This window comes from Amycolatopsis speibonae, assembly GCF_042647925.1.
GTDB classification, from domain to species: domain Bacteria; phylum Actinomycetota; class Actinomycetes; order Mycobacteriales; family Pseudonocardiaceae; genus Amycolatopsis; species Amycolatopsis speibonae.
This window is the reverse complement of sequence record NZ_JBHRWK010000024.1, coordinates 1-54,706: the sequence shown is the minus strand read 5'-3', so window position 1 is coordinate 54,706 and position 54,706 is coordinate 1. Positions and strand designations below refer to the sequence as shown.

Genomic DNA, 54,706 nt, shown 5'->3' with positions numbered 1-54,706 from the left:
CGTTCTCCTTCCCGGCCGGGCGGACCGGCACGACGAGTTTGCGCATGCCTGTTTTCGAGGCGCGCTTCCTCAAGGCTTCCAACGCTTTTGTGGCCAGGCCGCCACCACGACGGCCTGGCGCGACCATCACTTCGAGGGCGATCAGCGTATTCGTCTCACGGGAGCTCATCAGGTCTTCCGCGGCCCAGATCAAGGCGGCGTCCCAGCCGTGGTCCGGCAGTTCCGGACGTTCGGCCGTCGGGAATCCGACGGGTACGGCGGCCGCTCTCGCCACCGGAACATCGTCTTCCAGCAGGACGAGGAAGTATTCCGGCCAGCGGGCGGCCAGGTGGGACGACTTCGCCAGCAGGCCCGCCAGGCCGTGCTGGAGGAATTCGCCGCCGACGCCGCCGAGGCCGAGCGCGGGCTCGCGCAGCTCAGGCCGGGTGGCCAGGTCTTCGATCACGATCATGTCCTCAGTAGACCCGAGGACACGCGATTCTCACGAGGTGCTTTTCAGCTGGTGTGAACGCCTAACGCACGGGCAGCGCGCGGCGCCGTCCGGTGATGCCGGTGGTGTTGAGGTTGGCGCGCTCGCCGGCGGAGTGCCCGTCGAGGTAGCCACTGCCGGACAGCCGCCTGGGCGGCGCCGAACGAAGATCACCGTATTGCTCATCGTACGCCTGTTTGACCATCGCCGTCCGGTCCTGGATCACCAGTTCGGCTGAACGGTGGCCCGCGGTGGCGGTGTGGGTGCGGGCCGCGGTGTCTTCGCTGTTGCGGAGCCTTTCGTAGACCGCGCCGGAGAACCCGTGCAGCCAGGTGCGCCGGTACGCGGCCAGCGATTCGCCCGCGAACACCCGGTTCTCCGGGCGGACCCTGGTGAGCTGGGTGGTCGCTTGCAGCAGCAGGCTCGTGTACAACAGCTCCGTCCGCTCCAGATCGGAGCGGAAACCGAACACGGTCACCGCGGTGACCGACTGGCCGAGCCGGTGCAGCAGGGCCCGGCAGCGCAGCGGATGCGCGATGTTCGTGAGCAGTCCAGCCTTGTCCCGGCTGTACGGGTTGTCGAGCGGGATCATGATCTGGGTGATCTCGTCGGCGGTCGCCCCGGAGGCGGCCAGCAGGGCCTGATCGATGCCGTACCGGGCGATCAGCTCGGCGGCCTTGGTGTTGTACGACTCGGCCTCGGCCTCGGTGACCGCCGGGTCCTCCGCCTTCGCGAGGAGTTTCCGGACTCGCGCGAGCAGCGTGTCATGGTCGGGCATGGCCCTCCTTCCTGATTGGGTTGGAGCGGGTCAATCTAGGAGAGAGGTCCGACAATATTCGGGCGGGATGTTCGGATCCCGGCAAGGGGGCGGTATGGCGACGGACGTGTCGGTGGTCGGTTCCGGCCCGAACGGGCTCGCGGCGGCGGTCCTGCTGGTCAGGGCGGGGCTGTCGGTCGAGGTGCACGAGGCGGCGGACGAGATCGGCGGCGGGACACGCACGGCTTCGCTGTTCGACGGCGAAGTCCGGCACGACATCTGCGCCACCGGGCATCCGATGGCCGCGGCGTCCCCCTTCTTCCGCTGGTTCGGCCTCGCCGGGCACGGAGTCGACCTCCTGCGGCCGGAGATCGCGTACGCGCACCCGATCGACCGTAACCGCGCGGGACTCGCCTATGAAGATCTCGACCGGACCTGTGATGCCCTTGGTACGGACGGCCCCCGGTGGCGACGGCTGATGGGACCGCTGGCCGGGCACAGCCGTGAGCTGGCCGATCTCCTGCTCGGCGACCTCCGTCACCCGCCGCGCGACCCCCGGGTCGCCGCTCTCCTCCCCGCCCGGATGGCGATGCTCGCTTCCGGGCTGGAGCGCCGCCTGTTCACCGGCCCGGAAGCGCCCGCGCTGCTCTCCGGCGTCTCCGCGCACGTGATGAGCCGTCAGCCCTCGCTCGCCGCGGCGGGGGCGACTCTCCTGCTCGGCCACCTCGCGCATTCGACCGGCTGGCCGATCGCCCGCGGCGGCAGCCAGGCCATCACCGAGGCGCTCGCCGCCGACGTCCGCGCGCACGGCGGGCGGATCCACACCGGCAGCCGGATCACGGATCTGCGGCAGCTGGCGAAGTCGCGGACGGTGATCCTCGACATCGCCCCGCGCGGTTTCCTCGGTATCGCCCGCGACCTGATGCCGCCGCGATACCGGAAGGCGCTGGAGTCCTACCGCTACGGTCCAGGCGCGGCGAAGGTCGATTTCCTGGTTTCCGAACCGATTCCGTGGGCGGTTCCGGAGGTCGGCAAGGCTGGCACGGTCCATCTCGGAGGCACACGGGACGAGGTGTACGCCGCCGAAAACGCCATCGTGCGCGGCGAAGATCCGGACGACCGTTTCGTGCTCGTCTCCGATCCGATGGCGATCGACCCGTCCCGCGGGCTGCCGGGCAAGCGACCGGTGTGGGCGTACTGCCATGTGCCGCACGGGGATCCGCGGGACGTCACCGAGATCGTCCGGCGGCGGATCGAACGGTTCGCGCCCGGTTTCTCCGACACGATCCTCGCGAGCCGCTGCCTCACCGCGCCGGAGCTGGAGTCCTACAACGCGAACTATCCCGGCGGTGACGTCGCCGCCGGCGCGGTGAATCTGCGCCAGGTGCTCGGACGGCCCGTCCCGCGATGGAATCCGCATCGCACCCCGCTCGGCGGTGTCTTCCTGTGCTCGGCCGCGACGGCGCCGGGGCCCGGGGTGCACGGGATGGGCGGCTGGCATGCCGCGAAATCCGTACTGGGCAAGGACTTCGAAAGCGTGATTCACGGATCTCTGGGCCGCACAAGGCCTGTTTCGTAGGCGACCACCACGGCTTGGGCCCGGCTCGAAATCCCGAGTTTCGTCATCAACCGGTTCAGATGCGTCTTCACCGTGGCTTCGCTGACCAGCAGACTTCGCGCGATATCGGAGTTCGGCACGCCGGTGCCGACGAACCGCAGCACTTCTAGTTCGCGTTCGGTCAGCCCGGTCAGGGCGGGCGGGGCCGCCGGCTTTTCCGGCGGGGCCTGGGTGAAGGCCTCGACCAGGCGCCGGGTGATGGTCGGGCCGAACAGCATGTCGCCGCGCGCGACGGCGTGGATCCCGGCGATCAGGGTCTCCGGTGGGCTGTCCTTGAGCAGGAAGCCCGCCGCGCCCGCGCGCAACGCGGTGTAGACGTACTCGTCGAGGTCGAACACCGTCAGCATGAGCACGTTCGGCTTGTCCGGCCCGGCACGCGCGAGGATGCGTTCGGTCGCCTTGACGCCGTCGAGTTCGGGCAGCCGGATGTCCATCAGGATCACGTCGGGGCGCAGTTCAAGGGCCTTCTCGACGGCTTCGAGCCCGTTTCGCGCCTCGCCCGCGACCCGCACGTCGGGAACGGCGTCGAGCAGGGCGACGAAACCCGCCCGGACGAGATCCTGGTCGTCGACCACCAGCACACTCGTCACCGGGCTCGCTCCTGCGGAAGATAGGGAAGGGTCAGTTCGATCGCGAAACCGCCGGATCCGGCCGGTCCCATTTCGATCGAACCACCGTACATTCTCGCTCGTTCCCGCATTCCGATGAGGCCTTGCCCGGCCGGATTGGGCGGTGGTGTCTCCTCGGAAGCGGAATTGCGGACACTGAGCACGAGCGCCTCCTCGCCGTATTCGAGGACGAGTTCCGCGCGCGCCTTATCCGCGTGTTTCAGTACGTTCGTAAGCGCTTCCTGAGCGATTCGGTAGGTGCACAGTTGCTGCCCGGGAGGAAGTCGTCGCGGCTCGCCGAGAGTTCGCGACGTCACCGCGAGGCCGGCTTCGCGCACACGGGTGACCAGCGCGGGAAGGTCGGCGAGGCCGGGCTGTGGACGGTATTCGCGGGGTTCGCGCTGCGGCGGGCGCAGCACCCCGAGCAGGCGCCGCAGTTCGTCGAGCGCTTCCGTCGTGGTCCCGGTGATGGTGTCCAGCGCGGTGCGCGCGGTGCCGGGGGCGGATTCGAAGACGTAACGTGCGAGGTTCGCCTGCACCGCGATCACCGAGATGTGGTGGGACACGACGTCGTGCAACTCGTGGGCGATGCGGATGCGCTCCTCGACGACGGCCTGTTCCGCTTCGATCCGGATCTCCCGCTCCGCGCGGACGGCGCGTTCCACCATCCGGTCCGCGCGCAGGTAGCCGAGCCGTCCGACGATGATCGTGCCCGCGCACTGCGCGACCAGGCGCGTCGTGTCGACCACGAAGGACGGCACCTCCCCGAGCACGAGCCCGAGTTCGAAAAGGGCGACCCACACGATGGTCGGCGCCACGGCCTTCGCGGGTGGGTACCGCGCCCACACCGTGTACGCGGCGATGAAGGCGGAAGGTTCGCCCAAAGTGGCCCGGTAGCCCAAGGCGGTGTAGACGGTCATGAGTGAAACCGAGGCGAGCAGGACCGCGATCGGATGACGGCGGCGCATGATCAGCGGGAGCGCGATGGACACCGCGAGGGCGACGACCCCGGCCTCGACAGGGTCGCCGAACGAACCGCCGCGAGGTGCCGCCCCCAGCCCGAGGAGTGTGGCCGCGGCCGCGGTGATCAGGCAGTCGGTGAGCAGTGGCCGTGCGCGGAGGAGCTGAAAGGGCTGAACGAGGGGCGGCACTTCCGCAAGTTACCGCCGGAGTGTCGAGCCGCCCAATTCCTGCAACCAGCGCGGTATTCACCCGTCGGCATACCGCCAAGGTTTACCCCGGCTTCCGACTCGCGGGGATTCCGCTCGGTGATCCATCCGGATAACGTCGAAGCAGGATGGATATTCCATTCCCCCAACTCGGCGAAGAGGATGACCTCCTCCGGGTAAGAGGGCCTTCGGGAGGGGATATCCGGAGCAGGCCGCCTCTTCGCCGAGCTTCAGCCCAGATAGGCGTCGAGTGTGACGGCCAGCGCCCTTTCCGGTGAGGGTGCGAAGCTCGCACCCGCCAGCCCGCCCCAAAGCCACAGCTGGGCGAGACCGTGCAGGGACGCCCACAGCGAGGACGCGAGCAGTCGAGGATCGGTCGCGGGATGCCAGTCGTCGTCCTGTACTTCGGCGACCAGCGCGGCGAAGAAGTCGAAAACCGCGCTGCTCACCCGCGTGAGTTCGGCGTCGTCCGGGTCGATCAGGTCGCGGCGGAACATCAGCTCGAACATCGCCGGATTGGCCAGCGCGAAATCGAGGTAGCCGTGGCAGGCCGCGATGAGCCGTTCGCGCGGTGTCCCGTCCGGCAGGCCGGTGCCGCGATCGAGCAGTTCGGTGTAGCCGCGGGTGGCGACCGCCGAGAGCAGGGCCGCGCGGCCGGAGAAATGCCGCAGCGGCGCGCCGTGCGAGACGCCGGCGGCCTTGGCGATCCCGCGCAGTGTCACCGCGCCGACGCCTTCTTCGGCCAGCAGGTTCGCCGCGGTGTCGATCAGGCGGGTTCGGGCGCCCACGAGCGGGTCTCCTCGATGACGGGCAGAAGGTCGGGGCGTTTCGGAAGGAAGCCGTCTCCCGGCTGACGGCCGCTGAGCCGGTTGCGGAACCGGCTGACCGCGACAGGGAGGACTTCCCTCCTCAGCCAGTGCAGGTCCGCGCGCAGGCCAGGGCGTTCCGCCGAACCGGGGAGCGGGGCGAGCCAGGCCGGGTCGTGGGTGACGCCGAGTTTGCCGAGTACGTGCCCGGCCAGGCGCCGGTGGCCCTGCTCGGACAGGTGCAGGCGATCCGGGCCGAAGTAGCGGGAATCGTGTGCGGCGTCGTCCGGCCAGAGGTCGACGAGGGTCGCGCCGTAGCTGACGGACGCCTCGCGGACGGCGTCGTTCAGCGCGACGAGACGCGGGCGCATGCGGTGGCCCATCGGCATGCGGTGGGAGATGTCGCTGAGGGTGAAGGTGACGACGACGGGCGCGATCTCGGTGCAGGCGCGGATGGTCGTGTCGACGCGGCGGGCGACCGTGCGCGCGTCCCAGCCGCGGCTCATCACGTCGTTGCCGCCGCCGAACAGTGCGATCAGATCCGGCCGCAGCCCGCTCGCCGCGGGGGTCTGCTCGGCGTGGATCTGGTCGAGCCTGCGCCCGCGGACCGCGAGATTGGCGTAGCGGAAACCCGGCTCTTCCTCGGCGAGGCGTGCCGCGACGAAGTCGGCCCAGCCTCGGTAGAAGCCACCCGACGGATGCGGATCGGCCAGCCCTTCGGCGCAGCTGTCGCCGAGCGCGACGAAACGTTGGTAGCCCATCCAGATCTCCGTAACCGCGAGTTCATCTTGTAGACACTGTCTATCAAACTGATGTAGACGCTGTCTACTCGGTGGCTCGTGGCAGGCTCGCGTCATGATCGACGATGTCGCGAAAGAGTGCTTGCACAGCGATCTGCGAGAGATCCGCGAGGTGCTGCTCTGGAAGCTCGACGGGCTGGACGAGTACGACATCCGCCGTCCCCTGACCCGGACCGGAACCAATCTTCTCGGTTTGGTCAAGCACCTGTCGCTGTGGGAATCCCGGTACTTCGGCGAGGTTTTCGGCAGGCCGTTCCCCGAACCCCTGCCCCGATGGGACGACCTCGGGCAACGCGGCGCCGACCTGTGGGCCACCGAGCACGAGACACGTGAGGAGATCACCGGCCGCTACCGGCGCGTCTGGGAGCACTCCGACGCGACGATCGCGGCCCTGGCCATCGATTCGCCCGGTCACGTGCCCTGGTGGCCGCGACCTCGGGTGATGCTGTTCAACGTCCTGGTCCACATGCTCACCGAGACCAGTCGTCACGCCGGACACGCCGACATCCTGCGCGAACAAGTGGACGGCTCGACGGGGACGGCCGCCGATTACGCCGCCCAGCAGCGCGACGCGGCCTTCTGGGAAGCCCGGCGCGACCAGATCGAGCAAGCCGCCACGGCAGCCGTCAAACTCGGCCGGACAGGACCCGGGCACGGTGGGTGAAGGCGACGGCGCGCCGCGGGTCGCCGTCCGGGAGCACCCGGCACAGCGCGTCGACGATCTCCAGGTCGTCGGCCCCGCAGGAGGTCTCCCAGTACGACCACAGCGCCGCCGCGTCCCCGCTGCCGAGCGCGACCCGCCGGACCGACGCGGTGACCGACTCGCGCTCCTCGCGCACGGCGGGCGACTCCGATTCGGCCAGCAGCGGACCCCGGAACGCGTTCGCGGAGGCGCTGACATCGCCTCGTTTGAGGGCCGCGCGGACCCGCAGGAAATCGGCGTCCACCTCGGCGGAGAGCCGGTACGGCCTGGTCTGCACGATCTCCGACCCGAGTTGCGTCCGCAGCCGGTGGATCTCGGCGCGCACCGTCACCGGGTTCCCGCTCTCGCCGTAAAGCAGCAGTGCCAGCCTTTCCGCGGAGAGACCGCCGGGATTCAAGGCGAGCAGCGTGAGGATCTCCGCGTGCCGCAAGGTGAACGGCACCTCGCGACCGTCCACTGTGGTCGATGGCGGGCCGTCGGTGAGGAACTCCAGCGCGAGCCGCGGGCGCCTCGACGGGCCCCGGTTCCGCAGGCGCAGCAGATAGCCCTCGCTCAGCGGCTCCACTGTGCCGAGCCGCCCGTCGGGCAGGGTGACCGCGCCGCCGCCGGGCCGGATGTCCACGGTGGCGGGAAGATCGCCGCAAGACTCGGCGGCCAGCACGCGTCCCTTCGCCGAAAGCAGGGCGCCCGGCGTGCCGCGCAACGCCTCCAAATGGGTCATGTTGGCGACCCGCAGCCGCTCGTCGCGCAACGCGAGCCGGGCCCGTAACTGGCCTTCGGCGAGCTGCGCGGCCGCCGTGACCAGCGCGAGCATCGCCGGATGGACCGTCCGCAGCGGACCGCTGACGTCGATCGACCCGAGCAGCGCGCCGGTCTCCGGATCGCGCACGGGCGCCGCCGCGCAGGTCCAGCCGTGATAGGTCCGCACCAGATGCTCGGCGGAGTAGATCTGCACCGGCTCCCCGGTGGCGAGCGTGGTACCCATCGCGTTCGTCCCGATGACGTCCTCGCTCCAGCGCGTGCCCTCCGCGAGCATCACGCCGTCCGCGCGCCGCAGTACACCTGCCGCGCCTTCGCGCCACAGGATGTGGCCGGCCGCGTCGGTCACGATCATCATGTGCTCGGCGTCGTCGGCGATGCTCACCAGCGTCTGCCTCAGGATCGGCAGTACCGGTGCCAGCGGATGCTCGTCCCGCAGCCCGCTCACTTCGCCGGAGTCGTAGACCAGCGGGGCGATGCCCTTGTCCGGGTCGACGTGCGCGGCCAGCGAACGATCCCACGACGCCGACACGATCGACCTGGGGGAACGCGGCGCGGGAACACCGGAGAGGACGGCGTCGTGGACGTCCTTCAGCAGCCGCGCGTACGCCTGAGGGTCACGCGGCGACGCTTCACCTCCGGGCAACTCCGCCACGTTTCCGAGGATAGGTGACCGGGCTCACTTCGTTGCAACGTGCGTGCAACCTCACCCGGCCTACCTTCGCCGCCAACCGCCACCCCTAGCGATGAGGCAGGAAAGATGGCCAAGTACGCGGCACCGAACACCGAAGGCAGCGTCGTCAGCTACGAGTCCCGCTACGACCACTACATCGGCGGCGAGTACGTACCGCCCGCGAGCGGTCAGTACTTCGAGAACCCGACCCCGGTGACCGGACAGGTGTTCACGGAGGTCGCCCGCGGCACCGCCGCCGACATCGACCGCGCGCTCGACGCGGCCGAAGGCGCGGCCGCGGCCTGGGGCCGGACGTCGGTGGACGAGCGGTCGAACGTGCTGCTCCGGATCGCCGACCGGATGGAACAGAACCTCGAGGCGATCGCCGTCGCCGAATCGTGGGAGAACGGCAAACCGGTCCGCGAGACCCTCGCCGCCGACATCCCCCTCGCGATCGACCACTTCCGCTACTTCGCCGGCGCCCTGCGCGCCCAGGAGGGCGGCATCTCCCAGATCGACGACAACACCGTCGCGTACCACTTCCACGAGCCGCTCGGCGTCGTCGGCCAGATCATCCCGTGGAACTTCCCGCTGCTCATGGCCGTCTGGAAGCTCGCGCCCGCGCTCGCCGCCGGCAACGCGATCGTGCTCAAACCCGCCGAGCAGACCCCGGCGTCGATCCACCTGCTGATGTCGCTCATCGGCGACCTGATCCCGCCGGGCGTGCTGAACATCGTCAACGGATTCGGCGTCGAGGCGGGCAAACCGCTCGCGTCGAGCAACCGGGTGCGGAAGGTCGCGTTCACCGGCGAGACCACCACCGGACGGCTGATCCTGCAGTACGCCAGCGAGAACATCATCCCGGTCACCGTCGAACTCGGCGGCAAGAGCCCGAACATCTTCTTCGACGACGTCGCCGCGGCCAACGACGCGTTTTACGACAAAGCTCAGGAGGGCTTCGCGCTCTTCGCGTTGAACCAGGGCGAGGTCTGCACCTGCCCGTCGCGGGCGCTGATCCAGTCCGGCATCTACGACCGGTTCCTCGGCGACGCCGTCGAGCGCGTCAAGAAGATCAAACAGGGGCACCCGCTCGACACCGAGACGCAGATCGGCGCGCAGGCCTCCAACGACCAGCTGGAGAAGATCCTTTCCTATATCGACATCGGGGTGAAGGAAGGCGCGAAGGTCCTCACCGGCGGCGAGCGCAGCGACCTCGGCGGCGAACTGTCCGGCGGGTACTACGTTCAGCCGACGGTCTTCGAAGGCGACAACAAGATGCGGATCTTCCAGGAGGAGATCTTCGGCCCGGTGGTCTCGGTGGCGAAGTTCGACGACTACGCCGACGCGCTGAAGATCGCCAACGACACGCTGTACGGCCTCGGCGCCGGTGTCTGGTCCCGCGACGGCAACACCGCCTACCGCGCCGGCCGTGACATCCAGGCGGGCCGTGTGTGGGTCAACAACTACCACGCGTACCCGGCGCACGCGGCCTTCGGCGGGTACAAGGCGTCCGGGATCGGGCGCGAGAACCACAAGATGATGCTGGACCACTACCAGCAGACCAAGAACATGCTGGTGTCCTATTCGGACAGTGCGCTCGGGTTCTTCTGATGACCGAGCGGGTCGGCTTGACACCCGCCGCCGCGGAGCTGCTGCGACGGCTGGTGTCAGTTCACGGACCGGTGATGTTCCACCAGTCCGGCGGATGCTGCGACGGAAGCGCGCCGATGTGTTACCCGGCGGGCGAATTCCGCACCGGGGTGTCCGACGTCCGGCTCGGCGACCTGGTCGTCGAGGGGATCGAGGACGTCCCGGTGTGGATGTCCGGACCGCAGTTCGAGTACTGGAAGCACACGCATCTGACCATCGACGTCGTTCCGGGCCGGGGAAGCGGATTCTCCTTGGAGGCGCCCGAAGGAGTCCGCTTCCTGGTCCGCTCCCGGTTGTTCAGCGACGAGGAATCGGCGGAGCTGAACGGCCCAGCAACGCGATGAGCGCCTCGCCCGGCCCGGCGCCCGGCGGTGCCTCGACAGCCTGGTCGAAGGCGCCGCCGGGGCCGCGCACCGGCGTGACGTCGGGATAGCGGCTCGCCACGCCCAGCGCGGCCGTCGCGAGTTCGTCGTCCCAGAGGTGTTCGCGGCCGAGCGCGGCGTCGAGGTCCCAGCCGTGGACGAGGTTGTCGACGAAGAGCACGGCCAAGGCGTTTTTCCCGGGGAGCGGGCCGAAGTTCCCGAAGTCGAAGGTCTTCTCCAGGGCCTGGGCGTCGAAGGCCGCGAGGAACTCGGCGGAACTCTCCGCGTAGGACCTGGTGAGGTCGCCGTCCGCTGTCGGCCGGGTCTTCCTGAGGCGGCCGGACGCCTGCGCCGCGCGGTGCTCGTTGTTGTCGATCAGGTGTTTCACGATGTCGCGGACGGTCCACTCGGCGCAGGGGGTCGAGCGGTCCCAGTCGTCCGTGCCGATTCCGGTGATCGTGGTCCCGGTCGCGTGATGAGCCCGGGTCGTCAGGGCGAGGAGATCCATGGCGGCAAGATATACGAACGGTCGTGCTATTTTCTAGGGTGTGAGCACACTCGAAGTGAACGAGGTCTTCGTCGGGCGGCCGTCCGTACTGGGGACGAAACGCGATGTCCCGGTGTACAGCGCGATCTCGAAATCGCGGGTCGAGGCGCCCTTCTTGGAACTCGACGAAATCAATCTGGCCGGGGACGACCAGGCGGATCGCTCCGTCCACGGCGGCGTGGACAAGGCGGTCTACGTCTATCCGGCCGCGCACTACCCGGACTGGTCGGAGCAGGGTTTCCCGGTGGCCGCGGGCGATTTCGGGGAGAACGCGTCCGTGCTGGGGGCCGACGAGCACGAGGTTCGCGTCGGCGACGTCTGGGCCTGGGGAGACGCGCTGGTTCAGGTTTCGCAGCCGCGGACGCCGTGTTTCAAGCTCGCGATGAAGACCGGGCGCAAGGACGTCATCCCGGCGATGATCGATTCCGGCCGCAGCGGCTGGTATCTGCGGGTGCTCCGGACGGGTGAGGTCCCGACCTCGGGACGTATGACGCTCGAAGAACGCGATCCGGTGAATCCGACGATCGCCGAGGTGTACGTCGCGTCGTTCACGAACGTCGCCCAGTTGGACGACGGTCGCCGGGCCGCGTACTGGGCGCTGCTGGACCGGGTGCTGGCGACGTCGTCGCTTTCCCGGCAGTACCGTGACGGCCTGGAATCGGCGAAACGGCGGCGAGAGGAACGGAATGCCGGGTGACGGCCGGGTGGCCCGCGGCGACGCGACGAGGCGGATCGTGCTGCGGCGCGCCGTCGACATCGCGTCCGTCGAAGGGCTCGACGGGTTGTCCCTCGGCAGGCTCGCCGCCGAACTGGAACTGAGCAAATCGGGTGTGTTCGCGTTGTTCGGTTCCAAGGAGGAACTGCAGCTCGCGGCGGTCGAAACGGCGAGTGCGATCTTCGCGGAGAACGTCGTCGCGCCGACACTGGAGGTCGAGCAGGGGATCGCGCGGCTGCGCGCGCTGTGCGCGAACTGGCTGGACTACTCGGAACGCCGGGTGTTCCCCGGCGGCTGCTTCTTCTTCAACACCGGTGCCGAGTTCGACGCGCGGACCGGCCGGGTGCACGACGCGGTCGCGAACGTGAGCCGGGCTTTCGCCCAGTTCATCCGCTCGACGGCCGTCGAAGCGCGGAAACTGGGGCACCTCCGCGCGTCCGTCGACGTGGAGCGGCTGGCCTTCGAGCTGCATGCTCTCGGCCGGGCCGCGAACGCCGATTCGGTGATGTTCGGCGGCACGGAGCCTTACGCGCTGGCCCGTGCCGCCATCACCGAACGTCTCGACTACTCCCAGTCGACCTGAGTGGACCGGTAGAAGTCGATTCCCTGCTGAACCCAACGCGGGCTCTGCTTCGCCAGCCGCAGCCGGTAGGCGTCCCAGGTCCGGGAATCCTTCGGCGACCAGCCGATCTCGGCGTAACCCGGCAGCCTCGGGAACGCCATGAACTCGATGTGCTCACTGGTCACGAGCGTTTCCGACCACAGCGGCGCCTCGACGCCGATGACGTTGTTTTCGGTCACGCCCTGCAGGTACGTCGCCGGATCCCAGTCGTAGCCGGTCTTGACCTCGATCAGCCCGGCCCAGCTCAGCCCGAGCGGCGTCTGCGGGTGGTACTTCATGTCCATGTAGGCCTTGTTGGCAGGCGACATCAGGATCTTGTTGCCCCTGGCCGCGGCCGCGGCGACGTTCGCGTCCGTGCCGGTCGTGCCCCAGAACTGCGGGACGGCCGAAAGCGGTGGATTCGTCTTGGCGATGTCGTGCCAGCCGGTGATCTGCTTGCCGTACTTCGCGACGATCGGCTGCACCTTCTTGGCGAAGGTCTGGTAATCCTCCGGAGTGGTCGCGTGCGCCTCGTCGCCCCCGATGTTCAGGTACTTCCCGGGGGTGATCGCCGCCAGTTCGCGCAGGACGTCGTCGACGAACGTGTAGGTGATGTCCTTGTTGATGCACAGTGAGCTGTAGCCGACCTCGATGTCCGTGCGCGCCGGAATCGGCTTGCCGTCGCAGTTCAGTTCGGCGTAGGAGTGCTGGGCCGCGTTGGTGTGTCCCGGCATGTCGATCTCGGGAACGACCGTGATGTGCCGCGAAGCCGCGTAGCGCACGAGGTCCGTGTACTGCTCTTGGGTGTAGTAGCCGCCAGGACCGCCGCCGACGGCCGTCAGGCCGCCCACGGCCGCCAGCTTCGGCCAGCTCTTGATCTCGATCCGCCAGCCCTGGTCGTCGCTCAGGTGCAGGTGGAGGGTGTTGATCTTGTACTGCGCGATCTGGTCGATGTAGAGCTTGACCTGCGCCGGCGTGAAGAAGTGCCGGGCGACGTCGAGCATCGCGCTGCGGTAGCCGAAGCGCGGGTAGTCGAGCACCGTGCCGCCCGAGACCACCCACGAACGCTTCTGGACGGTGGTGGCCTCGATCGCCGACGGGAACAGCTGGCGCAGCGTCTGCACGCCGGAGAACAGGCCCTTGTCGGTGTTCGCCCGGAGGCTCACGCCGGAAGACGCCACCTTGAGCTGATAGCCCTCGGCGCCGACGCGGTTGCTCGCGTGGCCGGTTTCGAGTGAGATGGCGGGGCCGCCGCCGCGGTGGCCGGTGACGACGGGCAGCCGGTAGCCGGTGGCCGGCCGGAGGAGCCCGGCCAGGTATTCGGCGACTTGTCTGCCGTCGCGGTCGGCACGGATGACGGTCGCGGGACTGAGCCGGAAATTCGCGCGGGGATCGGGTTTCGCGTCGACAGGCGCGGGGATGACGTCGGTGACGGTCCGTTCGGCCTTCGGGTGACCGGCCGCCGCTGGGTCCGCGCTCGCCGTCGCGGACAGGCCGAACGTCACGAGGCTCAGGACCGCCACGCCGAGCACGGTCGTGGACAGGCGTTTACTCATGGAGCACCTCCGGTCGGGGAACTGGAGACTCTCTGCTCATAGAGGTATAGACCAATAGGGCAAAGGGGACAACACCCGATCGGACTAGGAATCCGTACCGGTCAATGGTTCACTCGCCGCGCAGAACCGCTTTCAGCGCATCGAGAACACTCGCGTCCTCGATCGTCGAGGGCACCTGCTCGTCCCTGCCGTCGGCGATACCGCGCATGGTCTTGCGCAGGATCTTCCCGGACCGTGTCTTCGGCAGCGCGTCCACAATGGATACGTCGCGGAACGCGGCGACCGGCCCGATGTCGCGCCGGACCAGCGCGACCAACTCGGCCTTGAGTGTTTCGGCGTCGGCGTCGACACCTGACTTCAGCACCACGAAACCGCGCGGAAGCTGCCCCTTGAGCTGGTCGCGGACCCCGATCACCGCGCATTCGGCGACGGCGGGGTGGGACGCCAGGACCGCCTCCATCGAACCGGTCGAAAGCCGGTGGCCCGCGACGTTGATGACGTCGTCGGTGCGGCCCATGACGAACAGATAGCCGTCTTCGTCGACGTATCCGGAGTCACCCGTCAGGTAGTGGCCTTCGTACCGCGAAAGGTACGCCTCGCGATACCGCTCGTCGTCCTCCCACAACGTCGGCAACGATCCAGGCGGAAGCGGCAGCTTGATGGTGATGGCGCCTTCCCTCCCGGCGGGAAGCGGGTCGCCCGACTGATCCAGGATCCGCACGTCCCAGCCCGGCACCGGTTTCGTCGCGGAACCGGGTTTGACCGGCATCGGCTCCAGTCCGCGCGGATTCGCCGCGATCGGCCAGCCGGTCTCGGTCTGCCACCAGTGGTCGATCACCGGGACGCCGAGCTTGTCGTGGGCCCAGTGGTACGTCTCCGGATCGAGTCGTTCCCCCGCCATGAACAACGTCCGAAATTCGCTGAGCTGGTATTTTTCGATTTCGTTCGCGTCCGGGTCGACCTTCTTGATCGCGCGCAATGCCGTCGGGGCGGTGAACAACGCCTTCACCCCGTGGTCGGCGATGACCCGCCAGAACGCGCCCGCGTCAGGCGTCCCGACCGGCTTGCCCTCGTACATGACACTGGTGGCTCCGATGAGGAGCGGCGCGTAGACGATGTAGGAATGGCCGACGACCCAGCCGACGTCGGACGCCGTCCACCACACGTCACCGGGCTGGATGTCGTAGATCGCGCCCATCGACCAGGCCAGCGCGACCGCGTGCCCGCCGGTGTCGCGCACGACGCCTTTCGGCTTCCCCGTGGTGCCGGAGGTGTACAGGATGTACAGCGGGTCGGTGGCGGCGACCGGAACCGGATCGGCGGGGAAGGCCTTCGCGACCAACTCGGCCCAGTCGGCGTCACGCTCGCCCAGTTCGGCGCGGGCGCGTTCGCGCTGCAGTACCACGACCCTGTCCGGCTGGTGGACGGTGCCCGCGAGCGCCTCGTCGATGATCGGTTTGTACTCGACGACCCGCGTCGGCTCGATCCCGCAGGACGCGGCCACGATGACCTTGGGTTTCGCGTCCTCGATCCGCGCCGCGAGCTCCTTGGGCGCGAACCCGCCGAACACCACCGAGTGCACCGCGCCGAGCCGGGCGCACGCGAGCATCGTGATCGCGGCCTCGGGAACCATCGGCATGTAGACGATGACGCGGTCGCCCTTCCCGACACCGAGAGAAGCGAGCGCGCCGGCGAAGCGCGCGACGTCGTCCAGCAGTTCCGCGTAGGTGAACCGGCGTACCGAATCAGTGACCGGGGAATCCCAGATCAGCGCGGTCTGCGCACCGCGGCCGTCCCGCACGTGCCGGTCGAGCGCGTTGAACGCCGTGTTCAGCTCCCCGTCCGGGAACCAGCGGTGGAAGGGCGCTTTCGACGCGTCGAGGGCCTGCGTCGGCGGGCGGGTCCAGTCGATCGCCTGTGCGGCTTCGAGCCAGAAACCCTCCGGGTCTTCGAGGCTCCGCTGGTACGTCTCGGCGTGCATCGAATGCTCCTTCGCGCTCGGGTACCGGACCCATCATGGACTTACGGCCGCGCTAATGCCTGGTGGTAACGGCGGGGAGACGCCCGTGACAACCCGGCAACCCTGTGATGGCGTAGAGCGTCCTAAGCTGAACCAGGAAAAAACCGCCGGAAACGGCCTCGACGAGCTAGGGGAGCAGGGTCCATGGGACTAGCGAGCGCGCTGCTGTCGTTCGCGCACAGCCTGTTCGGGCCGGGGATCTGGCCCGGGGACTGGGTGTGGGCGACGAGCACCGCCGGAGCGCTGGTCGCGCTGCTGCCCGCGCTGGGAGCGATGGTCGTCGCGATCGTCCGCAAAGGCACCGGCAACCGCTACGACGTGGTGACCCTGTCCGTCTTCGGCGGGATCGGCGTCGTCGCCGCCTTCCTGCTGCCGTGGCTGCTTGCCACCGGCGTTTCGCAGACCTTTCAGGAAGCGGCGTCGAAGTCCGGCGGGCAATCCGGCTTCTCCAGCAGTGATCTGTCGACCTTCAACACCGACTACAGCCCGCTGATCGGCACGCAGAGCGAGTACCTCGGACGCGGCCAGAACGTGTACGAGGTCCTGTTCTATCCGAGCGGGATGCAGCTGAGCTACATCTTCTACCTGATCCTGCTGGTCGGCCTGCCCGCGCTGTCGCTGCTGTTCGTCATGCTGCAGGCGCGCACAGCGTTCCGTCGCGGACCGAAGTGGCCTTCGCGGTTCTTCTGGATCCCGTTCGTGCTGATGGTGCTGGCGAGCGTCGGTATGGGTGCGAACACCGCCGTGCACTTCTGGCTCGGTTTCCTGCCGTTCAGCGTGCTGGGCCTGATCCCGGTCGCGCTGGTCGGCCCGCCGCCGTGGTCGGTGATCAACCGGCCGGACCCGCAGCCCCGGCAGAAGGTCGAGCCGTACCGCCCGGAGCCGCCCGCCCCGAAGCCTCAGCAGCAGCAGCTGCCGCCCCCGCCGCAGAAGCAGTACCCGGCGACCGCACTGGCGCAGGCGCCCGAACCTCCCGCGCTGGCCGCGGTGCCGGGCCCGGTTCCGGCGCCCCCGGGCTCCCGCAACTCCGGCGGCGGTCGCTACAAGCGCGTCCGGCGGCTCGGCCACGGCGGCTTCGGCACCGTTTGGGAAGCGGTCGACACGCAGCTCAACCGCACTGTCGCGCTGAAGATCGCGCACGCGCCGGACCGTGACACCGAAGAGCGGATGCAGCGCGAGGCCAGGGCGCTGGCCGTGGTGAACCACCCCAACTGCGTCCGCGTCTACGACCTCGTCGAGGAGCCTGACGGGCTCGCGCTGGTCATGGAGTACCTCGAAGGACGCTCGCTGTCCGAGATCGTCGACTCGCAGGGCCCGCTCGACGACATCGCCGCCGGACGGCTCTGGTCGACCATGGCGGGCGCACTCGCCGCGGCACACGAGAAGGGCGTGCTGCACCGCGACCTCAAGCCGTCGAACATCATCCTCGACCGCAACGGGCTCGCCCACCTCATCGACTTCGGCATCGCCCGCAGCCAGGGCGACTCGAAGATGACCGCGACCGGGATGATGATCGGCACGCCGGACTTCGTCGCTCCAGAGCAGGCGATGGGCTCCGCGGCGAGCCCGGCGTCGGACGCCTGGCAGCTCGCCGCGACGGTCAGCTACGCGCTGTCAGGCCAGCCTCCGCGCGGTACCCGGGAGACCCCGATGGCCGCGCTGATGGCCGCCGCCCGCGCCGAACCGGTCTCGAAGCTGCCGAATCGCAGCGCGCACGCCCGGATCCTCATCGCGTCGCTCGACCAGGAGCCCCGCCGCCGCCCGACACTCGCCGCCGTGCGGCGCGACGTCGAAGGCTGGCTCGCGCGGGCGGGCAAGTCGCCGGACGGCCCGGTGACCCAGATCGTGCCGCGCCGCCCTCCGCAGCAGCAACCGCAGCCTCACCAGCAGCCGCAGCCCCAGCGCCACCCGCGCTGATCTGCGAAAAGAGAGCAAGGGACCTTTACTCACGTTAGTTAGTGTGCTAACGAACGCGAGCAAAGGTCCCTTGCTTCCGCTCAGTCGACGACGACCCAGGTCCCGCCGCGCCACGCCATGGTGAACGTCTTGGGGTCGGCCGCCATCATCGCTATCTGCGGCGCGATCGCGCCCGGCGGGACGACGACCTTGTCCGGCCCCTTGCTCTGCAGCTTCGCCCGGTCGACGCGGGTGAGTTTCAGCTTTTTGAAGTCGTCGTCCGAGAGCATCCCGAACTGCATCGGGGTGAGGGTCCGGCACTCCTTCATCCCGCCGTCGAACGCCGGCGCCGTGATCCGGCAAATGGTGTCGAGGTCCTTGTTGCCCAGGGCGTGGTGGTATTCCTCCATCACGCTCGCCGCCCCGTCCGGGGTGTGCGCCACCGCGCCGCCGGTGGCGGGTTTGGTCACCTCGGAAACGGTCGCCGCGGTAGCCGAAGGCCTCGAAGCGCTGGGGGGTTGTGTCGAGCTGGCGGCCGGCGCTTCCGAGGTGCTCGGAACGGCCGAAGTCTGCGGCGACGCGGTTCCCGGTGTCTGCTCTTCGCAACCCGCGATCAAGAACAACGCCGCGGCCGCACAGGCCACTCCGAGCGGTCGGATCGTCATGATGCCCCCTGTCGACTGCTACTGACCAGGGGAGAGTAACAACTGTCGGCCAAGTGTCACACTTGAATCGGGAAAATCAACGCCGGGGCGTGGTCACTTCCAGGACGGAAGCCACAGTTCGGCGTTCCAGTGCTCGTTGGTGATCGCGTTGCCGTTGAGGATCGGCCACAGCCAGGCGAAGTTGGCCACGACCAGGCCCACGTAGAGCGCGACGACGAGCAAGCCGGTGCCCCGCCGTTCGAATCCGCGTTTCGCGCTGCCGAGGATCTGGCCGAGGACCAGCGTCAATCCGAGAACCAGGAACGGCGCCAGCGGCGTCGCGTAGAAGTAGTACATCTGGCGGTCGAGGTTGGTGAACCAGGGCAGGAACCCGGCGAGGTAGGCGACGAGCACGGCGGCGTAGCGCCAGTCCGCGCGGAAGAACGACCGCCACGCGCTCCAGCCGAGCATCGGCAGGGCCAGCCACCACATCGCCGGTGTGCCGATCAGCATCGTCGCCCGCACGCAGGTCGACTCGCCGCAACCGGTCGCCTCGGTGCCGCCCGCGTAGGCGTAGAGCATCGGCCGCAGCCCCATCGGCCAGGTCCACGGCTTCGATTCCCATGGATGCGGTTTGTCCTTGGGCGTCACCAGGTGCGCGTGGAAGTCGAGGACGTTCATCGAGTAGGTGCCCAGCGATCGCAACGCGGGCGGCATCCAGGACCAGAAGCCGGGATCGATGTCCTTGATCGCGACCAGATTGCGGTCGGTCGCGGTCTCGCTCGCGAACCAGGCCCAGTAGCAGGCGAGATACACCAGGATCGGGATGACGACGATCGCCCACAGCGCGGGCAGCACGTCGCGGCGCAGCGTGCCGACCCACGGTCGCTGCACCCCGGCGGCGCGGCGCGCGGCCACGTCGAAGAAGACGGTGAGCAGGCCGAACGCGGCGATGTAGTAGAGCGCCGACCACTTGACGCCGAAGGTCAGCCCGATCATCAGGCCGCCCGCGAACCGCCACCACCGGAAACCCAGCTTCGGGCCGAACCGGGACTCGTCGATCCAGCCTTCGCGGACGGCGACGGCGAGCCGTCGCCGGACCTGGTCGCGGTCGCACAGCACACAGGCGAACGCGGCGAGCACGAACAACGCGATGAAGATGTCGAGCATGCCCATACGTGACTGCAGGTGCAGGACGCCGTCGCAGATCACCAGGATCCCGGCGACCGCGCCGAGCAGCGTCGAACGGGTGAGCCGCCGGGCGATCCGGATGGTGAGGAACACGATCAGCGTGCCCGCCAGCGCGGGCATGATCCGCCAGCCCCAGGCGTTGTAGCCGAACAGCCACTCGCCGATGGCGATGAGATGCTTCGCCAAGGGCGGGTGCACGATCAGTTCGTAGCCGTAGTTGTCTTCGTAACCGCCGTTGCGCAGCATCTGCCACGCCTGCGGGACGTAATGCTTCTCGTCGAAGACGGGCGTGCCCTTGTCGGTGGGCGTCGCCAGGTTCTGGATCCGGACGATTCCGCCGATGAGCGTCAGCACCAGCGTGACGACCCAGCCGCGCACGCGGTCGGCAGGCATGCCGCGGCCGAGGAGGCCGGCTTCCCGGTCGCTCGGTGGCCGGAGCGCGTCGACCGGATCCGGCCGCACGCTCTCGTTGTCCCGGGTCAGCAGTGCGGTCACGGGGCATGATCCTACGGGCGAAAGAGTGAACTCGGTGTCCGGATGTGCGAACCGGTTAACCTTCGGGAATGACCGAAGGACGCCTCGTGCTGGCAGCCACCCCGCTCGGAGACGTCCGTGACGCTTCGCCGCGCCTGTCCGAAGCCCTCGCGACCGCCGACGTGATCGCCGCCGAAGACACCCGACGACTGCGTTCTCTCACCGCAGCCCTCGAGGTTTCGCCGGTCGGACGCGTGGTCAGCTTCTACGAGGACGTCGAGACCGCCCGCCTGCCGAAACTGCTCGAATCGCTGCGATCAGGCGAAACCGTGGTCCTCGTGACCGACGCGGGGATGCCGAGCGTTTCGGACCCCGGATTCCGCCTGGTGGCGGCCTGCGTCGAGGCGGAGGTGCCGGTGACCTGCCTGCCCGGCCCGTCCGCGGTGACCACGGCGCTCGCGCTGTCCGGCCTGCCGTGCGACCGTTTCTGTTTCGAAGGATTCGCCCCGCGCAAGCCCGGCGAACGCGCGAAGTGGCTCGGTTCGCTGAAGGACGAGCCCCGCACGGCCGTCTTCTTCGAGTCTCCGCACCGCCTCGCGAGCACGCTCGCCGACGCCGCCGAGGTCCTGGGCTCCGATCGCCGCGCCGCCGTCTGCCGCGAACTGACCAAAACATATGAAGAGGTCAAACGCGGCACTTTGCCGGATTTGGCTGCTTGGGCGGCCGACGGGGTCAAGGGTGAGATCACGGTCGTCCTGGCGGGTGCGCCGCCGCGCTCGGTGAGCGTCGCGGACCTCGTTTCGGAAGTTTCGTCGCGGGTCGCGGCGGGCGAACGCCTCAAATCGGCGGCCGCCGAGGTCGCCGAGGCCACGGGAGTGTCGAAGAAGGAGCTCTACGACGCCGTCCTCGCGTCCCGTAAGTAAGGACTAGGACAGCAAGGCCGTCGCGGCTCCGTGCGCCTTCGCGGCGTCGGGCTCGGCGCCGGTGATGACGTCGGTGTAGATGAAGGACTCGCCGATCCGCACCAGCAGGTAGGCCAGATCCTCGACGGGCAAGGGCGGGGCGAGCCGCCCGGCCGCGACCTCTTCTTCCAGGAACTCGCACATCTTCGCGATCGCGCGGCTTTGCACCACGCTGGCCTTCGTCGTCAGGATCCGCAGTGCCCGCTCGGGCTCGTTGCGCAGGAACTCCCGGAACGGTTTCGAGTCGTTCACGGTCCGGACGAAGGTGCCGACGAGTTCCGCGATCCCCTCCGCGCCGCGGCCGAGCTTGCCGGACGCCCGCGCTTCGAAGACCTCCACGGTCATCGACCACAGGATCTCGCCGAGCAGCTGATCCCGGCCGCCGACCCACCGGTGCAGGGTGGCGCGGCTGATCCCCAGCTCGCCCGCGAGTTCGCCCATGTCCACCCGGCGCCCCTCCAGAAACCAGGCGCGCGCGATCGTGAACGCGCGCAGGGCGTCCGGGCGCGGCGAGATCAGCTGGCGTTCGAGTGCGGTTCCGATGAGTGAAACATATCACGCAGCGTCTCATGGATGAGACATATGCAAGAATGTCTCATCTCGATGAGGAGGATGCGGATGCGTGCAGTACAGGTGACCGAATTCGGCGGACCCGAGGTGCTCAACCTCGTCGACTTGCCCGATCCCGTCCCCGGACCGGGTCAGCTGCTGGTGGAGGTCGACCGGATCGGCATCAACTACGCCGATACGCACCAGGCCGAAAACTCCTACCTCGCGCCGAGCAAGCTTCCGCTCGTGCCCGGCGGCGAGGTCGTCGGCCGCACCCCGGACGGCAAGCGTGTCGTTTCGCTGCTCAACGGCGGTGGCGGCTACGCCGAGCGCGCGGCGGTGGAGGAGGCCACCAGCTTCGGCGTGCCCGACGGCGTCGACGACCTGACCGCGCTCTCCTTCATCGTCCAGGGCACCACCGCCTCGCTCCTGCTGCGCAAGAGTGCCCATCTCGAACCCGGCGAATCCGTCGTCGTGCACGCGGCGGCGGGCGGTGTCGGCTCCATCGCCGTCCAGCTCGCCAAGGCTTGGGGTGCGGGCAGGGTCATCGCGACCGCCAGCAGCGACGAGAAGCGTGCCCTCGCTCTCGAACTCGGCGCCGACATCGCCATCGACTCGCGCGCCGAGAACATGACCGACGCGCTTCGCGAGGCGAACGGCGGCAAGCGCGTCGACATCGTGCTCGACATGACCGGCGGCACTGTCACCGACCAGAGCGTCGCGGCCCTCGCACCGTTCGGCCGCCTCGCGTTCTACGGCATGGCGAGCCGCAAGTCGCCGAAGCCGATCGAGGCCCGCAACCTTCTCGGGCACAGCACCACCGTGGCCGGGATGTGGCTGCCGCACGCCTTCAAACTCCCCGGAAACGTTTTCGGCCGCACGCTCGAGGAGCTTTTCGAACTGGCGCTCGCCGGTAAGGTCCGCGCCGTCGCCGGCGGCGAGTACGCGCTTTCCGACGCGCGCGCCGCCCACGAGGCCCTGCGTTCGCGCGGAACGATGGGCAAGCTCCTGTTGGATCCCACCAAGTAGCTCAGCCGAGCAGGCGCTCCAGCGGAGCGGACTTGTGCAGGCATTCCTGCCATTCCGCTTCGCTGTCTGAGTCGGCGGTGATCCCGCCGCCGACTCCCAGCGCGATCGCGCTTTCGTGGACTTCGAAGGTCCTGATCGCGACGTTCAGCTCCAGTCCGGCGATCGGCGAAGCGAGGCCGATCGCGCCCGTATAGACACCGCGGGCCGTGGTCTCCAGCTCGGCGATCAGATCCAGCGCCCGGATCTTCGGCGCGCCCGTCACCGAACCCGGCGGGAACGTGGCCGCGAGCAGCGCCACGTCGTCGATCCCGTCGGCGAGCGATCCCTCCACAGTGGACTCAAGGTGCCAGACTCCGGGAGCGGGCCGGACCTCGAGCAGTTCGGGGACGCGCACGCTGCCGGTGGCGCAGACCCGGCCGAGATCGTTGCGGACGAGATCGGTGATCATCACGTTCTCGGCGACATCCTTGGTGGAGTCCCGCAGCCGCTGGGCGAGATGTTCGTCGGCGGCGTTCCGCCGCGGCAAGGTGCCCTTGATCGGCGTCGACCGGACATGCCGCCCATGCCTGGCAAGGAAAAGCTCGGGGGAGAACGACACGACCGAACCCCAGTCGCCGGTGAGGAACGCCGCCCGGCGGGCCCCCAGACGACGGGTGCCCTCCGCGAACAACGCGATCGGATCGCCGTCGAACTCTCCGCTGAAGCGAGCGCAGATGTTCGCTTGGAACAGCTCACCGGCTTCGATCGCGTGCACACACGCCTTGACCGCGTCGTGGTGCTCCGATGGAAGCGGCCGCGAGAGCGGGCCGGAACTCCAGGTCGTCGCTTCGGGGAGCTCGGCGAGCGCGGATTCCACCGCGGACATTTCGTCGACCGGATCCGGATCGCTGTCGGGCACCAGCGCTTCGAACCACCACGAACCGTCCGCGTCCAGCCGCAGCACCCGGTCGACCCAGCCCCAGACCGCCGGAGGGAGAGCACCGGACCGGCCCGAGGGATCTGTCAGGTCGTAACTCAGGTAACCGAACCAGCCGCCCCCGACAGCGCCGGGCACCGCGTCACGGATCCGGGGCATCCGAGTGGGAATCGCGAACGCTTCGGAGACGTCCAGGACAGGAGTCAGGGAAGCGTTCAGCGCGATGACCGCGCGTGAAGAGAACCAGTCCCCGCAAAGCGCGGCCGGTGGCGCGAGCCCGAGTGCCTTCGCGCGTAGCCCAAGAGTCGCCAGCGCCCGCTCGGGCCCGACGTCCGTCCGCAGCCTCCGGCACATCAACCGCACGCGACATTGTCTCCGCCCGGATGGCAGTAAAGGCAACCCGTTCCGGCGGAAAGTGAGATCCGCGACCACACGGTGACATCGTGCACACCTGCCGTCACGGAGTGAGTACTACAAAAGTACGTCCCCGAGCTTGAACGGATAGACCACGGTGTCCTGGGCGATCGGACCGTTCACGCCGGGCAGCCCGGTACCGAAACCATGCTGGTGCAAGCCCAGCCGCGAGTGGAACCACCCCGGCCTCCCTGGGATTTCGTTGTGCTTGACCAGCCATAGCACCACTTCGCTGTCCGCCCACTTGTCCGGGTGCAGCCGGTCCGTCCAGCAGTCGAGACCCGCGTAGATCAGGACACGTTCGACGCGCGCCGCATGTCGGACGTGTTTGATCCACGCCTTGATGAACCGGTCATCAACGCTGGGCGCCTCCACTTCGAGCGCCGGCGCGAGCGAACCGGGCGCGAAGGCGCCGAGCGCGCTCGCCGTCCGCACGAAATGGTCGGCCTGGTCGTGGACGGCGCCGGGGCGCGCGTAATGCCGTGCTCCGGTGTGGATACCGGCGTGCTGCGCGCCGGCCAGATTGCGTTCCGCGGCGGCGTCCCGCCAGTTGGTGTTCTCGCTCACGGTGACCGAGGCGAACCGGATGTCGGCGCCGCGCACCGCCGCCCAGTCCGTCACCGTCTCGCGGTGGGACAGAGTGACGCCGTGCTCACCTTCCGGATCGATCAAAGCCACCTGTCCTCGAATATCGCCCCAGTACGTCCGAAAGGTCACCTTACGTCCGCGGAGCGGTCGCAAGGTGACCTTTCGGTTCAGCGTGTCTCAGGCGTTTTCGCGCTGGAAGGTCCGTGAGCCCCACCAGATGGCCAGAACCGCCATGACCAGCACCACGAGGCTCCCGGTGAACAGCGCGTCCATCGAGAAGTCACCGCGGAAACTGTTCCGCTCGACATCCACCACGTGCCGGAACGGATTGATGCGGGAAATCGTGTACAGCCAATCCGGCGCCGAGCCCGCGGTGATCGGGATCAGGATTCCGGACAGCAGCAGCAACGGCATGAGAACCGCGTTGAGCAAAGCGGGGAAGGCGTCTTCGCTCTTGAGAGTCAACGCCAGCGCGTACGAGCACGACGCCAGCGTGATCGACAAAAGGAAGACGATCACCAGGCTGAGCACGACGCCACCGAACGGCGCGTTCAGGTCGAAGACCAGATACGCCAGCGCGATGATGAGCAACGCCTGGACGACGGTCTGCAGTGCGTTGGCGAGCACCTTCCCCAGCAGCAACGCCACCCGGCTCACCGGCGTGACCCGCATCCGTTCCACCACCCCCGAGCGGAATTCCGCGAGGAGGCCGAAACCGACGAAGGAACTGCCGAACAACGCGAGCTGCGCGATGATCGCCGGAGTGAAGATCATCCAGCCGTCCACATCGGACAGGCCTTGTGCGTTGAGCGCCTTCACCAGAAGCGGTCCGAAGAAGAACAAGTACAGCAACGGCTGCATGATGCCGATAGCGAGCCAGGTCGGGTTGCGCAACGCCGCGAGCATGTCCCGCCGGAAGATCAACCAGGTGTCATGCAACATGCGTGGCCTCCTTCTCCGGAGTGTCCTCGACAGGCGCGCCTTCTTCGGCATCGCGCAGGCTTCGGCCCGTCAGGGTCAGGAAGACGTCGTCGAGCGTCGGCCGGTGCACCTGCATGGACGTCATCGTGATGCCACGCGCGTCCAGCGCCCGCAGCAGTTCGGGCATCGCGGTGTCCCCGCGCGGCACGCGGAAACGCACCGTGCCGTCGGTGACGGTCATCTCGTGCGCCCCTTCGAGGCGGCCCGCGAGCTCCGCGGTCTCCGCCGCGGATTCCGGTGAGACCCCGATGACGACACTGTCGCCGGAAACCCTCGCTTTCAGCGAGTCCGGCGTGCCTTCGGCGACGATCTTCCCGTCGTCGATGACGATCAGCCGGTCGGAGAGCGCGTCCGCCTCATCGAGGTAGTGCGTGGTCAGGAAGACCGTGACGCCCTGCTCGTCACGCAGCCTGCGGATGTGGTCCCACAGGTTCGCGCGGCTTTGCGGGGCAAGCCCCGTCGACGGCTCGTCGAGGAAGACGAGACCGGGCGAGTGGATCAGCCCGAGCGCGATGTCAAGCCGTCGGCGCTGCCCGCCCGACAGCGTCGCGGTCGTCCGCTGGTCGAGTCCGGCCAGGTCCAGTTGCTCGGCGAGGACGGCCCCGCGGGCGAGCGCGTCCGCCTTGCTCATCCGGTACAGCCGTCCCTGGAACTCGATCTCCTCGACGACCTTGCTCGCCGGCGCGGTGCCACCACCTTGGGCGACGTAGCCGATTCGCCGGCGCACCCCCAGTGGGTCGGCGAGCAGGTCGCAGCCGCCGACCGTCGCTTCGCCGGCGGTGGGCTTGAGAAGCGTCGTCAGCATGCGCAGGGTCGTGGTCTTCCCCGCGCCGTTCGGTCCGAGGAAGCCGACCAGTTCCCCGGCCGACACATCGAGATCGACGCCCTTGACGGCGTGGACCTCGCCCCCGTTGCGGCCCTTGCGGCGGAAACGCCGCTCAAGGCCGCGTGCCTTGATCATGTCTACCCCTTTCCGATATCCAGCTAGTCAAATTTGACTAGCTGACGGATGCACTGTGCCTTAGGAGTCGTTCCGTAGTCAAATTTGATTACTTAGGTGGTGTTCCGAACACAGCCTCGTCGTCGCCTTCGCCCGCCATCACGTAGTCACCGGCCTCAAGGCGGCCGATCAGGTCCCTCATCCAGGTCACGTTCGCTTCCGCGTGCACGCTCCACAGCCGATACAGCTCGCTCACGTGTGGCGGCTTCCCCAGATCGACGGCGTGTTCGCGGGCGTAGTGGGTCGACTGGGCGTGCGCTTCCATGTTCGCCAGCTGCTGTTTCAACAGGGCCAGCACTTGCGGGCGGGGCAGAGTCGGCATGAACGTGACCGCCGCCGATAGCGAGTACCCGGTCGCGTCGTCGCTCGACAACGCCCTGCCCAGCTGCACGAGGAACTCGGTCTCCCCGTCCTCGGTCAGCCTGTACGCGATCCTGTCGGGTCCGCCGCCCGCTTCGACGTCCTCGACCTGTTCCAGCAGGCCTTCAGAGGTCATCTTCTTCAGTGCGTGATAGATCGAACCCGGTTGGACGTTGCCCCATTTGTCGGCCGCCCACGAGAGAAGCTCGCGCCGGACCTGGTAGCCGTGTGCCTTCCCGTACATGCGCACGACACCCAGCACCAGCAGACGCGTGGCGGACACCTAGGCCTCCGATCCTCTCCCGGACAACAATGCCTTAGACGACGTCCGTAGGCTAAACAAGCATGAGCACCCCAGTGTTGACTGCGGTGGCCTGGCCCTACGCCAACGGCCCCCGCCACATCGGCCACGTGTCCGGATTCGGCGTCCCGTCCGACGTCTTCTCCCGCTACCAGCGAATGGCCGGCAACCGGGTGCTCATGGTGTCCGGAACCGACGAACACGGCACCCCGATCACCGTCCAGGCCGACAACGAAGGCCTCACCTCTCAGCAGACGGCCGACAAGTACACCCGTCAGATCGGCCAGGACCTGCAGGGACTCGGCCTCACCTACGACCTGTTCACCCGCACCACCACAGGTAACCACGCCGAGGTCACGCAGCAGATCTTCCTCGCGCTGCACCGCAACGGCTATGTCGTCCCCAAGACGACCCGCGGCGCGATCAGCCCCTCGACCGGCCGCACCCTGCCCGACAGGTACATCGAAGGCACGTGCCCGATCTGCGGCTACGACGGTGCGCGCGGCGACCAGTGCGACAACTGCGGCAACCAGCTCGACGCGGCCGAGCTGATCAACCCGAAGTCCCGGATCAACGGCGAAACGCCGAAGTTCGTCGAGACCGAGCACTACTTCCTCGACCTGACCGCGTTCGTCGAGACCTTGGGCAAGTGGCTGTCCAGCAAGACCGACTGGCGCCCGAACGTTCTCAACTTCACGAAGAACCTGATCGACGACATGCGGCCGCGGCCGATCACCCGTGATCTCGACTGGGGCGTGAAGATTCCGCTCGACGGCTGGCGCGACCAGCCGCTCAAGCGTTTCTACGTCTGGTTCGACGCGGTCATCGGCTACTTCTCGGCAAGCGTCGAATGGGCGCGCCGCTCCGGCAATCCGGACGCCTGGCAGGAGTGGTGGAGCAACCCGGACGCTCGCTCCTATTACTTCATGGGCAAGGACAACATCACCTTCCACGCCCAGATCTGGCCCGCTCTGCTGTTCGGTCACAACGGCGAGGGTGATCGAGGCGGCGTGCCCGGCAAGTACGGCAAGCTGCACCTGCCCGACGAGATCGTTTCCAGCGAGTTCCTCACGATGAGCGGCTCGAAGTTCTCGACCTCGCGCGGCACGGTCATCTACGTCCACGATTTCCTGCGCGAGTTCGGTCCGGACGCTCTGCGCTACTTCATCTCGGTCGCGGGGCCCGAGACCCAGGACACCGACTTCACCTGGGACGAATTCGTCCGCCGGACCAATTTCGAGCTGGCCAACGAGTGGGGCAACCTCGTCAACCGGTCCATCTCCATGGCCCACAAGAACGTCGGCGCCATTCCGCGTCCTGACGCTCCCACAGCCGCCGACGAGGCGCTCAAGGAGCTCTCCCGCAAGGCGTTCGACACCGCCGGCGCCCACCTTCAGCGGTCGCGGTTCAAGGCGGCGGCGAGCGAGGCCATGCGCGTCGTCACCGCCGCGAACCGGTACCTCTCGGACCAGGAGCCCTGGAAGCTGAAGGACGACCCCGCTCGCCGCGACAGTGTTCTGCACACCGCCCTGCAGGTCGTCTCGGACGCCAACACGCTGCTGACCCCCTTCCTGCCCCACTCGGCTCAGAAGGTGCACGAGGCACTCGGCGGCACCGGCATCTGGGCGGCCCAGCCCGAACTGCAGGAAGTCGAGGACCTCGACATCCCCGGCCGGATCAACCCCATCATCACCGGCGACTACAAGGCCGAGCAGGCGAGCTGGAAGTCCGTGCCGATCGAGGTCGGCAAGCCGCTGGAGAAGCCGACCCCGTTGTTCGCCAAGCTGGACCCGGAGCTCGGCGAGACGGGCCCCGAATGGGCGCCGATCTCGAAATGATCAGCTGATGGGCGAGCAGAAGAAGGAGTTGCCCCCGATCCCGGACCGGCTGCCGGTTTCGGTGGTGGACGCGCACACCCATCTCGACGCGTGCGGCGCGGTCACCGCGGCCGATGTGACGGCCATGGTCGACCGCGCCGAACGCGCCGGTGTTTCGCGGGTGATCACCGTCGCGGACGATCTCGCATCCGCCCGCTGGGCCGCGCAAGCGTCCACTTGGGACCGCAGGGTTTGGGCCGCCGTCGCGATCCATCCCACGCGCACCAAGGATTTCGGCGAGGACGAGAAATCCGAAGTGGAGAGTCTCGCGAAGGAGCCCAGAGTGGTCGCGGTCGGCGAGACCGGCCTCGACTACTACTGGGACTACTCGCCCCACGACGCCCAGCAAGACGCCTTCCGGTGGCACATCGATCTCGCCAAGCGGATCGGCAAGCCGCTGATGATCCATGATCGAGACGCTCACGACGACGTCCTCCGGATTCTCGAGGAGGAGGGGGCGCCCGAGCAGGTCGTTTTCCACTGTTTCTCGGGAGACGAGCATGTCGCTCGCCGCTGCGTCGACGCGGGATACGTGCTTTCGTTCGCCGGAACGGTCAGTTTTCGCAACGCGCGCGGGCTCCACGAGGCGGCACGGATCGTTCCGGCGGACCAGTACCTCGTCGAAACGGACGCTCCGTTCCTGACCCCCCATCCGTTCCGTGGACGGCCGAACGAGCCCTACTGCGCCGCCTACACCGTCCGCCACCTCGCCTCGCTCAGGGGCGAGGCGGTGCACGAGGTTGCCGAAGCGGTGCGAGTGACCGCCGAGCGGGTCTTCCGTTTGCCGACAGTCACCTCCCAGTTGAACGGATTGCGACATTAGTGATCATCAATGGTCCACTCAGATGAGTGACCAACGTCACGACACTCCGGGGGGTATTTGCGCAACCCGGCGAGGTTCGTTACTGTCCCGTGATCGTGCCGGTCGGTATCCGCTCATGCGGTTTCCGGCTGTTACGCCCACAGTCACGTCAGTGCACGTCGGGGAAGCGGAACCGGGAGCGGTACGGCCTGGAACCGTGACGATGGCGCTGACTGCGGGTGTCGGACTTCTAGAGGTGTGCCGAAGTGCGCATCGAGACGAAGGACGTTGTGGAGCGGTTGTCGAGCTCCTCGACGTCTTGGGAAAGGGAACGACCCAGTGACTGGTAGCAGTAGGCAGGATGGCTCGCGCCTCGGCGCAGAGACGAACACCTTCGCTTCCGCCGGTTCGGTTGCCGTGCTCGACCGCGACACTCAGTACGGCGAGCTGGACTACTCCGACGACCCGCGCATCACGCACCAGGACGTCCTGGCCGCGCTCGGCCCTGATGCCGATGCCCTGATGGCCGAGATCGACGTCGACGTCGACGAGCTGATCCGCCTCATCAGCGCCGAGACCACCATGCTCCCGCCGATCGTCATTCCGGACGAACTCGCCGAGGAGCGCACCGCGGGCGCGCCGAAAAAGGTCGCGACCAAGGACGAGGTCATCGGGAGTGCGACCCGCGTCTGGAAGAAGCGTTTCCTCAAGGGAACCGTCATGGCGGTGCTGCTCACCCTCGGCGGTGGCGGCGCGGCCGCGATGGCGATGAACAAGAGCGTCACGCTCGACATCGACGGCAAGCAGCAGACCGTCCACAGCTTCGGCGACACGGTCGGCGAGGTCCTCGAAGACGCCGGCCTCTCGGTCGGCGCGCACGACTCGCTCTCGCCCTCGCCTCAAGCCGAGGTGGGCGACGGCGGCGTCATCAAGCTCGAGCGCGGCCGCAAGCTGAACCTGATCGTCGATGGCGCACCGCAGCAGGAGTCCTGGGTCCGCGCGACCAACCTCAGCGAGGCCCTGAACCAGCTCGGCCGTTCCGATCTCGCGAAGTCCGGCACCTGGACCTCGCTCCCGCAGAACGGCGAGCTCCCGATCGAGGGCACGACCGTCGAGGTCAAGACCCTCAAGAACGTCACCGTCTTCGACGGCGCGAATGAGCCGCACAAGGTTCAGACCAACTCGGTCACCACCAAGGAATTCCTCGGTGAGCTCCGGATGACCCTCGGCCCGGACGACGAGGCCGTCGGTGGCCTTGACGTCAAGCTGGTCGACGGCGCCGAGGTCCACATCAGCCGGACCGGCGTCACCATGGTCAAGCAGAACGAGGAAATCGCGCCGCCCGAGCAGAAGGTCGACGACCCGGAGCTCGAAAAGGGCAAGACCAAGGTCGAGGACCCGGGCACCCCAGGCCAGAAGACTGTGACCTACAAGGTCACCAAGCGCAACGGCAAAGAAGTCGGCCGCGAGAAGGTCTCGGAAGAGGTCATCACCGAGGCCAAGTCCAAGATCACCAAGGTCGGAACTAAGAAGCCCGCTGATCCGGCCATCGGTGACGCCGGCGCCTGGGACCGCATCGCGCAGTGTGAGGCGACCGGTAACTGGGCCGCCAACACCGGCAACGGCTACTACGGCGGCCTGCAGTTCAACAAGAGCACCTGGGATGCCTACGGTGGCGACCAGTACGCCGCGTACCCGCACCAGGCCAGCAAGGCCCAGCAGATCGCCGTCGCCGAGAAGGTTCGCGATGCCCGCGGCGGCTACAGTGCTTGGCCGCACTGTGGCAAGAAGGCCTGACGTCGGCTAAGTCCTCCTTTCCTGAAGGTCATCGTGTGGGTTCCCCGCCCGCAAGGTGGCCTTCAGGCCGTTAAGGGCCTCTGTGGACGCGTAGCGTCCTCGGTCCTCGGTCTCGACAGCCGTGCCCACCAGCGCGTAGGCCGTATGCGGGCTACGTTCTGGGATCGGTCGGCTACGGCGCCCTCTCGGACGTCACCGTCGCTGTGGTGCGGGCTTGAATGGGTCTGAGGCCGCGCCTGGGTGCTCTGGGGGCGGTGTACGGGTTTCTTGGCCGGAGCTGCGGTCTGAGGTCGCTCGGTGCCCTCTTCCGGGGCCTGCCGCGGCAGAGGGATTTCCGGCCCGCTCTCTGCGAGATCGACGATCTCGGTGAAAGCGTCACCGCGTCTCTCTGCGGGGGTGCGGCCGTCAGCTTCCCTGTTCGGGGCCGGATACGTCAGCGGCGCTAGAAGCGCGTTCAGGCGGGCGCCTGTCTCTGGATCGAGGTTGCCGCGCATCTCCCATCGGCCGGTTCGTTTCTGGCGCAACCAGAACTCGGTTCGCTCGCGTTTCGGAGTGGGATCCTCAGTGTCGCTCCCGTCCGGGTCGAGATCCGCGAGGAGTTTTGTTGCTTTCACCGTGACGTCGCGCGGTCTCGCAACGCTGGCGAGAGCGACCAAGTCCTTCTCGGCCTCGAGCCGCGCGCTCGCTGTGACCTGTTCGGGCAGCTTCCGCATGACAGTGACGATCCGGTCGATGCCGGCTTGGGCCAGCGCGCCGGTCGTGGCTGCGACTCCGGTCAAAGGCGCGACGGGTTGAGTCGATGTGCCGTCGCGCGCCCGTCTCGAGTTGAGCGCCAGTGCTCTACCGGCCACCTGCTGCGCCTCCGCTCGGGTGACCCGGGCGGCATGCTCGTAGAAGACGGCGATCGAGTCGTATCCGTAGAGGTCCCGGACACCACGTGACTCGATCTCGGCCAGGATCTGGCCGACTTCGGCGGCGATTCGCCGCCCTTCGCGTAGCCGCGTCTGCAACTCGTCGAGCAGCAGATCGGCGTCACCTTCCGGCAGGTTCAGCGGGAAGGTCTTGGGGATTCTTGTGCTGGTCATCCCTCAATTGTCGGGCCAGATTCGAACAAGTGCACGGTATCGATCGGGCGAATGATCGTCACGCTCCGGCGGCGTGAAACCGCTCCGACCACTCTTGAGGGGGAGGCGTGTCGTTTCGGAGATGCCACTGGGATGGTGGGCGTGGGATCAATCCGGCTGCTTGCCCGCGTTGTCCGTCTGATCCCATTCCTCACGGAGCACCCCGTAGACGACGGCGTCGTGCACGCCGCCGGGCCAGCGTCGAGCACGCCGGAACCGGCCTTCTTCAGCGAATCCCAGCCGCCGCCCGACGGCGATCATGCCCGGGTTTCCCGAGAACGTGTCGAAGTCCAAGCGGAGGGTGTCGGTGCGGCGAACAAGTAGGTCGTCCACAAGCGCAAGGCTTCGGTGCCGAACCCGCCGCCCCAGTATCGCTCGTCATAGATGACCAATCCCATCCTTCGCCAGTCGGTCTACCTGCTTTCCCAGTACCAGCTGACCCGGCCCATAAGCCTGCCGTCACTCAGGTCGCACACGGTGAGGCTGGTGCGGGGATCGGGCCGATCGACCTTGGTGGCAGTGAGTTCGCGTGCCGTGGATTCGGCGGCCGCCGCGGTCGTGGTGCCGAAGTAGGGCCCGTTCGTTTCGTGCCAAGGCCGCGCGGGATCGAGTAGATCGCGGAGAGGCCGGAGGTCGGACGGTCGACAGTCGCGCAGCCGGACTTTCTCACCATCGAGTACGACGTCGTCCACCGGCCAATCGTGGCCTACCGGGGGCTGGTTACGATCGTCAGGTGACTGAACTGCTCGGTCCTGCGGAGATCAGGGCGCTGGCGGCCGAGCTGGACGTGCGTCCGACCAAGAAGCTCGGCCAGAACTTCGTGCACGACCCGAACACGGTGCGCCGCATCGTGGACCTTTCGGGGGTTGGTGAAGGTGACGTCGTGCTGGAGGTCGGGCCGGGCCTCGGCTCGTTGACCCTCGGCCTGCTCGCGACCGGCGCCGAGGTCGTCGCGGTCGAAATCGATCCCGTGCTGGCCGGGCGGCTGCCGAATACCGTGGCCGAGCGGGGCGGGGCCGAAAGGCTGACGGTCGTCAGGGCGGACGCTCTGCGGATCACGGTGGAGGACTTGCCCGCGCGGCCGACGGCGCTCGTCGCGAATCTGCCGTACAACGTCGCCGTCCCCGTCGTGCTCCACCTGCTCGCCGGGCTGCCGTCGCTCACCAGCGGTCTCGTGATGGTCCAGACCGAGGTCGCGGACCGGATGGCGGCCGGTCCGGGGAGCCGGACTTATGGCGTGCCCAGCGTCAAGCTCGCGTGGTACGGAAAGGCGCGCAAGGTCGCCGCGGTGCCTCGCGCCGTGTTCTGGCCTGTTCCGAACGTGGACTCCGCACTGGTCGCTTTCGAACGGGGCGACGTGGTGTCGTCCGTGGAGCGTGAGCGTTTGTTCGCGGTGGTCGATGCCGCCTTCTCTCAGCGGCGGAAGACTCTGCGTGCGGCGTTGGCGTCATGGGCGGGCTCCGCCGAACGCGCGGGGGAGTTGCTCGAGAAAGCGGGTATCGACCCCAAGACCCGCGGAGAGCAGTTGGATGTTCATCAGTTCGCCCGGATCGCCGCGGCGGCGGGCTGACCACCTGTTGCAGGTGTGACCGGCACCGCGTGAACGCGAGCCGGCCGATATCAGCACGAGCGCGTAAATCCTCTTCTCGATCTGCATGATCCACTCCTGTCTTAGCAGGCAGCGGCCTTGTCGTAGCACAAAGGTATCTGTTGCTGTCTCAAAATATGGACAGCAGTTCCTGTATCGTGGACGCGACCAGACGTGTGATCTGCGCCTACGTGCTTGCTTTCATCCAGTGGGATCGGTTTTACTCAGTAAGCCATCCCGAGCGACTGAGAGACCTGGCTCGCCGAAGTCGCAGCAACCACCCTCCACAGGGCAGGTGCTACCGCCAGGACCGATGGAGGCTGTGCCTAATGAACAGGGTCACCCACCCGCTCCTGCTGACCAGGCGACGTGTCGTTGATGAAGGTCGCCGCACGGTAAGTGCGTGTCGACGCTCCACCGTTACTGCCTGAGTCTTTTCCCTTACCTCTGAAATCCGTCCGTTTCCGGACGGTTACTCGGTGACGGTTGGCGCGCTCGAAAGAAGCGGCGCCCCATTTGCATGGAGCCTTTCGTGATCACTGTCGAAAACTTGTCCAAGTCCTTTCCCCTCAACGGAAATCCCGTCGTCGCCCTGCGCGATGTGAGCGTGGACATCCAGGCTGGCTCGCTGTTCGGAGTCGTCGGTCCGGCTGGCTCCGGCAAGTCGACCCTCGCTCGTTGCATCGGGCTTCAGGAGCGTCCCGACCGAGGCGTCGTCCGCCTCGACGGACTCAACACTGGGACCCTCGACGGCCGTCGGCTGCGCGAAATCCGCCGTCAGGTCGGTGTCGTGAGCACCAAACCGGAGTTGCTCGCCGAACGCACCATCGCCGGCAACATCGCGTCTCCGCTCGAGCAACTCGGCCTCGATGGGCCGCAGCGTCGCAACCGGGTCGGCAACCTGCTCGACCTGGTCGGGCTCACTCCCCGGGCAGGGCAGCGGCCGAGCGACCTGTCCGAGGGGCAGCTGCGCCGGGTGGCCATCGCCAAGGCCCTGGCCGCCGGGCCGTCCGTGCTCTTGGCCGACGACCCGACCGCGGGTGTGCAGCCCGAGGAGTACGGCGCGGTCCTGACCGTGCTCGACCGTGCGCGTGCCGAGCTCGGAGTCACCGTGCTGCTCACCACTCCCGACGCCGGTGTCGTTCGCCGTGTCTGCGACGACGTCGCGGTCCTGGAGGCCGGGGCGATCATCGAACGCGGATCCGTGCTCGACCTGGTTTCCGACCCGAACAGCCGGACCGCGCAGGCGCTGCTGCCCTCCATCGAGACCGGCCGGGCGCAGGCTTCGAAGTACGACCGCGCGGTGGACGTCGTGCTTGTCGGCTTCGCATCGGTCGGCGCGCTGCTGCCGGAAGCCGCCGGTCGCTTCGACGTCGAACTCGCCACCATCGGGGGCGGTCTGACCCGGATCGGCGACACGCCGGTCGGCCGGTTCCGCCTCGGTGTGCGGGGTGAACGCGCGGACGCCGCACTCGCCTGGATCGCCGAACGTGGCGGCCACGTGACCCACCCGGTCCGCGGACCGCAAGGCGTCGCTGCCTGATTCCTCCACGAACGGGCCGCCCCGGACGAAATCTGTCCGAGGCGGCCCGTTCGTGTCTGACTCGCCCTGTTCCTTTTCTCCTGATGGCGGCACAAGTGGAGCGGCCACGTAGGCTTGAGTCGTGCTCGCCGTCGTACCGCCCCCAGTAACCGTCAGGGTTCCCGCCAAGGTCAACCTGCACCTGGCGGTCGGTGACGTACGCCCGGACGGCTACCACGAGCTGGTGACCGTGTTTCAGGCGCTTTCCCTGACCGACGAGGTGACCGTCGCGATCACCGAGGACCCCGGCGTCGAGGTCTATGGCGAAGGCGAAGGGGCAGTACCGACAGGGGCCAACAACCTCGCTTGGAAGGCGGCACAGGCGCTGGCGGCGCACGTCGGCAAAGCGGACGGCGAGTCCAAGATCAGGGTGGTGCTTCGCAAAGGAATCCCGGTAGCGGGCGGGATGGCCGGTGGCAGCGCCGACGCGGCCGCGACCCTGGTGGGCCTGGCATCGCTCTGGAAACTCGACATTTCCCGAGATGAACTGGCGGGTATCGCCGCGAAGCTCGGCAGCGATGTTCCCTTCGCGCTCTACGGTGGGACAGCGTTGGGCACCGGCAGGGGTGAGCAGCTGGTGCCGGTCTTGTCGAGGCATACGTTCCATTGGGTGCTGGCCTTCGACCAGCGTGGTCTTTCGACCCCGCGGGTGTTCGGCGAGCTGGACAGGTTGCGTGAAGAAGGCAGCCCGCCGCGGATCGGTTCGCACACTCCTGTGGTCGAGGCACTGGCGTCCGGTGATCCGCGGCAGCTGGCGCTGCTTCTCGGCAATGACCTGCAGGCGGCCGCTGTCTCGTTGCGACCGGGACTGCGCCGCACGTTGCGGGCGGGAGTCAACGCGGGTGCGCTCGCCGGCACCGTGTCCGGGTCCGGGCCGACCTGCGCTTTCCTGTGCGCGGATGCCCAATCCGCCGTCGAGGTCGCCGCGGAGTTGTCCGGTGCGGGGGTCTGTCGCACGGTGCGCGTCGCGCACGGGCCGGTTCCCGGGGCCCGGCTGGTCGGCGGGGACGACGCGCCGCGGCCGGCGCCGCCCCGGGTGCACGCGTAAGGGTGTCCGAAATGGACATCGACTAATTCGTTGTGGTGCAAGCTTTTTGGAAAGGATCGGCTGAGGCATGGCCAACTTGGTCAACCTGGAGTCGGTGAGCAAGTCCTTCGGGGTGCGCCCGCTGCTCGACGGTGTTTCGCTCGGTGTGGCGGAAGGACAGCGCATCGGCGTCGTCGGTCTCAACGGGGGCGGGAAGACGACGCTGCTGGAGGTCCTCGCGGGGATCAGTGAGCCGGATACGGGACGTGTGAGTCAAGTTCGCGGTCTACGGATGGCCGTGGTCACGCAGCGGACGGAGCTCCCCGACGGCAGCACGGTCGGTGATGTCGTGCTGGAGCGCTACGGGGCGGAGCACGAGTGGGCCGCTGACGCACGAGTCAGGTCCATTATGGATGGTCTGGGAATCACCGCTCTCGGCGTGGAAAAAGCGACGGCGAACCTGTCCGGTGGTGAACGCCGCCGGGTGGCGCTGGCGGCCGCTCTCACCGGAGAACTGGATCTCGTGGTCCTCGACGAGCCGACCAACCACCTTGACGTCGAAGGTGTGCGCTGGCTCGCGGACCATCTGCTCAACCGCAAGATCGCGGTCGTGGTCGTCACCCACGACCGGTGGTTCCTCGACACGGTCGCGAGTGTGACGTGGGAGGTCACCAACGGTCGTGTCGAGCAGTACGAAGGCGGCTACGCGGACTGGATCTTCGCGCGGGCCGAACGGGCGAGGCTGGCGGCGACGGCCGAAGAGAAGCGACAGAACCTGGCACGTAAAGAGCTCGCGTGGCTGCGTCGCGGCCCGCAGGCCAGGACCTCGAAACCGCGCTACCGCGTCGAGGCTGCGGAGGCTTTGATCTCCGACGTGCCGGAGCCGCGTGATTCGGTCGAACTGCAGGCGTTCGCCCGTCGACGGCTGGGAAAGACCGTGCTGGAGGTCGAGGACGCCACTTTGACCGTCGGCGACCGCACTTTGCTCGATCACGTCACTTGGCGGATCGGGCCAGGCGATCGGATCGGCCTGGTCGGTGTCAACGGGTCGGGCAAGACGACGCTGCTCAAGCTGCTCGGCGGTGACAAGGAGCCCGAGACGGGGCGACGCATCCAGGGAAAGACTGTCAGCCTCGCGCACCTACGGCAGGAGCTCGACGATCTGCCGGGCGATCTGCGTGTGCTGCAGGCGATCGAAGAGATCTCAGGACGGGTCGTGTTCGGCAAGCAGGAGCTCTCCGCTTCGCAGCTGGCCGAAAAGCTGGGGTTCCCCGCGTCGAGGCAGTGGACGCCGGTCGAAGACCTTTCCGGTGGTGAACGGCGCCGTCTTCAGATGTGCCGGCTACTGATGGCCGAGCCCAATGTGCTGCTGCTCGACGAACCGACGAACGACCTCGATATCGACACCTTGCAGCAGCTGGAAGATCTGCTCGATTCGTGGCCGGGCAGCCTCGTCGTCGTCTCGCACGACCGGTATCTGGTGGAGCGAGTCTGCGACACGATCGTCGCCCTGTTCGGTGACGGGCAGGTGACCCATCTGCCGGGCGGCATCGACGAGTACCTGGACCGGCGCGTCAAAAGCCTCGAGAAGGCGAGAGGCGACCGGAAGCCGGGCAACGGGCAGGCGTCCGCGCCCAAGAAGAGCGCCGCGGAACAGCGGGCGGCGCAGAAGGAGCTGTCCCGCCTGGAGCGCAAGCTCGACCAGCTGCACGCGAAAGAGGAGAAGCTGCACGCGGCACTGCTCGCGGCGGCGACCGATCCCAAGAAGCTCATCGAGCTCAACACCGAACTGAAGGCCGTCGAAACGGAGAAGGAGGAGGTCGAGGCCCAGTGGCTCGAGACCTCCGAAGCGATCGAGTGAGTTCACCTGACGGTGAGCGGGTCTTCCAGCGCGGACAGTACTGTGACGCGCATGAGTCGGTTCGTGGACACGCTCGTCGCCACCGCGGCGGGGCGAGGTCAGCAGCGGGGAATGGTCACCGGGGAGCCCAAGGAGCCGGTTCGGCGTACCTGGGCCGAGATTCACGAGCAGGCCAAGCGGGTGGCCGGGGGACTGGTCAAGGCCGGGCTTGAGCCCGGCAAGGCGGTGGCGGTCCTGGCCGCGGCGCCGTCGCTGATCGCGCCGACGGTTCAGGCGGTCTGGCTCGCCGGTGGCAGTGTGACGATGCTGCACCAGCCCACCCAGCGCACCGACCTCGCCGAATGGGCCGAGGACACGGTTCGCGTGCTGCGGATGATCGGGTCCGGCCTGGTCCTGCTCGGTGAGCCGTTCGACCAGCTGGCGCCGGTACTCGCCGAGCACGGAATCGCCTTTCAGGTGATCACCGAGCTGCTGGAGGCCGAACCGCTGGCCGAGCCCGTGCCGACGGCCGAATCCGACACCGCGCTCCTGCAGCTGACCAGTGGGTCGACGGCCGATCCGAAGGCCGTTCAGATCACCTACGGAAACCTGTATTCGAACGTCAAGGCGATGGTCGAACGTGCCGAGTTCGATTTCGACGTCGACGTGATGGTGTCGTGGCTGCCCACCTTCCACGACATGGGGATGGTCGGCTTCCTGACGGTCCCGATGACGTTCGGCGTCGAACTCGTCAAGATCACGCCGCTCGAGTTCCTCTCGGGACCCTTGATCTGGCCGCAGCTGATCAGCAAGTACAACGGCACGACCACGGCCGCGCCGAACTTCGCCTACGCGATCGTGGGCAGGCGGATGGCCCGCGTCGACGACGACAACGCGTACGACCTCTCGAAGCTGCGGATCGCGTTGAACGGCGCCGAGCCGATCGACGAAACGGCCGTGCAGACGTTCGTCGAGGCGGGGGCACGGTTCAAGATGCCCGCCGAATGCGTTTTCCCGGCCTACGGCATGGCGGAGGCGACCCTCGCGGTTTCGTTCGCGCCGTTGTTCACCGGACTGACGCTGGACGTCGTCGAAGCCGACGCGCTCGAGGCGGACAACCGTGCGGTCCCGGTTCCTGAAGACGACCCGCGGCGCGGGACCGACGAAGTTCGGTCCTTCGCGGTGCTCGGGCCTCCGCTCGACGGGCTCGAGGCCGAGATCGTCGACGACCAGGGCACTGCTCTCGGAGAACGCCAGGTCGGGGAGATCCGCCTGCGCGGCGAGGCGGTGACGCCCGGGTACCTGACTATGGAAGGTCCACTCGCGACGCAGGACGACAACGGCTGGCTGCTCACCGGCGACCTCGGCTACCTGATCGACGGCATGATCGTGATCTGCGGCCGACGCAAGGACGTCATCATCATGGGTGGCCGGAACCTGTACCCGACCGATATCGAACGCGCGGCGACCTCGGTCGAGGGCGTCCGGGCGGGGAACGCCGTTGCCGTCCGGATCGATGCCGGCAGCCGCCGGGAGCGGTTCGCGGTCGTCGTCGAATCGAAACTCGCCGGAGACCCGGAAACGGAGAAGTCGCTGGCGAAGGAGGTCGCGGCCAAGGTGCGTGGCGCGGTCGACATGCGGCCCTTCGCGGTCGTGGTGCTTCCGGCGGGAAGCCTGCCCAAGACGCCCTCGGGCAAAGTGAAGCGGGCCGCGACCGCCATCCAGTTCGCGGACAAGATCGCCAAGAACGCGGCGACGAGCTGACACGAAGGGGCCGGAACCTGCGAATACCGCGGGCTCCGGCCCCTTTCGCGGCACCTCCCCGTGCGTCAGCGGCGTCGCCAGAGCGGCTTACGGCTATGGGTGTGCTCCAAGGCCGGCGCGATGTGGTAGTCGGCGGATTGGGAGAGTCCGGCCAGCGTTCCCTCGACGTCTCGGAGGAACGCGTCGACCGCCGCCGGGTCGTAGCCTCTTTTCGAGAGCGGCGCTTTGGCGAACGCCACGTCGTGGACGTCCGAAACCGACAGGTCGTCGTCGCCGTCGAGCGTCGCCGCGACCCGTTCGAGGAAGGCGTCGACCGCGGGTTCGTGATAGCCCCGTGCGCCGATCGGCGCACGGTCGAACTGCCGGGTTCTCGCCTCGAACGCGGTGACGGGCACTAGCGCTCCCGCAGGAACTCGACGGGACCGCGGTCCGGAACGGCGCGTTCGGCGGTCGCCTCGTCCTCTTCACGTGCGCCGGGCACGTGAAGCACCTGCTGGCCGGTCCGGTGGGCGAGTTGCTCCTCGATCTTGTCGAGGAAGTCGTCGACTTCGCGTTCGTCGTAGCCGCGCTTCCCGATCAACGGGCGCGAGAACATGACGTGGTGGACCTCGGCGGCCGTCAGGTCGTCCCGGTCCGAGATCGTGTCCGCGATCCGCTCCAGGAACGCGTCGACCTCGTGTTTGGCATATCCGCGCCGCCCGATCGGGGCGTTCGGGAAAGTGGCGCCGGTGATCTCTTCGGCCGTAAACGACATGAAACTCTCTCCGGTTTCGGTGGGGAATGCGATCTCCGCATTCCGTCCTAACGGGTTTGAGAGTTCCCCGGAAGAGTTCGCGCTATTCCACGACTCGATCAGGGGCGTGGTGAAACGCCTTCGAGTGACGAGTTGTAACGCACTGCCATGTGAGCGGATTCACCCAGCGTGGAAGGTGTTCTGGGCCGCGACGAGGCCTGTGCTGATAAGCGCTTCAACAGCGTCGGCGCAACGATCGATCTCGAAAGCGAGTTCTTTGCGTTCGACCGTGGAGAAGTCTTTCAGCACGAAATCCGCCGGATCCTGCCGTCCCGGAGGACGGCCGACGCCGAAACGGACGCGGTAGTAGTCCTTCGTGCCCAGGGATTTGGTGATCGAGCGGAGGCCGTTGTGACCGTTGTCGCCGCCGCCCAGTTTCATCTTGAGCGCGCCGAAATCGACGTCCAGCTCGTCGTGGACGACCACGACGCCGGCCGGGGGGATCTTGTAGAACCGTGCCGCGCCGACGACAGGGCCGCCCGAGAGGTTCATGTACGAGCGCGGTTTGGCCAGGACCACCCGCTGGCCCGCGAGCCTGCCTTCGAGGACTTCGGCGCCGCTCTTGTGGGCTTTGAACTTGCCGCCGACGCGGCCGGCGAGCTCGTCGAGCACCATGAAGCCGACGTTGTGCCTGTTGCCCGCGTACTGGGGGCCGGGATTGCCAAGGCCGGCGAGCAGGATCTGCTCGCCGGCCCCGGGAAGTACTGCTTCAGTCACACGAGTGACTTTATTCGGCGGCCTCGGCGGGAGTCGCCTCCGCCTCGGCACCGCCCTCTTCGCCCTCGAGCGAAGCCTCGGACGGCGCCTCGTTGACGGCGACGACCAGCGCCTCGGCGTCGGTGACCAGGGTGGCGCCCTGCGGCAGGGCGACCTGCGAAGCGAGGATCTGGGTGCCGGCGGCGATGCCCTCGACGGAGACCTCGACCTGCTCGGGGATGTGCAGCGCCTCTACCTCGATGGTGAGGGAGTCGAGGTCGGTGGTGACCAGGGTGCCCGGGCCCGCGGTGCCGGTGACGACGACCGGGATGTCGACGGTGACCTTCTCGCCGCGAATGACGACCAGCAGGTCGACGTGCTCGATGTAGTTCTTCAGCGGGTGGACGACGATGGTCTTCGTCAGCGCCAGCTCGCTCTTGCCCTCGAGTTCGAGGGTGATGACGGCGTTGCTGCCGTTCTCACGCACGACGCGGGCGAACTCGAGGGCGGGCAGGGCGTAGTGGCGCGGGTCCGAGCCGTGCCCGTACAGCACCGCGGGGATCTTGCCGGCGCGACGCGTGCGACGCGCGGCACCCTTGCCGAATTCGGTGCGGGGCTCGACGGACAGGCTTACCTCGGACACGGTGTAGCACTCCTTCAATTCACCAACATGTTCAGCGAAAGCATGCTGAGGTGGGGATGGTTCGGGGCGTTCTGGTGTTCGGCGGCGAATTCCACAGGCGTGCTCGATCGCGTGTGGCCACTCAAGCCGCCGCGTCGATCACGTCGGGCACCAGGTGCTCACGGAACCCGCCTCGCCGAGACCGGGAAAGTGTAGACCAACCGCTCGCGCAGGGGTTCCGCCGGGTGGCTCGTTCAGGTGACAAGTCGGTGACAGCTGCTTCGGGAACCCGCGGATGCGGTGGTGCGCGACCCCTTTTCTAAGGTGAGATCTCCTCGCACACGAGAACACAGGGGGCGGAATGCCGGCACGACGGATGAGGATCGGCGCGATCGCCGCCTTGTGCTGCCTCGTGGCCGGATGTGACGTCGCGATCGACGGGGCGGCGGGGATCTCGCCGGCCGAGCAGCAGCGGGTGGATCGGCGCGCCGAGCAGCGTGGCGCCGTCGAAAGCGCGTTGAAGGCGCTTGAGCAGGCATCTGCGGTTGTCTACAAGTCGACAATCAAGGATGTCTCGGGCAAACCCGCCGAAGTGCAGTTCCGGATCACCCGGAACGGAAGCGCTCATGGCGCCCTTCCCGTCGACGGCCAGACCATCCAGGTCATCTCAGCCGACAAGCAGCTGTACGTCGCGGCGACGCCGGAGTACTGGAAGGCGCACGGGCTCGGCAACAGCGAGCTGTACGGCACCAACTGGGTCCGGACCGACAGCTCGGACCTGCCGGTGAACGCCGTCGAGGTGCTCAACCCGCGCAAGGCCGCGTCGACGCTCCGGACCGCGGTGTCCGCGATGAATCCGCTGACCGATCCGGTCAAGTCGAAGTTGCCCGACGGGATCGAGGTCTACGACGTCGGGAGCGGGCTCGGGACGCTGAGGGTGACCACCGCGGCACCACATCGTGTCGTCAGTTTCGCGCCTTCCCTCGTCGACGCGGCGGGCGGCAAGACCCTCGGTGCCGAGATGCGGGTCGAGCCGCTCGCCGGGGACGAGCTCAAGAAACTTCAGACCGATCTGGACGGCGCGATCGGCGGGGTCGGGCAGCCGTTCGACGCGCTCACCCAGGTCAGTGTCAGTGTGGTCAACGACAAACTGGACTGCACGGACTTCGTCGGGAGCTGCCGGGCGACCATCGACGTGGCCAACACCGTCATCGGTGGGGTGAACGGGACACCTGTGCACCTGACGCTGACCGTCGAGTTCACCGCCCAGTCGCTCGGCGCGCAGACCTGCACGGCGGACGCCAACGCGGCGCCGGACACCACGACGAGCATGTCCTGCGAGGTCAAGTTCAGGCTGCCGAATCGGAACGCCAGCTACCAGGTGCAGGCGAAGCCGGCGGCCCGCGGAGAAGTCCGGGTTCCGGTCGATGTCGACGGCGTCCGCGAAAAGCTCAAGTCCGAGTTCGCCACGCTGGGTGGCTGACCTGCACGCTCACCCACGGGTGCGTTACATACGTTGAAGTAGTCGATCTCCCGTTCATAGCATCGGCGTAGTCGCCGATGAAAAGGGAGAAACGTGATGGCGAAGTTGGTTGTGTTCGGAGGAACCGGGTACGCGGGCGGGAAGATCGCCTCGGAAGCGCGCGGCCGCGGCCACGAGGTCCTGGCGGTGTCGAGGAACGCCGAAGGTGAGGGGACCAAGGCGGGGTCGCTCTACGACGAGGCTTTCCTCGCCGAGGCAGCCAAGGGCGCCGACGTCCTGGTGATCGCGGTTCACGGGCAGAGCGGTCTGCTCGACGCGGTGCCCTCGATCGCTCAGGTCGCGAAGGACAACGGCGCGCGGATCGGCGTGGTCGGCGGCGCCGGCAGCCTGCGTGTGGCCGAGGACGGGCCGCGGCTGATCGACACCCCCGAGTTCCCGGACGAGTACAAGGGCGAAGCGGGAGCGCACGCCGAAGTGCTGGAAGCGTTCCGGAAGCTTCCCGAGGACGTCGACTGGTTCTACCTCAGCCCGGCCGCCGAGTTCGGCGCGTGGGCCGAGGGTGAGCGGACCGGCGACTTCAGGCTCGGCGGCGACGTGCTTCTGACCGACGAGAACGGCCGGTCGAAGGTCAGCGGCGCCGACTACGCGATCGCGTTCGTCGACGAGATCGACAAGCCGGAGCGCCGCCGTCAGCGTTTCTGCGTCGCTTACTGACCGGACAGTTCCTTCACGACCGGCGCGAACGTTTCCAGCATCGGTTCGAACACCGTGATGTAGGAGAAGCCGTACCGCTCGCGGCGTTCCCGGAGTTGCCGGACGATCTCGTCGACCGTTCCGAAAAGCAACTGCGGCGTTTCGAGCAGCTTGTCCACATCGAGGCCGTCCGGGTCCTCTTCATACCAGGACCCGGCGGCCGCGCGCCGGTCGTCCGTGACGACGACCCGCTGGACGAGCATGTTCAGCTCGGGATCCCGGCCGTTCGCGTGTGAACGGAAGAAGGCGACGCGTTCGTCCAGGCGCTCGGCGTCGTCGAGCTGGAAAGTGCCCGGCGGCTTCCCCGGCGCTTGGCGGAGGCCCGCGAAACCGGCGATATCGGCTTGGCGGGCGGCGAGGGAGAGCACGCCGTCGCTGTTGCCCGCGAGGAGCAACGGCGGAGGTGTGATCCCTTCGCGCTCGAAGTGTTCGCGCAGGTGGTCAAGGCTCTTGGTGAGGTACTCGATGCGTTCCTTGGCCGGGGTCCACGGCAGGCCGGCATCGTCGAATTCCGATTTCATGTGACCGGAGCCGAGACCGAGGTCCAGCCTGTCGCCCGTCATCTTCACCGTCGTGGCGACTTCGCGTGCGAAGAGCGCGAAGTTGTAGAAGGGCACGTTGGAGACGAGAGTGCCTACGCGCGGCCGCTGGGTCACCGCGGCGGCCATGGTCAGTGCCGGGAAGGGTGCGTTCCGGCCCGGGCCGAGGTGATCAGGCACGGAGATGACGTCGTAGCCGAGGGCCTCGACACGGAGGCACTTCGCGATCCAGTCTTCGCGGTTCTCGGCGCCCCACAGGTTCACGCCGAACTTGAATTTCCCCATGGACGGAAACCTAGCCACCCCGGGCTGCCCGGCGCGCGCCGTTTCGCGAGGAGCCGAAAACGGAGCAGGGGACCTTTGCTCTCACTCTCCGGAAGAGAGTGAGAGCAAAGGTCCCCTGCTCCGCTGAGATCAGGCGTTGCCGTCGAAGAGGGACGTGACCGACCCGTCCTCGAAGACCTGCTGGATGGCCTGCGCCAGCAGCGGCGCGATGGACAGCACGGTCAGGCCCGGGAACCGCTTCTCCTCGGGGATCGGCAGCGTGTTGGTGACGATCACCTCGCGCGCCTTGCAGTTCGACAGCCGCTCGGTGGCGGGGTCGGACAGGATGCCGTGGGTCGAGGCGATGACGACGTCGGACGCGCCTTCGTCGAGCAGGGCCTCGGTGGCCTTCACGATCGTGCCGCCGGTGTCGATCATGTCGTCGATCAGCACGCACAGCTGACCGCGGACCTTGCCGACGACGCGGTTGGCGACGGCCTGGTTCGGCTTGTCGGGGTCGCGGGTCTTGTGGATGAAGGCGATCGGCCGGTCACCCAGCTGCGCCGCCCACTTCTCGGCCAGCCGCACCCGGCCCGAGTCCGGCGAGACGACGGTGATGTTCTCGTCCTGGTAGGTCTTGTTGATGTGCGCGGCCAGCACGTTCTGCGCGAGCAGGTGGTCGACGGGGCCGTCGAAGAAGCCCTGGATCTGCGCGGTGTGCAGGTCGACCGTCATGATCCGGTCGGCGCCGGCGGTCTTGAACAGGTCCGCGATCAGGCGCGCGGAGATCGGCTCGCGGCCCTTGTGCTTCTTGTCCTGCCGCGCGTACGGGTAGAACGGCATGATCACGGTGATCCGCTTGGCGCTCGCGCGCTTGAGGGCGTCCACCATGATCAGCTGCTCCATCACCCACTCGTTGATGGGCGCCGGGTGGCTCTGGATCACGAACGCGTCGGTCCCGCGCACCGATTCGTTGAACCGGACGAAGATCTCCCCGTTGGCGAAGTTGTGCGCGGTCTGCGGGACGACCGACACGTTGAGGTGCTTGGCCACCTCTTCCGCGAGTTCCGGGTGCGCGCGCCCGGAAAAGAGCATCAGGTTCTTCTTCGGTGTTCCGGACTTCGAGCTCATGCTGGCGACTCCCCGTCGTTTCCCTTAGCTGAATCGGACACGGCGGTGGTGTCCTGCTTCGCGGCGGAAGCTGCTTCCGCCGCGGGTGTGCCCGGCCTGCGCCGGGTCACCCAGTCTTCGATGTTGCGCTGCGGCCCGGTGGACACGGCGAGCGCGCCCGGGGGCACGTCTTGCCTGATCACGGTGCCTGCCCCACTGTAGGCGCCGTCGCCGATGGTCACCGGGGCGACGAACGTGTTGTCCGCGCCGAGCCGCACATGGGAGCCGATCGTGGTGTGGTGCTTGTGCACGCCGTCGTAATTGACGAAAACGCTGGAACACCCGATGTTGCTGTTTTCGCCGATGGTCGCGTCGCCGACGTAGGTAAGGTGCGGAACCTTCGTCCCGGCGCCGATGTCCGCGTTCTTCGTCTCGACGAAAGCGCCGAGTTTGCCCTTTGCCCCCAGCTTGGAGCCGGGACGAAGGTAGGTGAACGGGCCGACCTTCACGCCGTCGCCCAGTTCCGAATCCGAACCGTGCGTCCGCACGACCGACGCGCCCGCGCCGATGGAGACGTTCTCCAGAGTGCTGTCCGGGCCGATCTGCGTGCCTTCCCCGACCGAGGTCGAACCCTTCAGCTGCACACCGGGCTCGATGACGACGTCGCGCGACAGGGTCACGCCCGCGTCGATCCAGGTGCTCGCCGGGTCGACGACGGTGACGCCCGCCCGCTGCCAGCCGCGGACGATCCGGCGGTTCAGTTCGGCGCCGAGGACGGAGAGCTGAACGCGGTCGTTGACGCCTTCGGTCACCCACGGGTCGTCGATGACCAGCGCGCCGACGCCCTTGCCGTCGCCGCGCGCGATGCCGAGGACGTCGGTGAGGTAGAGCTCGCCCTGCGCGTTGTCGGTCGATAGCTTCGAAAGCCCGTCGACCAGAACGGAAGCGTCGAAGGCGTAGACGCCGGAGTTGATTTCGGCGATTTCGTGCTGTTCGGGGGTGGCGTCCTTCTGCTCGACGATCGAGGTGACGACGCCGTTTTCGTCGCGGATGATCCGGCCGTAGCCGGTCGGGTTCTCGACTACCGCCGTCAGCACGGTGACCGCGTTGCCGGTCGAGGTGTGCTCGGCGGCCAGGGAAGCGAGCGTTTCGGTGTCGAGCAGCGGGACGTCGCCGTAGCTGACGACGACGGTGCCGGTCAGCCCGGCGGGCAGCGCCGAGAGCGCGCACGAGACGGCGTGCCCGGTGCCCTTCTGCTCCTCCTGGACGGCCGTGACGACCTCGCGGCCGAGCGCCTCGCCGACCTTCGCCAGCCGCGCGCCGACCGAGTCGCGACCGTGGCCGATGACCACGACCAGGTGTTCCGGGCTCAGTCCCGCGGCGGCCCGCACCGCGTGCTCGACCAGCGGACGGCCGGCGATCGGGTGCAGCACCTTCGGGATGGACGAGCGCATACGGGTGCCCTCACCCGCGGCGAGGATCAACGTGCTCAGCGGGCCGGTCACGGCACTCCCAACATTTCACCAACGGTGGTTGTCGGGCATTGATCCTACGTGGGCTGCTCGGCGTCCCACGCGGGGTCGGTCGGAGCATCCTCACCGGGCCATCCGGTCACCGGATCGATGGCCATCGAGTTCACCGACGAGACCTGGTTCCCGCCGCCGCGTTTCGCCTGGTACATGGCCGCATCGGCGCGTGCCAGGACCTGTTCGGCCCGCTCCTGCGGGCGGAGCGAAACCAGGCCGACGGAGAGGGTGACGCCGTGCGAAAGATGGTGCGGCAGAGATGCGACGGCATTCACAGAACGGCCCAGCGCCTGCTTCGCCGCCGAGGCCGGAGCCCCAGGTAGAAGCACGATGAACTCGTCTCCGCCGTATCGGGCGACGACGTCGTCGCCGCGCAGGGCGTCGCGCAGCGTGCTCGCGATGACACGGAGCACGTTGTCGCCCTCGGCGTGCGACTGCTTGTCGTTCACATCTTTGAAACCGTCAAGATCGACCAGCGCGACCGCGAGCGGCTGGGCGTCCGCGGACGACGCCAGCGAACGCAGCTTTTCGTCGAGCGCGCGCCGGTTCGGCAACCCGGTGAGCGGGTCCTGCAGGGCCTGCTGGGTGATCGCACCGTGCTCGGCGGACAGCCGCTCGTGCTCCCGGCGCGCGTTGAGCGTGGCGATCTGCGATTCCCGCAGCGACCACATCTCCGTTTCCAGGATGGTCGCGTAGTCGATCAGCGACTGGCTCGCCCCGGACGCGTAGTCCGGGGTGGTGTCGAGCCTGGCCAGCTCACGGGCGAGGTTCAGTCGCATCGACGGCAGTGAACCTTCCTCGTTGTCCTCGCGGACCTCTTTGAGCACCTGCAGCGCGTCCTCGCGGCGGCCTTCGTTGTCCAGGCAGCGGGCCAGCGCGATGGCGATGATCTCGCGTTCGTGCGGGAACACCAGCTCCGGATGCAGCAGCGAGTTCAGCCGCTCGATATGCGACGAATCGGGCGACGCCAGCGCGGCCGCCGCGGCGAGCACGCCGACCTGGTCGATCGCGGGCAGGTTGGCCTTGCGCGGGAACAGCGACTCGGTGAACGGGCCTTCGGCGGCCTGCGCCATCGACGCCGCGGTGCGGAACTTGTCCGCTCCCTCGTCGTACCGCTCGATCCGTTCGAGCCGCAGGCCCCAGCCCAGCAGCATCTTGACGCGGTTGATCAGCTGGAGCGCGATCTCGTGCGGGCTCGCGCTGTCGCGGATGGCCTGCGCGGCGCGGGCGATGGCCTCCTCGGCCGCCTCGTAGACGCCCAGCTGGTTCAGCACCAGCCAGCAGTCGACCAGGGTCGTGGACAGCATCCTGTCCCAGTTGCGCCTGCCGACCTGGCGGTCGGGGACCGCGGAGTCGTCGAGGATGGCCAGTGCCCTGGCGATCTCGGTGAGGGCGGCGTCCTCCTGTTTGGCGATCACCAGGCGACGGCCGCGCATGGCGTGCGCGTCGGCCCGCATCAGCGCGAGACCGTGCCGCCTGGTGTGCGCGAGCATCTCGTCGAGCCTGGGTTCGGCTTCGGCGGCGAGACCGCGGGTGACCAGCCTCGCCATCGCGGAGTACCGCAGCAGCTGGGCGACCAGCAGCGGTTCGCCGCGGCGCTGCGTCTCGTCGAGGAGTTCGTCGAGACTGGTGACGATGTCCAGCTGCTCGGCGAAGGTGACGCGCTGGATGGCCGCACCGAGTTCGCGCGCGCGACCGTGGAGCCAGGCGTCGGACATCTCCGCAAGCGCCGGCCGCCTGCCACTGGTCGTCGCGTCCTCGGTCAGCCGCACACACCCCCACCGTTGAAAACGCCGCTGGTCATCTGTTCGTCTGCTCCGCCGCCAGGATTCGAACCTGAACTGTCAGAACCAAAATCTGAAGTGCTGCCGATTACACTACGGCGGATCGATCCTGGTCAGAATAGCCATGCCGGAGACGTCCACGTGCGCCCGGGGGTTGCCTCACAGTCGCGGGCACTCCACAGGGGACGAAACCTCCTGTACCGTAACTTACGGCATCGTAGGTAAGGTCACCCTTAGGGAAACCCTCAAGGGTTGCGCGTAGAAAAGAAGTGACTGCATGACGGCTACCCTCGACCGTTCTCAGAAGCCCGCGAAGGGCCCCAAGCCGGTAACCGACGGACAGCGATCGAGCGCCGTGCAGCTGTCGGTCTATCTCGGGGTCATCTTCCCGCTAGCCGCGCTGCTCGCGGCCGTCCCGTTCGCCTGGGGCTGGGGACTGACCTGGGTCGACGTCGGCATCTTCGTAGTCTTCTACGCGATCAGCGGACTCGGTATCACCGTCTCGTACCACCGTTACTTCACGCACGGCTCGTTCAAGGCCAAGCCGTGGCTGCGCGTCGTGATGGCGATCGCCGGCAGCATGGCCGTCCAGGGCCCGGTGATCACCTGGGTCGCCGATCACCGGCGCCACCACGCCTTCTCCGACCGCGACGGCGACCCGCATTCGCCGTGGCTGTTCGGGACCACGCCGCTCGCCATCGCCAAGGGTTTCTGGCACGCGCACATGGGCTGGCTGTTCGAGCGCGACCAGAGCAACGCCGAGCGGTTCGCGCCGGACTTGATGAAGGACCGCGCCATCAAGAAGGTCGACGACCTGTTCTGGCTGTGGAGCCTGCTCACCCTGGTGCTGCCCGCGATCCTGGGCGGGCTGATCACCTGGTCGTTCTGGGGCGCGGTGACCGCGTTCTTCTGGGCCGGGCTGGTGCGTGTCTGCGTGCTGCACCACGTGACCTGGTCGGTCAACTCGGTCTGTCACATGATCGGTGAGCGCCCGTTCGCCGCCCGCGACAAGTCGGCCAACTTCTGGCCGCTGGCGATCTTCTCCTTCGGCGAGTCGTGGCACAACCTGCACCACGCCGATCCGACCTCGGCGCGGCACGGTGTGCAACGCGGCCAGATCGACATTTCCGCGCGGCTCATTTGGATCTTCGAGAAGTTCGGCTGGGCCTATGACGTGCGCTGGCCGACCCCGCAGCGCCTCGCCCGCATCGCCACCGAAAGCAAATAGCGAGGTCACGTTAGTCTTCTGCAATGGCGGGGAGACGGCGAACCAAACGTGAAGCGGTCACCGGAGCGCGTCCGGTCGCTCCGGTGGCCCGGGTGCGGATGACGGGGAGCGAGCGCAGGCAGCAACTGCTCAACGTCGCCAGAGCCCTTTTCGCGGAGAAGGGTTTCGAGGGCACCTCCGTCGAGGAGATCGCGCATCGCGCGAACGTCTCCAAACCGGTCGTGTACGAACACTTCGGCGGCAAGGAAGGCATCTACGCGGTCGTCGTGGACCGCGAGACGCAGCTCCTGCTCGACAGGATGGTCTCCACTCTCCACGGTGGACACCCGAGGGTGATGCTGGAGCAGGCGGCGATCGCGCTGCTCTCCTACGTCGAGGACTCGCATGACGGCTTCCGCATCCTGGTGCGGGATTCGCCGGTCGCGAGTTCGACGGGCACATTCTCCACGGTGCTGAACGACATCGCCAGCCAGGTCGAGCACATCCTCGCGCAGCAGTTCGCCGCGCGGAGCTACGACGAGAAGCTGGCCGCGCTGTACGCGCAGGCGCTCGTCGGGATGGTCGCGCTGACCGGGCAATGGTGGCTCGACGCCCGCAAACCGAAGCGGGACGAGGTCGCCGCGCATCTGGTGAATCTCGCCTGGAACGGTCTGTCCAATTTGGAGCACAAGCCCAAGCTGCGGCTGTACTGAGATCTGCGTCGCGCGGCAGTAACGTTTTCCGGCCGATGAGCGCTAGGTCCCCCGAAGAGATCATCAAGCTGGGGGAAGCACCGTGGAAAACTATCCCGCGCCCGCTGTGGAACAGATGTTGCCGCAGAAGAAGAAAACGTGGCTGAAGCCCGTCATCCGGCTGGGCATCTTCGTCGTCGTCGCCGTGATCGCGTTCTTCGTCGCGAATCCGTTCACGGCGTCGAGCACCGAGGTCGGCGCCTGTCTCAAGGGCAGCGTCGACAACGTGGACAGCGTCAAGAACGCCGAATGCGGAACGCCCGACGCGAACTTCAAGGTCGTCGGAAAACAGGATAAAAAGTCGGAAATCGGACTTAAGCTTTCGGGTGGATCCGAATGCGACGACTACCCGACGACCGACGCGTACTTCTTCCAAGGGAAGAAGGGAGCCAGTGACGGAACCCTGCTCTGCCTGGAAGACCTGAAGAACCCGGGCGAGCGGGCTCCGGCCGTCGGCGATTGCCTTCCCGACGGCGTAGTCGACGCGAAGAAGCTCACGAAGGAGGACTGCGCGACAGCGCGGTACAAGGTCCTCGCTATCGAGAAGAGCTCGACGTTCCTTGTGGACGGCAGCACGGTGTGCACCCAGGTGCCGTCGACCGACGAGAAGATCCAGTGGCAGCGGTCGGGCGGCACGCTTCCGCAGTCGCGGGTGCTGTGCCTGGACGATCTCAAGAAGTAGGCGTCAGCGCAGGAGGCCGGTCTCCCGCAGATGGTCGAAGATGATCTTGTCCACCGCGGAGACCCGGTCCCTGTCCTCGTAGCCGAGCCAGGCGACTTCCCCGATTTCGCTGCTGGCCGCGAGTGTTCCGCTGAACTCGGCGGTGTAGCAGGTCATGCGGACCACGAGCCCCGGCGCGTGCCCGTCGGCCTGCGCTTCGAAGACTCCGGCGGGCGCGACGCTCGCCGGAGTGATCGCCACGGTCAGTTCCTCGCGGATCTCCCGGACCAGCGTCTCGGTGTCGCTTTCGCCGGGTTCGCGTTTGCCGCCGGGCAGATAGAACACGGACTTGCCGCGCGAGCGGGTGCTCAGGATCCGGCAGTCCACCAGGTGGAGCCAGGCGATCTTGTCGATCATGGTTCAGCCCAGCGCCGCGGCGGTTTCGGCGGTCGTGTGCACTTCGCCCAGCCGCGGGAAGACCTTCGTGATCGCCGATTCATGGGAGATCGCGGCGATGCCGGCCATCGCGTCCGAAACGGCGAGGGTGTCGTAGCCGTGGTCGATCGCGGCCCGCAGCGTCGACTCGACGCCGTATTCCGTGGCGATCCCGCCGAGCACCAGCGTCTTCACGCCGAGCCCGCGCAGGAGTTCGTCGAGTCCGGTGCCGTAGAACGCGCCGATCGTGTGCTTGGTGATCAGGTGTTCACCTTCGCGGGGGGTCAGTTCGGCGACCAGTTCGCTGCCGGGCGGCTGCTCGTCGACGTCCGGCCGGTGCGCCCGCACGTGGACGATCGGCGAGCCGGCCGCGCTGAAAGCGTCTCGCAACAGGGCCGCGTTCGCGACGACTTCGGTGCCTTCGATCGGTGTGGTCTCCAGCGCGACGATCCGCGTCTGCAGGTCGATCAGGACGAGTGCCGTCGTCGACGGGTCGATCTTCGTCATGGCGGGAGCCTAGTGTGCCTAAGCTGACCCGATGGTTCAGCACAGGGAAGTCGTGATCACCGGCGGCGGAACGGGAATCGGGTACGCGGTCGCGGCGGCGTTCGCCGCGCGAGGCGATCGGGTGACGATCACCGGCCGCCGCGAACAGGTCCTCACCGAGGCGGCCACCTTGCTCGGCGCGAATCCGGTTCCGTTCGACGCGGCCGATCCGGCCGCGGTGGAGCGGGCGCTGGCCGAACTGCCGGAGCGCGTCGACGTCCTGGTCAACAACGCGGGCGGGAACAGCGATTTCCGGAACGGGCCCGCCGAAGACCTGAAAGCGTTCGCCGCGAACTGGCAGGCCAATCTGGACGCGAACGTGTTCAGCGCCGTCCTGGTCACCCGCGCCTTGCGGGAAAGGTTCGCCGACGACGCGCGGATCGTCACTATCGGCTCCATCGCCGCGCGCACCGGTGCCGGTTCCTATGGTGCAGCCAAGGCCGCGCTGGAGGCGTGGAACGTCGACGTGGCAAGGGAATTCGGGCCGCGGGGGATCACCTCGAACATCGTCGCACCCGGATTGGTCGGGGACACCGAGTTCTTCCAGGGCAAGTTATCGGACGAGCGTCGGGATTGGCTCATCGGGAACACCCTCACCAAACGCGCCGGCGAGCCCGCCGATGTCGCCGAAGTGGTGGCTTTCCTGGCGAGCCCGGCCGCGCGGCACGTCACCGGCCAGGTCGTCCACGTCAACGGCGGTGCGTACCTCGGCCGTTAGTACTCCAGCCGTAGTTCGTGATGGTCATGGTTCGTGGGTCGATTGTCGCTGGTAGTGGCCTTGCTGGGCGCGGTATTGGTGGCGTCTGCGCCACCTCGAGCAACGGAGCCGGTGTGCGGCATCGAGCACCGGAGGGCTGATGAGTGTGGTGAACAGGTGGTGGATTTCGTTGCAGGTCAACGAGATCCACCCGACCGGCACCGGTTCTGGAATTCGTTCGGTGCACGCCACAACGGCAAGGAAGGCGTGCGCGAGCATCGCCATGACCGTCCAGCGGTGCCAGGAGGTCCAGCGTCGG

At 67.7% G+C, this 54,706-nt stretch carries 55 protein-coding genes, 1 tRNA gene, 1 pseudogene and 1 riboswitch (1 of these 58 cut by a window edge); of the genes and pseudogenes, 24 read left to right on the top strand and 33 right to left on the bottom strand.

All coding sequences use genetic code 11. From position 1 onward, the window contains the following. Together ACFOSH_RS17800 and ACFOSH_RS17795 are read right to left on the bottom strand one after the other, a co-directional pair. Positions 1-451 carry the 5' portion of a GNAT family N-acetyltransferase gene (locus ACFOSH_RS17800; RefSeq protein ID WP_378240046.1) on the bottom strand. Its footprint begins 305 nt before the window's first position, so 451 of the gene's 756 nt are visible here — the first part of the coding sequence; the start codon lies at positions 449-451; its stop codon lies off the left edge, out of view. A gap of 61 nt (positions 452-512) precedes the next feature. After that, entirely contained in the window at positions 513-1,247 is a 735-nt protein-coding gene (locus tag ACFOSH_RS17795; protein WP_378240045.1) for a DUF2786 domain-containing protein, read from the bottom strand. Between the two features lie 94 nt (positions 1,248-1,341). Between ACFOSH_RS17795 and ACFOSH_RS17790 the strand changes: the two genes are divergently transcribed. Further along, positions 1,342-2,805: a phytoene desaturase family protein gene (locus ACFOSH_RS17790; RefSeq protein WP_378240044.1), complete on the top strand. Its 1,464-nt coding sequence runs from the start codon at positions 1,342-1,344 to the stop codon at positions 2,803-2,805. Here the strand turns inward: ACFOSH_RS17790 and ACFOSH_RS17785 are convergent. The 4 genes from ACFOSH_RS17785 to ACFOSH_RS17770 form a co-directional block, all read right to left on the bottom strand. Then, complete coding sequence (locus ACFOSH_RS17785) at positions 2,769-3,434, bottom strand: response regulator (protein ID WP_378240043.1); 666 nt, start codon at positions 3,432-3,434, stop codon at positions 2,769-2,771. The genes ACFOSH_RS17790 and ACFOSH_RS17785 overlap by 37 nt on opposite strands. After that, the gene (locus tag ACFOSH_RS17780) at positions 3,431-4,603 is read right to left on the bottom strand and encodes a sensor histidine kinase (protein ID WP_378240042.1); all 1,173 of its coding nucleotides are present in this window, start codon (positions 4,601-4,603) and stop codon (positions 3,431-3,433) included. Before ACFOSH_RS17780 ends, ACFOSH_RS17785 begins: the two co-directional genes overlap by 4 nt. Positions 4,604-4,851: 248 nt before the next feature. After that, the gene (locus tag ACFOSH_RS17775) at positions 4,852-5,409 is read right to left on the bottom strand and encodes a TetR/AcrR family transcriptional regulator (RefSeq protein WP_378240041.1); all 558 of its coding nucleotides are present in this window, start codon (positions 5,407-5,409) and stop codon (positions 4,852-4,854) included. Beyond that, positions 5,388-6,188, bottom strand: a complete 801-nt coding sequence (locus ACFOSH_RS17770; RefSeq protein WP_378240040.1) for an SGNH/GDSL hydrolase family protein — start codon at positions 6,186-6,188, stop codon at positions 5,388-5,390. The genes ACFOSH_RS17775 and ACFOSH_RS17770 overlap by 22 nt, the downstream gene beginning before the upstream one ends. A 94-nt stretch (positions 6,189-6,282) precedes the next feature. Here ACFOSH_RS17770 and ACFOSH_RS17765 point away from each other — a divergent pair, with 94 nt between their 5' ends. Continuing rightward, positions 6,283-6,891: a DinB family protein gene (locus tag ACFOSH_RS17765; protein ID WP_378240039.1), complete on the top strand. Its 609-nt coding sequence runs from the start codon at positions 6,283-6,285 to the stop codon at positions 6,889-6,891. Here the strand turns inward: ACFOSH_RS17765 and ACFOSH_RS17760 are convergent. After that, a complete protein-coding gene (locus ACFOSH_RS17760; RefSeq protein ID WP_378240038.1) occupies positions 6,854-8,344 on the bottom strand; it encodes a GAF domain-containing protein in 1,491 nt (496 codons plus the stop codon). The genes ACFOSH_RS17765 and ACFOSH_RS17760 overlap by 38 nt on opposite strands. A gap of 105 nt (positions 8,345-8,449) precedes the next feature. Here ACFOSH_RS17760 and exaC point away from each other — a divergent pair, with 105 nt between their 5' ends. Then, on the top strand, positions 8,450-9,973 hold the full coding sequence (exaC, locus tag ACFOSH_RS17755; protein WP_378240037.1) for an acetaldehyde dehydrogenase ExaC: 1,524 nt from the start codon (positions 8,450-8,452) through the stop codon (positions 9,971-9,973). Beyond that, a complete protein-coding gene (locus ACFOSH_RS17750) occupies positions 9,973-10,356 on the top strand; it encodes a DUF779 domain-containing protein (protein WP_378240036.1) in 384 nt (127 codons plus the stop codon). Before exaC ends, ACFOSH_RS17750 begins: the two co-directional genes overlap by 1 nt. On the opposite strand, the gene ACFOSH_RS17745 is transcribed toward ACFOSH_RS17750, so the two are convergent. Next, complete coding sequence (locus tag ACFOSH_RS17745) at positions 10,310-10,882, bottom strand: TIGR03086 family metal-binding protein (RefSeq protein ID WP_378240035.1); 573 nt, start codon at positions 10,880-10,882, stop codon at positions 10,310-10,312. The genes ACFOSH_RS17750 and ACFOSH_RS17745 overlap by 47 nt on opposite strands. A 40-nt stretch (positions 10,883-10,922) precedes the next feature. Between ACFOSH_RS17745 and ACFOSH_RS17740 the strand changes: the two genes are divergently transcribed. Then, a complete protein-coding gene (locus tag ACFOSH_RS17740) occupies positions 10,923-11,618 on the top strand; it encodes an MOSC domain-containing protein (protein ID WP_378240034.1) in 696 nt (231 codons plus the stop codon). Continuing rightward, the gene (locus ACFOSH_RS17735) at positions 11,608-12,219 is read left to right on the top strand and encodes a TetR/AcrR family transcriptional regulator (RefSeq protein WP_378240033.1); all 612 of its coding nucleotides are present in this window, start codon (positions 11,608-11,610) and stop codon (positions 12,217-12,219) included. The genes ACFOSH_RS17740 and ACFOSH_RS17735 overlap by 11 nt, the downstream gene beginning before the upstream one ends. Here ACFOSH_RS17735 and ACFOSH_RS17730 read toward each other — a convergent pair. After that, a complete protein-coding gene (locus ACFOSH_RS17730; protein ID WP_378240032.1) occupies positions 12,201-13,793 on the bottom strand; it encodes a beta-N-acetylhexosaminidase in 1,593 nt (530 codons plus the stop codon). The genes ACFOSH_RS17735 and ACFOSH_RS17730 overlap by 19 nt on opposite strands. 109 nt (positions 13,794-13,902) lie before the next feature. Then, positions 13,903-15,774 (bottom strand): propionyl-CoA synthetase, encoded by a 1,872-nt coding sequence (locus tag ACFOSH_RS17725; protein WP_378240031.1) that lies wholly within the window; start codon positions 15,772-15,774, stop codon positions 13,903-13,905. A 183-nt stretch (positions 15,775-15,957) separates the two neighbouring features. Here ACFOSH_RS17725 and ACFOSH_RS17720 point away from each other — a divergent pair, with 183 nt between their 5' ends. Continuing rightward, complete coding sequence (locus ACFOSH_RS17720) at positions 15,958-17,730, top strand: serine/threonine-protein kinase (RefSeq protein ID WP_378240030.1); 1,773 nt, start codon at positions 15,958-15,960, stop codon at positions 17,728-17,730. A gap of 80 nt (positions 17,731-17,810) precedes the next feature. Here the strand turns inward: ACFOSH_RS17720 and ACFOSH_RS17715 are convergent, their stop codons facing one another. After that, positions 17,811-18,179, bottom strand: coding sequence for a hypothetical protein (locus ACFOSH_RS17715; protein ID WP_378240029.1), 369 nt, complete (start codon positions 18,177-18,179; stop codon positions 17,811-17,813). Between ACFOSH_RS17715 and ACFOSH_RS17710 the strand changes: the two genes are divergently transcribed. Continuing rightward, the gene (locus ACFOSH_RS17710) at positions 18,172-18,399 is read left to right on the top strand and encodes a hypothetical protein (RefSeq protein WP_378240028.1); all 228 of its coding nucleotides are present in this window, start codon (positions 18,172-18,174) and stop codon (positions 18,397-18,399) included. The two genes, ACFOSH_RS17715 and ACFOSH_RS17710, sit on opposite strands and share 8 nt — an antisense overlap. Before the next feature lie 68 nt (positions 18,400-18,467). On the opposite strand, the gene ACFOSH_RS17705 is transcribed toward ACFOSH_RS17710, so the two are convergent. After that, on the bottom strand, positions 18,468-20,039 hold the full coding sequence (locus ACFOSH_RS17705; RefSeq protein ID WP_378240027.1) for a dolichyl-phosphate-mannose--protein mannosyltransferase: 1,572 nt from the start codon (positions 20,037-20,039) through the stop codon (positions 18,468-18,470). 68 nt (positions 20,040-20,107) lie between these two features. Here ACFOSH_RS17705 and rsmI point away from each other — a divergent pair, with 68 nt between their 5' ends. Next, entirely contained in the window at positions 20,108-20,941 is an 834-nt protein-coding gene (rsmI, locus tag ACFOSH_RS17700) for a 16S rRNA (cytidine(1402)-2'-O)-methyltransferase (protein ID WP_378240026.1), read from the top strand. A 3-nt stretch (positions 20,942-20,944) separates the two neighbouring features. On the opposite strand, the gene ACFOSH_RS17695 is transcribed toward rsmI, so the two are convergent. Then, positions 20,945-21,421 carry a QsdR family transcriptional regulator gene (locus tag ACFOSH_RS17695; RefSeq protein ID WP_378240206.1) on the bottom strand — a complete coding sequence of 159 codons (477 nt, stop codon included), beginning with the start codon at positions 21,419-21,421 and terminating at the stop codon, positions 20,945-20,947. A gap of 177 nt (positions 21,422-21,598) precedes the next feature. On the opposite strand from ACFOSH_RS17695, the gene ACFOSH_RS17690 reads away from it, so the two are divergent. Further along, positions 21,599-22,558, top strand: a complete 960-nt coding sequence (locus tag ACFOSH_RS17690; RefSeq protein ID WP_378240025.1) for a quinone oxidoreductase family protein — start codon at positions 21,599-21,601, stop codon at positions 22,556-22,558. 1 nt (position 22,559) lies between these two features. Here ACFOSH_RS17690 and ACFOSH_RS17685 read toward each other — a convergent pair whose 3' ends face one another. The 5 genes from ACFOSH_RS17685 to ACFOSH_RS17665 all read right to left on the bottom strand — a co-directional run bounded on the left by ACFOSH_RS17685 (position 22,560) and on the right by ACFOSH_RS17665 (position 27,100). Continuing rightward, a complete protein-coding gene (locus ACFOSH_RS17685) occupies positions 22,560-23,837 on the bottom strand; it encodes an aminodeoxychorismate synthase component I (RefSeq protein ID WP_378240024.1) in 1,278 nt (425 codons plus the stop codon). Between the two features lie 108 nt (positions 23,838-23,945). After that, positions 23,946-24,560, bottom strand: a complete 615-nt coding sequence (locus tag ACFOSH_RS17680; RefSeq protein WP_378240205.1) for a glycoside hydrolase family 25 protein — start codon at positions 24,558-24,560, stop codon at positions 23,946-23,948. Positions 24,561-24,653: 93 nt separating this feature from the next. Next, entirely contained in the window at positions 24,654-25,418 is a 765-nt protein-coding gene (locus ACFOSH_RS17675; protein WP_378240023.1) for an ABC transporter permease, read from the bottom strand. Further along, entirely contained in the window at positions 25,408-26,418 is a 1,011-nt protein-coding gene (locus ACFOSH_RS17670) for an ATP-binding cassette domain-containing protein (RefSeq protein ID WP_378240021.1), read from the bottom strand. Before ACFOSH_RS17670 ends, ACFOSH_RS17675 begins: the two co-directional genes overlap by 11 nt. 88 nt (positions 26,419-26,506) lie before the next feature. Then, positions 26,507-27,100 (bottom strand): PadR family transcriptional regulator, encoded by a 594-nt coding sequence (locus ACFOSH_RS17665; RefSeq protein ID WP_378240020.1) that lies wholly within the window; start codon positions 27,098-27,100, stop codon positions 26,507-26,509. 62 nt (positions 27,101-27,162) lie between these two features. Between ACFOSH_RS17665 and metG the strand changes: the two genes are divergently transcribed. The 3 genes from metG (at position 27,163) to ACFOSH_RS17650 (ending at position 31,594) form a co-directional block, all read left to right on the top strand. Continuing rightward, positions 27,163-28,956: a methionine--tRNA ligase gene (gene metG, locus ACFOSH_RS17660; protein ID WP_378240019.1), complete on the top strand. Its 1,794-nt coding sequence runs from the start codon at positions 27,163-27,165 to the stop codon at positions 28,954-28,956. 7 nt (positions 28,957-28,963) lie between these two features. After that, a complete protein-coding gene (locus tag ACFOSH_RS17655; protein WP_378240018.1) occupies positions 28,964-29,818 on the top strand; it encodes a TatD family hydrolase in 855 nt (284 codons plus the stop codon). A 396-nt stretch (positions 29,819-30,214) separates the two neighbouring features. Next, on the top strand, positions 30,215-31,594 hold the full coding sequence (locus ACFOSH_RS17650; RefSeq protein WP_378240204.1) for a transglycosylase family protein: 1,380 nt from the start codon (positions 30,215-30,217) through the stop codon (positions 31,592-31,594). A gap of 62 nt (positions 31,595-31,656) precedes the next feature. Here ACFOSH_RS17650 and ACFOSH_RS17645 read toward each other — a convergent pair whose 3' ends face one another. The 3 genes from ACFOSH_RS17645 to ACFOSH_RS17635 all read right to left on the bottom strand — a co-directional run bounded on the left by ACFOSH_RS17645 (position 31,657) and on the right by ACFOSH_RS17635 (position 33,410). After that, entirely contained in the window at positions 31,657-32,679 is a 1,023-nt protein-coding gene (locus ACFOSH_RS17645; protein WP_378240017.1) for a DUF222 domain-containing protein, read from the bottom strand. Between the two features lie 147 nt (positions 32,680-32,826). After that, complete coding sequence (locus ACFOSH_RS17640) at positions 32,827-33,051, bottom strand: GNAT family N-acetyltransferase (protein WP_378240016.1); 225 nt, start codon at positions 33,049-33,051, stop codon at positions 32,827-32,829. Positions 33,052-33,131: 80 nt separating this feature from the next. Continuing rightward, a complete protein-coding gene (locus ACFOSH_RS17635; protein ID WP_378240015.1) occupies positions 33,132-33,410 on the bottom strand; it encodes a hypothetical protein in 279 nt (92 codons plus the stop codon). 41 nt (positions 33,411-33,451) lie between these two features. Here ACFOSH_RS17635 and rsmA point away from each other — a divergent pair, with 41 nt between their 5' ends. The 5 genes from rsmA to ACFOSH_RS17610 all read left to right on the top strand — a co-directional run bounded on the left by rsmA (position 33,452) and on the right by ACFOSH_RS17610 (position 40,519). Next, positions 33,452-34,288 carry a 16S rRNA (adenine(1518)-N(6)/adenine(1519)-N(6))-dimethyltransferase RsmA gene (gene rsmA, locus ACFOSH_RS17630; RefSeq protein WP_378240013.1) on the top strand — a complete coding sequence of 279 codons (837 nt, stop codon included), beginning with the start codon at positions 33,452-33,454 and terminating at the stop codon, positions 34,286-34,288. A 247-nt stretch (positions 34,289-34,535) separates the two neighbouring features. Next, a riboswitch (SAM riboswitch) is annotated at positions 34,536-34,626 on the top strand. A gap of 212 nt (positions 34,627-34,838) precedes the next feature. After that, a complete protein-coding gene (locus ACFOSH_RS17625) occupies positions 34,839-35,849 on the top strand; it encodes a methionine ABC transporter ATP-binding protein (protein ID WP_378240012.1) in 1,011 nt (336 codons plus the stop codon). 121 nt (positions 35,850-35,970) lie between these two features. After that, entirely contained in the window at positions 35,971-36,936 is a 966-nt protein-coding gene (locus ACFOSH_RS17620; protein WP_378240011.1) for a 4-(cytidine 5'-diphospho)-2-C-methyl-D-erythritol kinase, read from the top strand. 67 nt (positions 36,937-37,003) lie between these two features. Beyond that, positions 37,004-38,776 (top strand): ABC-F family ATP-binding cassette domain-containing protein, encoded by a 1,773-nt coding sequence (locus ACFOSH_RS17615; RefSeq protein ID WP_378240010.1) that lies wholly within the window; start codon positions 37,004-37,006, stop codon positions 38,774-38,776. Positions 38,777-38,827: 51 nt separating this feature from the next. Continuing rightward, entirely contained in the window at positions 38,828-40,519 is a 1,692-nt protein-coding gene (locus tag ACFOSH_RS17610) for a fatty acyl-AMP ligase (RefSeq protein WP_378240009.1), read from the top strand. Positions 40,520-40,584: 65 nt separating this feature from the next. Here ACFOSH_RS17610 and ACFOSH_RS17605 read toward each other — a convergent pair whose 3' ends face one another. The 4 genes from ACFOSH_RS17605 to ACFOSH_RS17590 form a co-directional block, all read right to left on the bottom strand. Then, on the bottom strand, positions 40,585-40,914 hold the full coding sequence (locus tag ACFOSH_RS17605; protein WP_378240008.1) for a DivIVA domain-containing protein: 330 nt from the start codon (positions 40,912-40,914) through the stop codon (positions 40,585-40,587). Continuing rightward, the gene (locus ACFOSH_RS17600; protein ID WP_378240006.1) at positions 40,914-41,273 is read right to left on the bottom strand and encodes a DivIVA domain-containing protein; all 360 of its coding nucleotides are present in this window, start codon (positions 41,271-41,273) and stop codon (positions 40,914-40,916) included. Before ACFOSH_RS17600 ends, ACFOSH_RS17605 begins: the two co-directional genes overlap by 1 nt. A 159-nt stretch (positions 41,274-41,432) precedes the next feature. Further along, the gene (gene pth / locus ACFOSH_RS17595) at positions 41,433-42,029 is read right to left on the bottom strand and encodes an aminoacyl-tRNA hydrolase (RefSeq protein WP_378240005.1); all 597 of its coding nucleotides are present in this window, start codon (positions 42,027-42,029) and stop codon (positions 41,433-41,435) included. A gap of 10 nt (positions 42,030-42,039) precedes the next feature. After that, complete coding sequence (locus ACFOSH_RS17590; RefSeq protein WP_378240004.1) at positions 42,040-42,651, bottom strand: 50S ribosomal protein L25/general stress protein Ctc; 612 nt, start codon at positions 42,649-42,651, stop codon at positions 42,040-42,042. Positions 42,652-42,991: 340 nt separating this feature from the next. Between ACFOSH_RS17590 and ACFOSH_RS17585 the strand changes: the two genes are divergently transcribed. Together ACFOSH_RS17585 and ACFOSH_RS17580 are read left to right on the top strand one after the other, a co-directional pair. Beyond that, the gene (locus ACFOSH_RS17585; protein WP_378240003.1) at positions 42,992-44,113 is read left to right on the top strand and encodes a hypothetical protein; all 1,122 of its coding nucleotides are present in this window, start codon (positions 42,992-42,994) and stop codon (positions 44,111-44,113) included. A gap of 96 nt (positions 44,114-44,209) precedes the next feature. Next, positions 44,210-44,827, top strand: coding sequence for an NAD(P)-dependent oxidoreductase (locus ACFOSH_RS17580; protein WP_378240002.1), 618 nt, complete (start codon positions 44,210-44,212; stop codon positions 44,825-44,827). On the opposite strand, the gene ACFOSH_RS17575 is transcribed toward ACFOSH_RS17580, so the two are convergent. From ACFOSH_RS17575 to ACFOSH_RS17555, 5 genes are all read right to left on the bottom strand, one after another. Next, positions 44,821-45,690, bottom strand: a complete 870-nt coding sequence (locus ACFOSH_RS17575) for a TIGR03621 family F420-dependent LLM class oxidoreductase (protein ID WP_378240001.1) — start codon at positions 45,688-45,690, stop codon at positions 44,821-44,823. The genes ACFOSH_RS17580 and ACFOSH_RS17575 overlap by 7 nt on opposite strands. 129 nt (positions 45,691-45,819) lie before the next feature. Beyond that, the gene (locus tag ACFOSH_RS17570) at positions 45,820-46,800 is read right to left on the bottom strand and encodes a ribose-phosphate diphosphokinase (RefSeq protein WP_005155717.1); all 981 of its coding nucleotides are present in this window, start codon (positions 46,798-46,800) and stop codon (positions 45,820-45,822) included. After that, the gene (glmU, locus tag ACFOSH_RS17565; RefSeq protein WP_378240000.1) at positions 46,797-48,284 is read right to left on the bottom strand and encodes a bifunctional UDP-N-acetylglucosamine diphosphorylase/glucosamine-1-phosphate N-acetyltransferase GlmU; all 1,488 of its coding nucleotides are present in this window, start codon (positions 48,282-48,284) and stop codon (positions 46,797-46,799) included. The genes ACFOSH_RS17570 and glmU overlap by 4 nt, the downstream gene beginning before the upstream one ends. A gap of 44 nt (positions 48,285-48,328) precedes the next feature. Beyond that, entirely contained in the window at positions 48,329-50,077 is a 1,749-nt protein-coding gene (locus tag ACFOSH_RS17560; protein ID WP_378239999.1) for a GGDEF domain-containing protein, read from the bottom strand. A gap of 43 nt (positions 50,078-50,120) precedes the next feature. Continuing rightward, a tRNA-Gln gene (locus tag ACFOSH_RS17555) sits at positions 50,121-50,192 on the bottom strand. A gap of 174 nt (positions 50,193-50,366) precedes the next feature. Here ACFOSH_RS17555 and ACFOSH_RS17550 point away from each other — a divergent pair. The 3 genes from ACFOSH_RS17550 (at position 50,367) to ACFOSH_RS17540 (ending at position 52,730) form a co-directional block, all read left to right on the top strand. Then, positions 50,367-51,317 (top strand): acyl-CoA desaturase, encoded by a 951-nt coding sequence (locus ACFOSH_RS17550; protein WP_378239998.1) that lies wholly within the window; start codon positions 50,367-50,369, stop codon positions 51,315-51,317. A gap of 98 nt (positions 51,318-51,415) precedes the next feature. Next, positions 51,416-52,009 carry a TetR family transcriptional regulator gene (locus ACFOSH_RS17545; RefSeq protein WP_378240202.1) on the top strand — a complete coding sequence of 198 codons (594 nt, stop codon included), beginning with the start codon at positions 51,416-51,418 and terminating at the stop codon, positions 52,007-52,009. Between the two features lie 82 nt (positions 52,010-52,091). Continuing rightward, positions 52,092-52,730 (top strand): LppU/SCO3897 family protein, encoded by a 639-nt coding sequence (locus tag ACFOSH_RS17540; protein WP_378239997.1) that lies wholly within the window; start codon positions 52,092-52,094, stop codon positions 52,728-52,730. 3 nt (positions 52,731-52,733) lie between these two features. Here ACFOSH_RS17540 and ACFOSH_RS17535 read toward each other — a convergent pair whose 3' ends face one another. Together ACFOSH_RS17535 and ACFOSH_RS17530 are read right to left on the bottom strand one after the other, a co-directional pair. Then, positions 52,734-53,126 carry an NUDIX hydrolase gene (locus ACFOSH_RS17535; RefSeq protein ID WP_378239996.1) on the bottom strand — a complete coding sequence of 131 codons (393 nt, stop codon included), beginning with the start codon at positions 53,124-53,126 and terminating at the stop codon, positions 52,734-52,736. 3 nt (positions 53,127-53,129) lie between these two features. Then, entirely contained in the window at positions 53,130-53,651 is a 522-nt protein-coding gene (locus tag ACFOSH_RS17530) for an isochorismatase family protein (RefSeq protein ID WP_378239995.1), read from the bottom strand. A 31-nt stretch (positions 53,652-53,682) separates the two neighbouring features. On the opposite strand from ACFOSH_RS17530, the gene ACFOSH_RS17525 reads away from it, so the two are divergent. Continuing rightward, entirely contained in the window at positions 53,683-54,408 is a 726-nt protein-coding gene (locus ACFOSH_RS17525; protein ID WP_378239994.1) for an SDR family NAD(P)-dependent oxidoreductase, read from the top strand. Positions 54,409-54,432: 24 nt separating this feature from the next. Here the strand turns inward: ACFOSH_RS17525 and ACFOSH_RS17520 are convergent. Further along, positions 54,433-54,706, bottom strand: a pseudogene (locus ACFOSH_RS17520) (IS701 family transposase); the annotation flags it as partial.

Excerpts from the sequence above, each read along its gene's own strand:
- ACFOSH_RS17795 (WP_378240045.1), bottom strand. The coding sequence starts at position 1,247 with ATGCCCGACCATGACACGCTGCTCGCGCGAGTCCGGAAACTCCTCGCG.
- ACFOSH_RS17790 (WP_378240044.1), top strand. The coding sequence starts at position 1,342 with ATGGCGACGGACGTGTCGGTGGTCGGTTCCGGCCCGAACGGGCTCGCG.
- ACFOSH_RS17770 (WP_378240040.1), bottom strand. The coding sequence starts at position 6,188 with ATGGGCTACCAACGTTTCGTCGCGCTCGGCGACAGCTGCGCCGAAGGG.
- ACFOSH_RS17765 (WP_378240039.1), top strand. The coding sequence starts at position 6,283 with ATGATCGACGATGTCGCGAAAGAGTGCTTGCACAGCGATCTGCGAGAG.
- exaC (WP_378240037.1), top strand. The coding sequence starts at position 8,450 with ATGGCCAAGTACGCGGCACCGAACACCGAAGGCAGCGTCGTCAGCTAC.
- ACFOSH_RS17750 (WP_378240036.1), top strand. The coding sequence starts at position 9,973 with ATGACCGAGCGGGTCGGCTTGACACCCGCCGCCGCGGAGCTGCTGCGA.
- ACFOSH_RS17745 (WP_378240035.1), bottom strand. The coding sequence starts at position 10,882 with ATGGATCTCCTCGCCCTGACGACCCGGGCTCATCACGCGACCGGGACC.
- ACFOSH_RS17735 (WP_378240033.1), top strand. The coding sequence starts at position 11,608 with ATGCCGGGTGACGGCCGGGTGGCCCGCGGCGACGCGACGAGGCGGATC.
- ACFOSH_RS17730 (WP_378240032.1), bottom strand. The coding sequence starts at position 13,793 with ATGAGTAAACGCCTGTCCACGACCGTGCTCGGCGTGGCGGTCCTGAGC.
- ACFOSH_RS17725 (WP_378240031.1), bottom strand. The coding sequence starts at position 15,774 with ATGCACGCCGAGACGTACCAGCGGAGCCTCGAAGACCCGGAGGGTTTC.
- ACFOSH_RS17720 (WP_378240030.1), top strand. The coding sequence starts at position 15,958 with ATGGGACTAGCGAGCGCGCTGCTGTCGTTCGCGCACAGCCTGTTCGGG.
- rsmI (WP_378240026.1), top strand. The coding sequence starts at position 20,108 with ATGACCGAAGGACGCCTCGTGCTGGCAGCCACCCCGCTCGGAGACGTC.
- ACFOSH_RS17695 (WP_378240206.1), bottom strand. The coding sequence starts at position 21,421 with ATGGGCGAACTCGCGGGCGAGCTGGGGATCAGCCGCGCCACCCTGCAC.
- ACFOSH_RS17690 (WP_378240025.1), top strand. The coding sequence starts at position 21,599 with ATGCGTGCAGTACAGGTGACCGAATTCGGCGGACCCGAGGTGCTCAAC.
- ACFOSH_RS17675 (WP_378240023.1), bottom strand. The coding sequence starts at position 25,418 with ATGTTGCATGACACCTGGTTGATCTTCCGGCGGGACATGCTCGCGGCG.
- ACFOSH_RS17670 (WP_378240021.1), bottom strand. The coding sequence starts at position 26,418 with ATGATCAAGGCACGCGGCCTTGAGCGGCGTTTCCGCCGCAAGGGCCGC.
- metG (WP_378240019.1), top strand. The coding sequence starts at position 27,163 with ATGAGCACCCCAGTGTTGACTGCGGTGGCCTGGCCCTACGCCAACGGC.
- ACFOSH_RS17655 (WP_378240018.1), top strand. The coding sequence starts at position 28,964 with ATGGGCGAGCAGAAGAAGGAGTTGCCCCCGATCCCGGACCGGCTGCCG.
- ACFOSH_RS17645 (WP_378240017.1), bottom strand. The coding sequence starts at position 32,679 with ATGACCAGCACAAGAATCCCCAAGACCTTCCCGCTGAACCTGCCGGAA.
- ACFOSH_RS17615 (WP_378240010.1), top strand. The coding sequence starts at position 37,004 with ATGGCCAACTTGGTCAACCTGGAGTCGGTGAGCAAGTCCTTCGGGGTG.
- ACFOSH_RS17610 (WP_378240009.1), top strand. The coding sequence starts at position 38,828 with ATGAGTCGGTTCGTGGACACGCTCGTCGCCACCGCGGCGGGGCGAGGT.
- ACFOSH_RS17600 (WP_378240006.1), bottom strand. The coding sequence starts at position 41,273 with ATGTCGTTTACGGCCGAAGAGATCACCGGCGCCACTTTCCCGAACGCC.
- ACFOSH_RS17585 (WP_378240003.1), top strand. The coding sequence starts at position 42,992 with ATGCCGGCACGACGGATGAGGATCGGCGCGATCGCCGCCTTGTGCTGC.
- ACFOSH_RS17580 (WP_378240002.1), top strand. The coding sequence starts at position 44,210 with ATGGCGAAGTTGGTTGTGTTCGGAGGAACCGGGTACGCGGGCGGGAAG.
- ACFOSH_RS17575 (WP_378240001.1), bottom strand. The coding sequence starts at position 45,690 with ATGGGGAAATTCAAGTTCGGCGTGAACCTGTGGGGCGCCGAGAACCGC.
- ACFOSH_RS17570 (WP_005155717.1), bottom strand. The coding sequence starts at position 46,800 with ATGAGCTCGAAGTCCGGAACACCGAAGAAGAACCTGATGCTCTTTTCC.
- ACFOSH_RS17550 (WP_378239998.1), top strand. The coding sequence starts at position 50,367 with ATGACGGCTACCCTCGACCGTTCTCAGAAGCCCGCGAAGGGCCCCAAG.
- ACFOSH_RS17545 (WP_378240202.1), top strand. The coding sequence starts at position 51,416 with ATGACGGGGAGCGAGCGCAGGCAGCAACTGCTCAACGTCGCCAGAGCC.
- ACFOSH_RS17535 (WP_378239996.1), bottom strand. The coding sequence starts at position 53,126 with ATGATCGACAAGATCGCCTGGCTCCACCTGGTGGACTGCCGGATCCTG.
- ACFOSH_RS17530 (WP_378239995.1), bottom strand. The coding sequence starts at position 53,651 with ATGACGAAGATCGACCCGTCGACGACGGCACTCGTCCTGATCGACCTG.
- ACFOSH_RS17525 (WP_378239994.1), top strand. The coding sequence starts at position 53,683 with ATGGTTCAGCACAGGGAAGTCGTGATCACCGGCGGCGGAACGGGAATC.